Genomic DNA, 57,172 nt, shown 5'->3' with positions numbered 1-57,172 from the left:
CCTTGACCAGCTTGGAGCCGGCTGCCTCACCAGCGATCACCAGATCGGTTTTCTTGGATACGCTGCCGCTGACCTTGGCCCCCAGCGCCGTCAGCCGATCTTTGGCTTCGTCGCGGGAAAGCTGGCTGAGAGAACCGGTCAGCACTACGGTTTTACCGGCAAATGGGCTGTCGATCTCTTCGGCAACAACCACCACTGGCGCTGGCCAGCTGATACCGATTTCCGGGCTGGTCAGCTCGGCGATCACCTGCTGGTTATGCGTTTCGGCAAAGAAGTTCACCACATGGCTGGCCACCACTTCGCCCACGTCCGGTACCTGTTTTAACGCGTCCAGATCGGCCTCTCGCAGCTTCTCCAACGAGCCAAAATGCGCCGCCAGACCAGCTGCCGTGGCCTCCCCTACCTCCCGAATACCCAACGCATACAGGAAGCGTGCAAAGGTGGTCTGTTTGGCGGTGGTCAAGGCATTGACCAGATTCTGTGCCGATTTTGGCCCCATGCGATCCAGCCCGGTGAGAATACCGGCGGAAAGACGGAACAGATCGGCTGGCGTTTTGACATATTCTTTATCGACCAGCTGTTCGATGATTTTATCGCCCATGCCGTCAACGTCCATCGCCCGGCGGGAAACGAAGTGCTTCAGCGCCTCTTTACGCTGGGCACCGCAGATCAGCCCGCCGGTACAGCGCGCAATGGCTTCACCTTCCACCCGCTCCACATCGGAACCGCACACCGGGCAATGTAGTGGGAACACCACTTCACGCGCGTCCTGCGGGCGGCGATCTTCGATCACCCCGACCACTTTCGGGATCACATCCCCGGCGCGGCGCACGATCACCGTATCGCCGATACGCAGACCAAGGCGTTCGATTTCATCGGCGTTATGCAACGTGGCATTGCTAACCATCACCCCGGCCACCAGCACCGGCTCCAGGCGCGCAACTGGCGTGATGGCACCGGTACGCCCGACCTGGAATTCCACTTCACGCACTACGGTGATCTGCTCTTGTGCCGGGAATTTGAACGCCGTGGCCCAACGCGGTGCGCGAGCAACAAAGCCCAGAGATTCTTGCAGATCGATATCGTCGATCTTCACCACCACGCCATCGATATCAAAGCCAAGGTTGATGCGGTCCTGTTCAACCTGACGATAAAACGCCAGCACCTCATCGCTACCGGTGCAAAGCTTGACGCGATCGCTCACCGGCAAGCCCCAGGCTTTGAACTGCATCAGGCGTTGCCAATGGCTGCGTGGCAATTCGCCCCCTTCCAGCAGGCCAACGCCGTAGCAGAAGAAGGTCAGCGGGCGCTTGGCCGTGATACGCGGATCAAGCTGACGCAGCGAGCCCGCCGCCGCGTTACGCGGGTTGGCGAAGATTTTGCCGTCTTTGCGGCGCGCCTCTTCGTTCATCTGCTCAAAACCGGCATGTGGCATAAAGACTTCGCCACGCACTTCCACCCGGCGCGGAATATTGTCGCCGGTCAGGCGCAGCGGGATGGCACGGATAGTGCGCACATTAGAGGTGATATTTTCCCCGGTGGTGCCATCACCACGCGTGGAGGCACGTACCAGCTCACCATCTTCATACAGCAGGCTGACGGCCAACCCGTCCAGTTTCAGCTCACAGCAGAAGGTCAGCGACTCGCTGCTTTTCAGGCGATCCTGCACGCGCTTGTAAAACGCCAGATAGCTCTCTTCATCAAAGACGTTGTCCAATGACAGCATCGGCACTTCATGGCGCACCTGATCAAACGCCGCCAAGGGGGCGGCCCCGACGCGCTGAGTCGGCGAATCGGCGGTGATCAGCTCAGGATGGGCCTCTTCCAGCTCACGCAGCTCACGCATCAGGCGATCGTATTCCGCATCCGGGATCTCCGGCGCATCGAGTACGTGATACTGATATTCGTGATGGCGCAATGAGGTGCGTAGTTGATTGATTGTTTCGTTAATCGATGCCATGGCTCACCATCAAAGATAAAAAACCCCCGGCTGGCGGGGGTTCTGGATTACGGATTATGCAGTGCACAGGCAACCGGTCAGGCGTTGTTTTCCAACACTTCGCGGATGCGTGCTTTATAGGTTTCCAGCTTTTGCGGGGTCATCATGCGGCGTTCATCGTCCAGCACCACGCCACCCACATCGTCGGCAATACGTTGTGCCGATTGCAGCATCAGCTTGAAGTTCTGATTGGCGTCGCCGTAAGACGGCACCATCATAAACATCGATACGCCCGGCGTGGAGAAATCAGACATCATTTCCGGATCGAATGACCCAGGCTTGACCATATTGGCCAGGCTGAACAGCACGGGGCCACTGCCTGCCGGGCTGATATGGCGATGGAAGATCCCCATTTGGCCAAATTGGAAGCCCGCCTGCAGCACGCTCTGTAGCAATACTTCACCACCGATCACGCCGCCTTGATGGGCAGCAACGTGCAGCACCAATACGGTTTCCTGCAGTTTTGCCGGTTTCAACGGTTCCGGCGCTGGCTGCGGTTCACGCATCGGTTCTGCATGCTGGAAAGCAGGCTCTGGCGCAGGTGCCGGAGGCATATCGTCAACGCGCGGTTCACGACGCTCGGCAGGTTGCTGCGGCTCTTCGTCTTCGTCCTGGGCATAGTTATCCAGCAGGATGTCATCGTAATCCGGCCGCTGGGAGAGCGGCGCGGGCTGGGCTGGCCGAGGCGCAGGTTGAGCTGCTGGAGCAGGCTTTGGTGCACTCACCGGCTCTTCGCGTGCGACATCGATATGGCCCATTGATGGCTCATCCTCAACCTCTGCGCGAGTGGCACGAATACGTACCTCTCCCACGCTTTCGGCAGGATCATCAAGTGGAGTAGGTTCACGCTCGTTTTTTGAGCGTTTGGCTGGGCGATCGCGAAAAAGGGACGAGCGTTCCTTACGGCTGGTCCAAAGACCATGTAATAACAACGCTATTATGGCGATCGCGCCAACAACGATTAATATCAGACGCAAATCCTGCATCATTGCTATCTCTGTTGTTCCAAGACATTGCCACCGCGGCAAACATTCACTCTTTAACTCTATTTGCCCGCAGGCACAAGTGCAAGTCCGTGCTGAACTTTATGCCAATAAAGATGATTATTCGGCATTTTTTTGCTGTTTTTTCAGCCAATGTGACTCTAGCCAGTGGAAAATCATACCTATATGATAGGCAGGCCTGTTAAGCCAAAGAGAAAATCTTAAGATATGTCCCATGTACCTCCCCCTGTCGGATCCACCAACGGCTTCCATTATTTTGCCCAAGGATGGCGCCTGATTTCGCGCCCAGGGATCAAACGCTATGTCGTCTTGCCGTTGCTGGTGAACGTGCTGCTGATGGGCTCTGCCTTCTGGTGGCTGTTCAGCCAACTGGGCGACTGGATCCCGAGCATGATGAGCCATGTGCCAAGCTGGCTACAGTGGCTAAGTTATTTACTCTGGCCGATGGCGGTCATTTCCGTGCTGTTGGTGTTCAGTTACCTGTTCAGCACCATCACCAACCTGATCGCCGCCCCGTTTTGCGGGCTGCTGGCGGAACAGCTCGAAGGTAGCCTGACCGGCAAACCGTTGCCAGATACCGGTATGCTCGGTGTGGTCAAAGATCTACCGCGCATCATGTCCCGTGAATGGCGCAAACTGATGTATTACCTGCCGCGCGCGCTGGGCCTGCTGTTGCTCTATTTTATACCTGGCATCGGCCAAACGCTGGCACCGGTGCTGTGGTTCCTGTTCAGCGCCTGGATGCTGGCCATTCAATACTGCGATTATCCGTTTGATAACCACAAGGTCAGCTTCGCCGAGATGCGTCAGGCGTTGCGTCAGCACAAGGCCGATAACCTGCAGTTTGGCGCGTTGGTCAGCCTGTTCACCATGATCCCCATCCTCAATCTGGTGATCCTGCCGGTGGCGGTCTGCGGTGCCACGGCGATGTGGGTCGACCGTTATCGTGCACAATTTGTTCGTCACTAACGGCTTTATTTGAGGGCGCTTCGTGCGCCCATCCTGATTATGCGATTACCCTACAGCTTGAAAGACGACGGGTATAAAACTTATTCTCTAATAACATATCTATATACCAATTCTTTACTTCCCTGCCGAGACCGTTAGCGTATGCTTTCGATGTTCCCTACATTTCATAGCGTTATAAGGACGGGCCATGAGCAAGATTTACCAAGACAACTCATTAACAATCGGCCATACGCCACTGGTTCGTCTGAACCGTATCGGCAACGGACGCATTCTCGCCAAGGTTGAATCTCGCAACCCAAGCTTCAGCGTCAAATGCCGCATCGGTGCCAATATGATTTGGGATGCCGAAAAACGTGGCATTCTGAGCGCAGGCAAAGAGTTGGTGGAGCCAACCAGCGGCAACACCGGTGTCGCCCTGGCGTTTGTCGCTGCGGCGCGGGGTTACAAGCTCACGCTGACCATGCCGGAAACCATGAGCATCGAACGTCGTAAACTGCTCAAGGCGCTGGGGGCCAATCTGGTGCTGACCGAAGGTGCCAAAGGTATGAAAGGCGCGATCGCCAAGGCCGAAGAGATTGTGGCCACCGATCCGAACCGCTACATCCTGCTGCAACAGTTCAGCAACCCGGCCAACCCGGAAATCCACGAACAAACCACCGGCCCGGAAATCTGGGAAGATACCGATGGCGAAGTCGATGTGTTTATCGCGGGCGTCGGCACCGGCGGTACACTGACCGGCGTCAGCCGCTTTATCAAGAACACCAAGGGTAAGGCCATCACCAGCGTTGCGGTTGAACCGACCGATTCACCGGTCATTAGCCAGGCGCTGGCAGGTCAGGAAATCAAACCCGGCCCGCACAAAATTCAGGGTATTGGTGCCGGTTTCATTCCTGGCAACCTGGATCTGAGCCTGGTTGACCGCGTTGAGCAGATCACCAACGACGAAGCCATTAGCATGGCACGCCGCCTGATGGAAGAAGAAGGCATTCTGGCCGGTATTTCTTCCGGTGCCGCCGTGGCGGCCGCCGTCAAACTTGCCGAAGAAGCCGACTTTACCGACAAGACAATTGTGGTTATTCTGCCTTCTTCAGGTGAGCGCTACTTAAGCACCGCTTTGTTTGCCGATCTGTTCACTGAACAGGAACTGCAGCAATAGCGCAAACAGTGCACAAATAGCTAAAAAAGCACCTACTTAGGTGCTTTTTTTGTGGACTGGATCAAAGTTTACACCACTCAACGATTGATTTTCGCCGCTGGCTTTAGTATTTAACCGTTCAATTATTTCGGTGCGCAAAATTAATCACCTTCCTGCCCCTGTTTTAGCTGAATCGATTTACTCATTTGTCGCTCCAGCGAAAAACACGGCATAATAGGAAGCTGATTGAAACAACGCCAGATACTCGGATTTTTTGATCTGAAGTGCTTAAAGCGTCGTTTTATGTTGCATCAACGCTCGCCTCTGTACCATAGTCAGGCGCTAACCAGACAAGCTAAAATCATGCCGTTAGGCTAAACTTTAGCTCCACAACCTTAATCCGATAAGTTGGGGAAACATCAATGTTCCAGCAAGAAGTGACTATCACCGCTCCGAATGGTCTGCACACTCGCCCTGCCGCTCAGTTCGTAAAAGAAGCCAAAGGCTTCACGTCTGACATTACCGTGACTTCCAACGGCAAAAGCGCCAGCGCCAAGAGCCTGTTTAAACTGCAAACTCTGGGTCTGACCCAAGGAACAGTAGTCACCATCGAAGCCGTTGGTGAAGACGAGCAGAAAGCCGTTGAGCACTTGGTAAAACTGATGGCAGAGCTTGAGTAATCAGCCCGTCTTTTTAGTTAACACCAGTCAAGAGTAAGGTAGGGTTATGATTTCAGGCATTTTAGTATCACCGGGTATCGCTTTTGGTAAGGCTCTCTTGCTGAAGGAAGATGAAATTGTCATCAACCGGAAAAAAATCTCTGCAGACCTTGTAGAGCAGGAAATCTCACGTTTTCTGGCGGGCCGCGCCAAAGCGTCTGAACAGTTGGAAGTGATCAAGACCAAGGCAGGCGAGACCTTCGGCGAAGAGAAAGAAGCGATCTTCGAAGGCCACATCATGCTGTTGGAAGACGAAGAACTTGAGCAGGAAATCATAGCCCTCATCAAAGACGATCTGGCGTCTGCCGATGCGGCAGCCTACACCGTGATCGAAGGCCAGGCGAAAGCGCTGGAAGAATTAGACGACGAATACCTGAAAGAGCGCGCGGCGGACGTGCGTGATATCGGTAAGCGTCTGCTGCAAAACATCCTGGGCCTGGCGATTGTCGATCTGACCGCCATTCAGGATGAGGTGATCCTGGTCGCGAAGGACCTGACACCGTCAGAAACCGCACAGTTGAACCTGGACAAAGTGCTGGGCTTCATCACCGATCTGGGTGGCCGTACTTCCCACACCTCAATCATGGCTCGCTCTCTGGAACTGCCCGCTATCGTTGGCACCAGCGACGTGACCACCCAGGTGAAAAACGGCGATTACCTGATCCTGGATGCGGTTAACAACAAGATTTACGTCAACCCGACGGCCGAGGTGATTGAACAGCTGAAAGCGGTTCATACCCAATACGTCACCGAGAAAAACGATCTGGCCAAGCTGAAAGACCTGCCGGCGATCACGCTGGACGGGCATCAGGTTGAAGTCTGTGCCAACATCGGCACCGTGCGCGACGTCGCCGGTGCAGAGCGCAATGGCGCCGAAGGTGTTGGCCTGTATCGTACCGAATTCCTGTTCATGGACCGCGACTCACTGCCCACCGAAGACGAGCAGTTCTCGGCTTACAAGGCCGTTGCGGAAGCCATGGGCTCGCAGGCAGTCATCGTCCGTACCATGGACATCGGCGGCGATAAAGACCTGCCGTACATGAACCTGCCAAAAGAAGAGAACCCGTTCCTGGGCTGGCGCGCGATCCGTATCGCGATGGACCGCCGGGAAATCCTGCACGCTCAGCTGCGCGCCATCCTGCGTGCCTCTGCTTTCGGCAAACTGCGCATCATGTTCCCGATGATCATCTCGGTGGAAGAAGTGCGCGATCTGAAGGGCGAGCTGGAAACGCTGAAAGCACAGCTGCGTGAGGAAGGCAAAGCCTTTGACGAGGCCATTGAAGTAGGCGTGATGGTGGAAACACCGGCCGCGGCAGTGATTGCTCGCCACCTGGCGAAAGAAGTCGACTTCTTTAGTATTGGGACAAACGATTTAACCCAGTATACTCTGGCAGTAGATCGCGGCAACGAGCTGATTTCTCATCTCTATAACCCGATGTCCCCATCAGTGCTTGGCCTGATCAAACAGGTTATTGATGCATCTCACGCAGAAGGCAAGTGGACCGGTATGTGCGGCGAGCTGGCTGGCGATGAGCGTGCTACACTGTTGCTTTTGGGCATGGGGCTGGATGAGTTCAGCATGAGTGCGATTGCAATCCCGCGCATCAAGAAAATTATTCGTAATACCAATTTCGAAGATGTGAAGGCATTGGCAGCGCAGGCCTTGGAACAACCAACGGCACAGGATTTGATGAACTGCGTCAATAAGTTCATCGAAGAAAAAACGCTCTGCTAAAATTCCACGACACTGGAACGCCGCCCAATTTAATGCTTAGGAGAAGATCATGGGTTTGTTCGATAAACTGAAGTCTCTGGTTTCTGATGACAAGAAAGACATGGGCACTATCGAGATCGTCGCTCCCCTTTCTGGCGAAATCGTCAACATTGAAGATGTACCGGACGTCGTATTCGCCGAGAAGATCGTTGGCGATGGCATTGCTATCAAACCTGCTGGCAACAAAATGGTTGCTCCGGTTGACGGCACCATCGGTAAAATTTTCGAAACCAACCATGCGTTCTCTATCGAATCTGATAGCGGCATTGAGCTGTTCGTGCACTTTGGTATCGACACCGTTGAACTGAAAGGCGAAGGCTTCAAACGCATCGCGGAAGAAGGCCAGCGCGTCAAGAAAGGCGATGTGGTTATCGAGTTCAATCTGGCCCTGCTGGAAGAGAAAGCCAAGTCTACCCTGACTCCGGTGGTTATCTCCAACATGGACGAGATCAAAGAGCTGATCAAACTGTCCGGCAGCGTCACCGTTGGCGAGACCCCGATTATCCGCATCAAGAAGTAATCGCGGTTCGATCGTAAAAATGGCGCCTTTATCGGCGCCATTTTTTTATCCAGAACTTCTAAGCCCTACTGCGCGACCAGTGGCTCCGCTTGTAGCTCCTGTTGCTGTCTTTCACGCTCCAAGGCCAATACGCCACGATGTGACAGATAGCAGAACAAGATGCAGCACACCACCCCGCCCATCAGCAGATAAAAGCCCCCATGCCAGCCCATCTGATCGACCATCACGCCAAACAGGCTGGTGCCCAGCGTCGCCCCAAAGATATAGCTCATAAAGCCACGCAGGCCAACGGCAGAGCCGACGGCAAAGCTGGGAACGATCTCCATCGTCTGTACCGAAGCCAGGAACTGTGGCACATAGATCAGGCAACCGACGATCGCGGCAAAGATGGTGACCATCAACAGCGAGTCACTCTTCCAGTAACCAATCAGGCAGATGAAAATCATCACCATGCAGATCATCGCCAGCGGCATACGGCGTCCCTTGAACAGCTTGTCCGACAGCCACCCAGCCAACAGAGTGGAAGGGATCGCCGCCCATTCGAAGAACAGAAACGCGACGCTCATCTGCTCTTTGGTGAAATGCTTTTCGGTCAGCAGGTAGATAGGCAGCCAGCTGATCATGCCAAAGCGCACCATGTAGACAAACACGTCCACCAGCGAGACATACCAGGCATTTTTATTACACAGGACATAGGTACAGAAGATCTGGAAGGCGCTCATATTTTCCGGTGCCTGCTCCTGCGCACCGGTTTTCACCCTGATGGTTTCTTCCGGCATCATTTGTTCCAAGGCCGGCAGACCTTCACTGCGCGGGGATCCTTTACCCAGCCACAGCACAACCAACGCAAACAGCACCGCCACGCCCGCAGGGACGATATAGCTGGCGCTCTGCCAGTGTTCACTGCCCAACACCGCAAAAGCCACGCCGACAATGGGGGCCACCACCCCGCCGCCGATATTATGGGATATATTCCAAAATGCGCCAACGCGGCCTCGCTCACGGCGTGGGAACCAGTTGGCAATGGTAATGAACGAAGGGCCTACACCCATCCCCTGGAACAGGCCGTTAAACACCACCAATGCGGCAAAGACCCAGAAGGCGGTGCTGAACCCCAAACCGACGTTGACGATGGCACACAACACCAGGCCACAGGCCATAAACACCTTGGGATTGGCCTTATCGGCCAGGCTGCTCATCACCCCCTTGCTGATGCCATAGGCAATCAACATGCAACTGCTCAACATGCCGATCTGCGTCGCACTCAGATCCAGATGCTCTTTCAGGTAGGGTGTCGAAAGGGTGAAGTTGTTACGCACGATGTAATAGGCCAGATAGCCCAAAAAGACACTCAGTAACGCCTGCATGCGATAACGCTGGTAGGTTGCCTGCACCTGTTCTGGCGGAACACGCTTCGCCGCCGCGCCAGGTTTTAATAATGAAAACATGTTATTCCCCTGTAAAGGTTTATCTGTACTGACTCGATGCGTCTGCTATTTATTAATAACGCTCGCAGCGGATGGTGTAATTAATCCATTGACAAGACAAGCCCCGTAATATGTGTCAAAACTGACTCAAACCCAGATCAAATAAGCCCAGTTTTGACCCATCAAATAACATTACCGTTATTAACCAAAAGCCAGTTGGCTCATCGGCCCTTGTTAGAGCGCCACAGCACTGCTGTCCGTACGCCCAGCCAGCCCACAAGTGGTGATGTTTTTGAAGACGTTAACAGTATTGAGCGGCTATCAATGGTAATATCCTGACTTCGTCAACGTTATAACCCCGGTTAAATCCCATTGGTTCACGAAAAATATTTTTGTCCCAAATGTTTTGCGGGTTATTTTTATCGTTTTTGCGATTTTATGAATAAGATCACAAACGATGAGGTCCAGGGAGAGTTTTATTATGCGTGCAATGCTCATTTTTACAGCAATGGCCTGCTGGCTGTTATCCACTTCTGCCTGCGCCAAAAGAAATGAGCTGGTGATGGCCACCACCTTTTCACCAGAGGCAACCGCCTACCTCATCAGCCGTTGGCAAGGTCAGCCCCAGTCGGTGGTCATCCGCACGCTGAACCGCACCAGCGCCTCCCTGGAACAACTGCTCGACAGCACCGGCAGTGACAACGTCGATCTGGTGCTGACTTCTTCCCCCATGCTGCTCCAGCATCTGCAACAGCATCAGCGCCTGGCCAACTATGAGAGTGCTCCGGAACAGTCACAGCGACTGGTGCCTGAACCTATCCGCAATACCGCCGTAGCGGTGGCCATTTCGGGCTTTGGCCTGCTGATCAACCGCACCAATCTGGCAGAGAAACGGCTGCCGTTGCCAGACGATTGGGACGATCTGACCGATGCCCGCTACCAGGGTGCCCTGCTGATGAGCAGCCCTTCCCGCTCGGATACCAACCACCTGATGGTGGAGTCGCTGTTGCAACAACGGGGATGGCAATCTGGCTGGCAAACGATGCTATCGGCGGCCGGTAACCTGATCACCATCTCCTCACGCAGCTTTGGCGTGGCGGATAAAGTCAAAAGCGGCCTGGGTTCCGTCGGACCGATTATCGACAACTACGCCAATTTGCTGCTTGACGATCCGCATCTGGCCTTCCATTATTTCCCCCAGGCAGCAGCCTCTCCCACTTATATTGCCGTGACAAACAACAGCCATTATCCCGCTGAGGCCCGGCGCTTTATTCAGTTTCTGCTCAGCCCGCAGGGGCAGCGGGTTCTGGCCGATACCAGCACGGGAAAATACCCGGTGGTTCCACTGCCGGCCAACAGCCCACGCTTCGCACAGCAGCAAAAGCTGTTACAACGGCCACCGCTGAATTACTCCCTGATCCTGCAACGTCAACGCCTGGTACAAAAGCTGTTTGATACAGCCATCAGCTTCCGCCTGTCTCAGCTCAAGGACGCCTGGAAAGCGTTGCATGGCGCAGAGAGCCGCCTCAAGCGGCCCTTGCCGGAGATCCGCGCGTTGTTGACCGCCATTCCCGTCACCCAGGCCCAAAGCGAAGATCCACAGTACCTTAAACTGTTTGCGGCGCGTAGCGAGAGCGAGCAGCAGGTCATGGAATGGCAACTGTTCTTTCAGCAACAGCAGAGAAAAGCCATCAAGGCGCTGGAAGAGTTAAAATGAGCCGTTTATTGCCGCGCTTCTTCAAACGCCTGAGCATCAGCGCCTGCCTGCGGGGAGCGTTTCTTACCGGCGCGTTGCTGACGCTTACCGTCAGCGGGGTCAGCCTGTACTCCTGGCATGAGCAAAGCTCGCAGGTCCGCTATGCGCTGGATGATTACTTTCCGCGCATCCAATCTTCGTTCGTGATCGAAAGCAATCTGAACACGCTGGTCGATCAGCTGAATGAATTTCTGCAGGCCGCCAATACCAACGCCCGCCTACAGTTGAGAAATCAGATCGTCGGTCATTTGGAGCAAATCGAGCAGGCCAGCATGCAGTTGGATAACCCCGAACGTCAGCAAATTCAGGCGACGCTGGCAGAAAGCCGCCAGTTATTGAGCCGATTGGACAACGCGCTGTACAACATGTTTATCGCCGGGGAAAAGGTCAATGAGATCGCCGCGCGCATCAGTTGGCTACATGATGACTTCACCACCGAACTGAATTCGCTGGTGCAGGATTTCAGCTGGCAACAGGGGGCTTTGCTCGATCAGATGGAGACGGGATCTGGCCAGACACTCCCCCGCTTGCAGGCCAGTTTGCGCGAGGTGCAAAGCGAGCAGCAGCAAGTCTATGCCCTCGCACGCATCGAGAACCAGATCGCCGATGCCCTGCGCGATCGCCTCAACGAGCTACAATCCGGTGCTGAAGAGCCCACTTCGGTTGCCGAGCATGTACGTTACCTCGCCTATCTGCAAAAAACGGCGAACGAGAATATGCAGGGGTTGCAGGCTCATCCCAGCACCATCACGCTGCGGCAAACCATCGACGAATTGCTGGAGACCGGCATTGCCGATAACAGTATGCCCGCAGCGATGAAAAACTATCATCAGGCGCAACGGGCACTTACGTTGGCCACTCAAGCCAAGGAGGCCACGCTTGCCCGCTTTCGCACACAGCTGGAATCGCAACTGAGTAACAGCCACCAGCAGATGCAGACCTTTAACCACCGCCTGGAGCAGATCATCCGCGTCAGCGGCAGGCTAATTGTGATCGCCACCCTGCTGGCAATGTTATTGGTATATTTGCTCAATCACTACTTTATCCGTTCCCGCCTGGTCAAGCGTTTTACCCTGCTTAACCAGGTGGTGGTACGCATCGGTCTTGGGGAAACCAACGCGGCGATCCCGGTTTACGGTGGTGATGAGCTGGGCCGCATAGCACGCCTGCTGCGGCGCACCCTGGGCCAGTTGAATCAGCAAAAATCCCGGCTGGAGCAGGAAATCACCGAGCGTAAGGGCATTGAACAGCATTTGCGTGCCACACAGGATGAACTGGTGCAGGCCGCCAAACTGGCCGTGGTTGGACAGACCATGACCACCTTGGCCCATGAGATCAACCAACCGCTCAATGCCCTGTCAATGTACCTGTTTACCGCTCGCCATGCGGTGGAGAAACACCAGCCAGAGGCGGCCACGCTGGCCCTGACCAAAGCCGATGGTCTGATTGGCCGTATGGATGCCATCATCCGCATGCTGCGGCAGTTCACCCGGCGCACTGAGCAGGATAGCCCCTCTCAGCCGGTGAACTTGCGCCAGTCATTGCTTGCCGCCTGGGAGTTGCTGGCTCTACGCCACCAACCGCTGCAAGGAGAACTGCGGCTACCAGCGGGCGATCCATGCGTGCTAGGTGATGAAGTGCGCATTCAGCAGGTGCTGGTCAATCTGATGAGTAACGCGCTGGATGCCTGCCAGGAGCGGCCGCAATTGCAGATAAGCTGGCAACGCCAGGCGTCCGGTTGGCAGATCATGCTGTGGGATAACGGGCCAGGCTGGCCGCTGACGCGGGCCGAATCGTTACTCAAGCCGTTCACCACCAGCAAATCGGTGGGTTTGGGGATTGGCCTGTCCATCTCGCTCTCACTGATGCAGCAAATGGGCGGCAGCCTGCATCTGGCCTCTACGCTGACGCAGAACGCCTGCGTCGTTTTACAGTTTCAACCGGTGGATGAACCATGTTAAGCCAACAAGCGCATATTCTGTTAATCGACGACGATGCCGACGTCCTTGACGCCTATACCATGCTGCTCAACCAGGCAGGCTATCAGGTTCAGGCCTGTAATAACCCGCTTAAGGCGCAGGAAATGCTCGGCGATGAGTGGCCGGGGATCGTTATCAGCGATGTCTGTATGCCTGGCTGTTCCGGGATTGAACTGATGGCGCTACTGCTCGCTCACGATGCCTGTTTGCCGGTGTTGTTGATCACTGGCCATGGCGATGTGCCGATGGCGGTTGAAGCAGTGAAAAAAGGGGCCTGGGACTTCCTGCAAAAACCGGTCAACCCGGCCCAGCTACTCGAACAGGTCGCCACCGCGCTGGCCCAGAGACGTTCTTACATTGCCCGTCGTCGTTGGCAGCAAGAACAGCTGCAGAGCAATCTGATTGGCCGTAGTGAGTGGGTAAAGCAGCTACGGGTGCGTTTGCAGCAGGTGGCCGAAACCGATTTGGCGGTTTACCTGCAAGGGGAGTTAGGGGTTGGCAGGACTTTAGCAGCCCGTTATTTACACCGCATGAGCCATCGCAGCGAACAACCGTTGATCGTGGGTGAATTAACCCCGGGGGGTGAGGCACCGCTAGAACAATGGATTGAGCAGGTAAGCGGCGGGACGCTGATTTTACGCCACCTCGAGCACCTGTCTATCGCCCAGCAGGCGCGGCTGATCCAGCTACAGGGGCAGGATCCACTGCCCTTCCGGCTGATCGGCATTGGGGCTGCACCATTGGTGGAACTGGCCGCCGGGCATACCCTGCTGCCCGATTTTTATTACTGCTTTGCCATGACCCAAATCGCCTGCCTGCCGCTTTCTCTGCGCCCTGACGATATAGAGCCGTTATTCCGCCACTATCTGGAACAGGCCTGCCTGCGCCTTAACCATCCATTGCCTGACCTGCCAGCCGACCTGATTAAGCGCTTGGTAAAAAGGGTATGGCCGAATAACGTGCGCGAGTTGGCCAATGCCGCAGAGCTGTTTGCCGTCGGGGTGATGCCATTGGCAGAGACCGCCAACCCGCTGTTGCACGGATCCGATCCCGTGCCACTGGATCAACGTATCGAAGACTATGAGCGCCAGATCATTACCGAGGCGTTGAACCTGCATCAGGGGCGGATTAATGAGGTATCCGAGTATTTACAGATCCCGCGTAAAAAGCTCTACCTGCGGATGAAAAAGTACGATCTGGACAAGCAGCATTATCGTTAAATTGGCCAGCGCGGTACCCGCAGCGTGATCACCAAACCACCCTGTTCGCCATTGTGTGCCTCAACCTGCCCACCATGGGCCAGCACCACTTTGCGCGTGATCGCCAAACCCAGGCCATAGCCCTTGCCAGACATCGCCGATTTTACCCGGACGAAAGGATCAAAGATGCTGGACAGCTTCGACTCCTCTACACCCGGCCCCTGATCGCTGACCTGGATCTGGAACAACTGGTCGATACGCATCAGCCCCACCATCACCCGCTGGCCATGGCTGGAAAAGCGCAGGGCATTGCGTACAATGTTCTCAACCGCCCGGCGCATCAGTTCGGCATTACCCTTTACGGTGTATTCCTCGTCGGAACTGGCCTGCAACACAATCTCTACCCCGGGGATCTGCGCCTCGTAGCGCGCATCGTTAACCACCGCCTCTACCAGCCCGTAAAGATCGAAATACTCTTCATCATCCGACAGGCCGTTGTTCTCGGTACGTGACAGCGCCAGCAGTTCGCCAATCATCTTGTCCAGCCGCCCGGCTTCGTGCTCGATACGTTGCAACGAGTTCTCCACGTTCTCCGGATTTTGTCGCCCCAGGCCGATGGCTAGCTGCAAGCGGGCCAATGGCGAACGCAACTCATGGGAAACATCATGCAGCAATTGTTCACGGGCGCTGACCAGCACCTCCAGCCGCTCGGCCATGCTGTCAAAGTCACGAGCCACCTCAGAAAGCTCGTCATGCCGCCGCCGCATCGCCGGGAACAACCGCACCGCCAGATCGCCCTGCGCTACCCGTTCAAAACCGGCGCGCAGTTGGCGCATCGGCCGCGTCAGATTCCAGGCCAACATGGCGCTGAACAATAAGCCCCCCACTCCACCGACCCACAGCATCGGCTCCGGAATGTTCAGCAGGCGCCAACGCTTGGCTGGCCGATATTCGGCACGCAGTCCTTCCAGATCGTAGCTCAACAGGTAGCTCTGGTTATCCGCATCTGTTACCCATTCCACCATCATTTTCGCTGGCCGGTTGGTTGGTGGGTTTTGGCCAGGCTCATCATCCGATGGCTTTAAGGCCGCCGTTACGCTTAAGAAACGGCGTTCGGTTTCAGGCCATTTGGCAACCATTGCATTCAGCGCGGGCATCCCACTGCTGCGCAGCACCGAAGCCGCAGAGGTCAGTTGCAGATTAGCGATACGCCAGGTCATGCTGTTTTCCGGAACCTCATGACGATTACCATAAAAGGTAAACGTCACCCACAGCGCCTGGGTCATGATGATAAACGTCAGCCAGAAACCGAGCAGGATTTTCCAGAACAGTCTTCCACGCATCGGCATTACCTGATGCGGTAACCGATACTGCGCACGGTTTCAATGCTCAGTCGGTTATCGGTTAGCACGCCCAGCTTCTGGCGGATATTGCTGATATGCACGTCCACACTGCGATCGTAAGCTTCGCGTGGCCGCCCCAGCCCTTTCTCTGACAGTTCATCCTTCGAAACCACCCGTTCAGGCGAACGCAGCAGTAACTCCAGCAAATTGAACTCTGAGGCGGTGAGATCGAACGCCTTACCCTGCCACGCACTGCTGCGGGTGGATGGGTTGAGCGTCAATTCGTTAAAGCTCAGGACAGAAACTTTATCCACCGCTTCCGGCTGCTCTTCAAACCGGCGCAACACCGCGCGCAGGCGTGCCACCAGTTCGCGTGGGTAACAAGGTTTGGGTACATAGTCATCGGCACCCATTTCCAGCCCGATCACCCGGTCGATATTGTCACCCTTGGCCGTCAGCATGATGATTGGCAAGCGGCTCTTTTTGCGAACCTCGCGCAGTACGTCGATACCGCTCATGTCCGGCAGCATGATGTCGAGGATCATCGCGATATACTCGCCAGAAAGCGCCCCCTCCACCCCGGCCTTGCCGGTCAGCACCAGAGATGCGTTGAATCCTTCAGCCGTCAGGTATTCGCTCAGCATGGTGCCAAGTTCCAGATCGTCATCGACCAATAAAATTTTCATGCCCACTCCTTCGCTGATTTGCCACCATTTTCGCGTCTATTGCCCCGCTACGCAGCCGGTTTTACCTAATCCTTACACATTGACATTCTCCCGGCACAAATGAAAGACGGGGTTTATGGCTCAGGGGATACTCGATCTTGAGGGGATAATAGGGCAGAGGTTGGGGAATCGATAGAGAGCCAGACATCTCCCTACCGATTATCGCTCAGCTAGGAAAATACGCCGGTAGACAGGTAACGGTCGCCGCGATCGCAGATAATGGCAACAATGACGCTGCCAGGATTGGCCACAGCGATGCGCAACGCCCCGGCTACGGCTCCACCAGAGCTGACGCCGCAGAAAATACCTTCCCGCTGCGCCAGTTGGCGCATGGTCTGCTCGGCTTCGCTTTGTGCCATATCCAGCACCTGATCCACCAGCTCCGGGCGGAAAATACCCGGCAGATAAGCCGGGGCCCAACGGCGGATACCCGGGATGCTGCTGCCTTCAGCAGGCTGTAAGCCAATAATATTCACCTGCGGATTTTGGCTTTTCAGGTAGCCGCCAACGCCGGTAATGGTGCCAGTAGTGCCCATGCTGGAAACGAAATGAGTGATACGACCGGCGGTCTGCTGCCAGATTTCCGGGCCGGTAGTGGTGAAATGTGCGTAGGGGTTATCCAGATTGTTGAACTGATCCAACACTTTGCCCTGCCCCTGCTGCTGCATCTCCAACGCCAGGTCACGCGCCCCTTCCATCCCCTGCTCACGGCTGACCAGGATCAGTTCGGCACCATAGGCACGCATCGCCGCCTGGCGTTCCATGCTCATGTTTTCCGGCATCAGCAGCTTCAACTGGTAGCCTTTCATCGCACAGATCATCGCCAACGCGATGCCGGTATTGCCACTGGTGGCCTCGATCAGCGTATCGCCCGGCTGGATTTCACCACGCAGTTCCGCCTGCTGGATCATTCCCAGCGCGGCCCGATCCTTGACCGACCCTGCCGGATTGTTGCCCTCCAGCTTGAGCCAGATTTCACTGTCCAGCCCTTCGGCCAGTCGTTGTAGTTTTACTAACGGTGTATTACCGATGCATTGTTCCAGCGTGGTCACAATCATTGCCTGCGTATAATGTAAAAAGGCAACCCCGGGTTGCCTTAAATGGGTATGGTTAGAAATTATCAGGCGCTTTTAGCTAACGCAACCGGTTGTAACAGTTGTTCACCAGCATAGAGGCGGGCATTCAGGCTGCCAACGTAGTAACGGTCCCCGCGCGACGGTGCAACATGGCCTTCCGACATAATCACGCTGATAGGCTCCTGATGCCAGCCAATCGGCTGCACGGTCAACTGCCAGAAGTGGCCACGCGGGCTGACTTCCAGCACCTGTACCGGTAATGGGCAACGGGCGCTACAATCGGTGCCAATCTCCATTTCCCACGGGCGCAGGAACAGATCGACGCTGCCTTGGTGCATTGGCTGGAACGACAACGGCCATTGGTGAGCGCCCACAAACAGCTGTGAACCCCGGATTTCACCGTTCAGGCGGTTAACTTCCCCCATAAACTCCAGCACGAAGCGGGTAGCGGGTTCACGCATGATCTCGGTCGGTGAACCTACCTGCTCGATATTCCCCTGGCTCATCACCACGATGCGATCGGCGACTTCCATCGCTTCTTCCTGATCGTGAGTGACGAACACGCTGGTGAACTTCAGTTCTTCATGCAGTTGACGCAGCCAGCGGCGCAGTTCTTTCCGCACCTGAGCATCCAGTGCACCAAACGGCTCGTCCAGCAGCAGGATCTGCGGTTCCACCGCCAGCGCGCGCGCCAAGGCGACACGCTGCTTCTGGCCGCCGGAAAGCTGTGATGGGTAGCGGTTAGCCAGATGACCCAACTGCACCATCTCCAACAACTGCTCCACTTTTTGTTTGATCGCCGCCGCATTCGGACGTTCACGACGTGGCAGCACGCTCAGGCCAAAGGCGATATTGTCGAAAACCGTCATATGGCGGAACAGCGCGTAGTGTTGGAACACGAAGCCGACGCGACGATCGCGCGCATGCACGCGGCTGACGTCGGTGCCGTGAAAGCCCAGCTTACCGCTGCTCTGGCTTTCCAGCCCGGCGATAATCCGCAACAAGGTGGTCTTGCCTGAACCTGATGGGCCTAACAGCGCCACCATCTCACCGGAAGGAATATCGAGCGAGATATCGTTCAATACCTTGGTACGGCCAAAAGACTTGTTGATACCGTTAATCTCAATGCTCATGATTTTCCTCCCGCTCGAGACGCGCATCCTGACGCGCCAGGCGCCATTGCAGTCCGCTTTTCAGAAATAGGGTGACTATCGCCATCAGGGTCAACAGTGCCGCTGCGGTAAAGGCCCCGGCGGTGTTGTAGTCCTGATGCAGTAATTCCACTTGCAGTGGCAAGGTATAGGTTTCGCCACGGATAGAGCCGGACACCACCGATACCGCACCAAACTCGCCAATCGCGCGGGCATTGGTCAGCACCACGCCATACAGCAATGCCCAACGGATGTTCGGTAAGGTGACGCGGCGGAACATCTGCCAACCGGAAGCGCCCAACAACACGGCGGCTTCATCTTCCTGGCTGCCCTGGCTCATCATCAGCGGCACCAGTTCACGGACCACAAACGGGCAGGTCACGAATATCGTCACCAGCACCATACCCGGCCAGGCGAACATCAGTTGGATGTCATGGGCATCCAGCCAGCCGCCGATCGGGCCGTTGGTGCCGTAAAACAGCAGATACAGCAGCCCCGCCACCACCGGCGACACCGCAAACGGCATGTCGAACAGCGTCAGCAGCAGTTGGCGGCCAGGGAAGGTAAAGCGCGTCACCAGCCAGGCCAGCAAAGTACCGAACACCAGATTGACCGGCACGGTGATCAGCGCCACCAGCACCGTCAACCAAATGGCGTGCAGCATGTCCGGGTCCGACAGGTTATGCCACACGGCACCCACGCCGGAGGAAAATGCCTCGATAAAAATCATCACCATCGGCACGACCAACAGCAGGATGGAGAACAGCGCGCCAATGGCAATCAGCGTCCATTTTCCCCAATTTACGCGTGGGCGCTCTGCGCCGTTCAGGGCGGTAACATCAGCCATCAGTGCCCTCCAATTCGGCGGCCAAAGCGGCTCTGTAGGGTGTTAATGGCGAACAGCAGCAGCAGTGATGCCGCCAGGATCACCGAGGCAATCGCACTAGCGGCCGGGTAATCGAACTCCTGTAAGCGCACAAAAATCATCAATGAGGTCACTTCGGTTTTCCAGGCGATATTGCCAGCGATAAATATCACCGCACCAAATTCCCCCAGGCTGCGGGTAAACGACAACGCCGTCCCGGCGAGCAGCGCTGGAGCAACCTCTGGCAACACCACGCGGCGGAAACTCTGCCAGCGGGTAGCCCCGAGCGTTTCGGCGGCCTCTTCATATTCTGGCCCCAACTCTTCCAGTACCGGTTGCACCGTACGCACCACGAAAGGAATGCTGGTAAAGGCCATCGCCACCGCAATCCCCAACCAGGTGAAGGAAACCTTGATATCAAAATGGGCCAGCCATTGACCATACCAACCGGTAGTAGAAAACAGCCCCGCCAGGGTCAGACCGGCCACTGCCGTAGGCAACGCAAACGGCAAATCCATCAGGCCATCCAGCAAGGAACGGCCAGGGAACTGGTAACGGGTGAGGATCCAGGCCATCAGCATGCCAAACACCGCGTTGAAAACGCTGGCGACGCCAGCCGCCAGCAGCGTCACCTTATAAGCGGCCACAACCTGCGGGTTGGTGATCACTTCCCAATACTGTGCCAGGCTCATCTGCGCCAGCTGCATCACCAGCGCGCTGAGTGGCAACAGCAAAATCAGGCAGGTAAAAAGCAGGCTGCTTCCCAGACTGAGAGTAAACCCAGGCAGAACCCGCTTGCTGGCCATCAAAAACATTACTTATGCCCTGCCGCTAACAGTTGATCCAATTCCCCATCGGTTGCAAAGTGGGCACTCATCACCTGCGGCCAGCCGCCGAACTGATCTTCCACGCTGAACAGCTTGGTCTCAGGGAACTGGTCCTTGGCCGCCGCCATCACCTGCGGGTCATTGACGCGATAATAGAAGCTGGTGATCAGTTGCTGGGCCGCCGGGCTATAGAGATAGTTCAGGTACTCTTTGGCTACCTGCCCGGTGCCGTTTTTCTCGACGTTTTTGTCCACCCAGGCCACCGGGAACTCCGCCAGAATATCGACCGGCGGCACAATCACTTCATACTTGTCTGCACCGTACTGCTTGCGGATATTGTTCACTTCGGATTCAAAGCTGATCAGCACGTCGCCCAGGCCACGTTCGACAAAGGTCGTCGTTGCACCACGGCCACCGGTATCAAACACCACCACGTTTTTCAGCAAACGGGTCATGAACTCACGGGTCTTGGCCTGATCGTTGCCGTCAGCCTGGCTGGCTGCGCCCCAGGCGGCCAGGTAGGTGTAACGGCCATTACCGGAGGTTTTCGGGTTCGGGAATACCAGCTTCACATCATCACGCACCAAATCGCTCCAGGTGTGGATGCCTTTCGGGTTGTCCTTGCGCACCAAGAAAGCCATGGTGGAATAGAATGGCGAGCTATTGTTCGGCAGGCGTTGCTGCCAATCTGCCGGGATCAGTTGGCCGCGATCGTGCAGGATTTGCACATCACTGACCTGGTTATAGGTGACCACATCGGCACGCAGACCCTGCAAGATCGCCAACGCCTGTTTGGAAGAGCCGGCGTGTGACTGTTTGATGGTCAGTTTGTCGTTCGGATGCTGCTGATCCCACTGCTTTTCAAAGCCAGGATTCAGCGCGGCAAACAGTTCGCGGGAGACGTCATAAGAGCTGTTGAGCAATTCTGCCGCCGAAGCCGTACCGCTGGCAACCAATGCCGCCACCAGCCAACCTTTCAACAGCGTATTTTTAACCCGGGAATGTTTCATTGCGCACCTTATCACTGAGTCTTACCGCCGGGCTGATGCCCTGATATTGACCAGTGTATTTATAACTTGATGCAGACCTGTAACGCTTTTATATACCGTTTAGTGATTTTCAAGTATCAAACGCTATAAGGCAGGAGGGGAGCGGTTCACCGCTGAGGGAGGGAAAGCCTGGAGCCAGAAGAACTGGCTCCAGGAGACGCATCAAAGTGACAGCAGGCGCGTCAGCGAAGGGGCGAAGTAGTAGCTGCCGGTCACCGCACGGCTGAAACGCAGCATCGCGTCGTGCTTGCCATCCAGTTCGCCGAACATGCTTAACAGCTGCTGTTCGATATTGTGCAGGCGCGCGCAATAGGCGATGAAATACAGGCCATGTTTGCCGCTGGCGGTGCCATAAGGCAGGCTCTGGCGCAAAATTTTCAGCCCTTTGCCGTCTCCTTTCAGATCGACACGGCTGACGTGCGAGGTATCTGGCCGTTGCTCCGGCGGCAGTTCTTCGCTGTCGTGTTTGGTACGGCCAATGATCTGTTCCTGCTGTTCGGTGGTGAAACGCTGCCACTGACGCAGGTTGTGCTCATAACGCTGCACCAGCACGTAGCTGCCACCTTCGTCTTCTTCGCCAGCGCCAATCACCGCGACTTCCGGACGCTGTTCGCCCTGCGGATTTTCGGTACCGTCGATAAAGCCGCTCAGATCGCGCTCTTCTACCCAGCGGAAACCGTGCGTTTCTTCTTCAATACGAATGGTGTTGCCGAACGCGGCCAGGGCGGCCTGCGCCAGGGTGAAGTTAACGTCATGACGCAGCGATTGAATATGGATCAGCATATCGCGTTGGGTGGCCGGTGCCAGCCCCTTGCCCAGCGGTGCGAAAGGTTTCAGCTCTTTGGCACCCTGACCATTGGAAAGATCGTGCCAAACGTCGGAGCCAAAAGCGATAACCGCCCCTAAATGGGCATCTGGAAACTGTTGCTGCAACTCGCCGAGCACCTGACAAAACTGTTTGCAACCCTGGCGCAGATCGACGAATTCGCCCTGCACCATCGCTTCCATAAAAATGCCAAAACGGCAGTGTTCCAGCAGGATGCCGCTCTGAACCTGTGTCATGTTGTTGTCCTCAAGACCTGAATCGGGTAACAGGTTGCCCTGTTATAAACGCGTAATATCATAACGTATCGCAGGCTGATTGCCTTGCCCGAACGCAAAGAAAATAGGGATTTAACGTCAGAATGAGCAGGCACACCGCAAGGTGCACCCGCAACCAGAATTATTGAGCTTTTGCATGCCAGATGATTTTGCTCACCGTCCAGCTCTGCAGGGTATCGTCCGGTGGGATCAGGTCTTGCGGACCGGCCCATTTACCACTGAAGATATAGCTGACATTGCGGCTTTGCTGTGCCACGCACTCAACCTTGCCTGCATCATCGCCTTCGGCCGGTTTACAGGCTCCATAGGCCTTGCTGAACAGTTCGCTGAACGGCGTACCCAGTTTGCTGCCCCATTCGGTGGCGATCTTGGCGTCCATCACGTCAACGCGCTGCACATGGCCTTTAGGTTCCCCGGTGATCACCAGCTTCACCTCATCGCCGTCCAATGCCTGGAAGTAGGAAACGATCTGCCCATGGTTGGTCGCCATCCCGCCACGCATGCGGTAGTTGTTATTCAGACCCTTGCCAATCGCCGCCTCCGTCATGGGGGTACCGGCCCCCACATCACCGACGCCTTTAGCGCTAACCTCTACGCTGCCGCCAAACCAGTTGAACGGCGACAGGCTGGACCAGGAGAAGTTTGACATGGTCGAACAGCCGGTCAACAACAACGGTAGCCCTAACAGCAGTGGGCGAATATTCATTCATAGCTCCTTAACATCAAAGACATCGGCGATATGCAGCCTCTCATAACCGCTGGCGCTGCGCCATCAATTGCCAGCTTGGAGTGTATAAATTGGGAAAAGTGCCGCAGTTTTCTGCAATTAATCCATCTCGTCCTGCGGGGTAAAACAGGCTTTCAAACGCTGATTCATTAACAGATACCCCATCGCCAGCACATCCAACAACGCCAGTAGGAGATCCAGCGGGGGTTCATTGCTGTCTTGCTGCCACAGGCTGTAAAGCGAGCCGAGCAGCGCTGCCGCCAGCGACACTACCAGTACCCAACGCCAACTGCGCCACAGACGAGGCCAATGCTGGCGGCGGCCAGCAATCAAAAAGGCCAGCGCCGCAGGCAGCCCAAGCGCAATACCGTACCAAAAGCGCTGAGTATCTGGATAGAACAGTTGTAACAAGCCAGCACCCTGATCGCGTGAGGTGCCCGCCATCACAAACAGTAGCCAGGTACGAGCCTGTAAGATCAGTACGCCCCAAAACCACAGCGGCAACCGTAACATACCGTGCTGATCGTAATCGTCCGGTGAAAACCGGTGTGTTGACGCCTTCAAATACTTTTCCTTGCCGATGTTTTGATTACCCTTGCAAATGGCGACGGTGGCCACCATTTTCAATCTCCAGCTTAAGAAGCTCTTAAGATCCTTATGGTTTAATCAGGTTATGTCCCGCTAACGGGAAATCATTCAGACCACTGATAAGGAAGATCCAGATGAAAAAGATCGCTTTACTCGCACTCATCGCATTATGCAGCGCACCGGTTCTGGCTCAACAGGGCGGGTTCCTCGACCCCAACGCGACACCGGCTCAAACGCAAACCAGCCCGCAAGGTGGCTTCTCCGGCCCTGGCGCCGCACTGACCACGGTAGATAAGGTCACATCGATGAGCGATGATACCTGGGTGATGTTGCAGGGCAATATCGAACAGCGCGTGGGTGATGATACCTACACCTTCCGTGACGCCACCGGCACGCTGACGGTAGAGATCGATAAAAAGCGCTGGAACGGCCAGACCATCACCCCAAAAGACAAGATACAGTTGGAAGGGAAAGTGGATAAGGACTGGAGCAACGTGGAAGTCGATGTGAAAAACATCAAGAAACTGCCTTAAACCAGGGCTTGGGGCGGTGGCAACCACCGCCCTGACGATCAATACTCTTGATCTTCGATCAGCCGTTTCCCCAGGCTGGTGATCGCCTGAATTTCGTAGCCGAGCTTTTCATACATTTCGATCACGGTGTCGTTGTCTTCACGCACCGTCAGCTGAATTTTCGGGCAGCCACGCGCAATCAGCTTTTTCTCCAGCCGATTAATCAACGCATTGGCAATGCCACGTCCGCGATAGTCTGGGTGAACGCCCAGGTAATACGCCGAGCCACGGTGGCCATCGTAACCGCCCATCACCGAGCCAACCACCTCACCGCCCACTTCCGCCACCAAAAACAGCTCCGGATCGTGGTTCAGTTTGCGTTCAATATCCATCTCGGGATCGTTCCATGGCCGCAACAGGTCGCAACGCTCCCACAGGGTGATGACCTCTTCAAAGTCGTCTTGCCGAAATACGCGAATTTCCATCGTTGCTCGCTACTGTTAATTAACTTATTTAATACCCTATGGATTTCAAGCTGCAGCGTGAAAGACGACGGGTATATCTGATTATTACGTAATTATTGACTGATACCTGCCGTCTTTCAAGCCACAGCGTTTTGCCAGGTAATAAATGGCAATAGTTATCAAGTCGATTAATGGGGATCAATACGCTATAACGTCGCGAAATAGATTGATCGAGTTGGAGCCGCGCGTGATGAAGAAACAGAGCAAAACCTACCTCAATTTTAGCCCCCTCACCGCTTCATCGACCCGTCGCCAACTGCTGCTCTCCGGCCTGGCTCTAGCCCTGCTCGGTGGCAAAACCTCAGCCACCCAGGCCAATATGCTGCAACCAAAGCCGCACAGCAAACCGCAACCCAAGGCCACGGGGAGCAAAAGAGTGGTGATGATCGATCCCGGCCACGGCGGTATCGATTCCGGTGCCGTGGGCCATGAAGGCTCGCAGGAAAAACATGTGGTGCTGGAAATTGCCAACCATGTGCGGCGTTTTTTGCATGAGCACGAACACGTTGAAGCCCGCCTGACCCGAGAGGAGGACGAATTCATCCCGCTGTTCCAGCGCGTGGAGATCGCCCACCAGCATCAGGCCGATCTGTTTATCTCGATCCATGCCGATGGATTTACCAGCCCGGATGCCGCCGGTGCCTCGGTGTTTGCCCTTTCCAACCGCGGAGCCAGCAGCGCGATGGCGCGCTATCTCTCCGATAAGGAAAACGCCGCCGATGACGTAGCGGGGGGCAAATATAAAGATCAGGACAACTATCTACAGCAGGTGCTGTTCGATCTGGTACAAACCGACACCATCAACAACAGCCTGACCCTAGGCCGCCACGTGCTGGGTCAGATCCGCCCGGTTCACCGCCTGCACAGCGAAAGCACCGAACAGGCGGCGTTTGCCGTATTAAAATCCCCTTCGATTCCTTCGGTGCTGGTAGAAACCTCGTTTATCACCAACCCCGGTGAGGAGCGTTTGTTAGGCACCACCGCCTTTCGCGAAAAAATTGCCCGCGCCATCGCCGACGGCGTGATCAATTTCTTCCAATATTACGACGTTCACCAACGCAAGCCGCGCTAGACCTGCAAAATACGGGGCGAGAAGGTATACTTGCCGCCCTGTCCAGTTACCCATTGCGAAAAACCCGTATGAGTTTACCCACCATTGCCGCAGTAAAATCCTTCCTGCTGGCGTTGCAAGACAAGATTTGTGAGCAGTTGGCCCAGGCCGATGGCGGCGCCGGTTTTAAGGAAGATCGCTGGACGCGTGAAGAAGGCGGCGGTGGCCGCAGCCGGGTGCTGACCAACGGTGCGGTATTCGAACAGGCCGGAGTAAACTTTTCCCACGTTTCCGGTGCCACACTGCCCGCCTCTGCCACCGCACATCGTCCCGAGCTGGCCGGGCGCAGCTTCCAGGCAATGGGCGTATCGCTGGTGATCCATCCGCTCAGCCCCTATATACCCACCAGCCATGCCAACGTGCGCTTCTTTATTGCGGAAAAACCGGGTGAAGAGCCGGTTTGGTGGTTTGGCGGCGGCTTTGACCTAACGCCCTTCTATGGCTTTGCCGAGGACGCCGTTCACTGGCACCGTACCGCGCAACAGCTCTGCGCCCCGTTCGGCGACGATGTGTATCCGAAATACAAGAAGTGGTGCGATGACTATTTCTTTATCAAACATCGTAACGAAGCCCGAGGCATCGGCGGCCTGTTCTTTGACGATCTTAATACCCCGGATTTCGCAAGCTGTTTCGCGTTTACCCAGGCGGTAGGTGAAGGCTTCCTGGAGGCCTATCTGCCGATCGTGGAAAGACGTAAAACACTGCCTTGGGGCGACCAGCAACGCCAGTTTCAGCTGTATCGCCGTGGCCGCTATGTCGAGTTTAATCTGGTGTGGGATCGCGGTACGCTATTCGGCCTGCAAACCGGGGGCCGCACCGAATCGATCCTGATGTCGATGCCGCCTTTGGTACGTTGGGAATATAACTTCCAGCCCGCAGCCGATAGCCCGGAAGCCGCGCTATACCGTGACTTTCTGCCGGTACGTGACTGGCTACAGGAGAAACAATAATGCAGATTTGGGTCGATGCCGACGCCTGTCCAAACGTGATCAAAGAAGTGCTGTTCCGTGCCGCAGATCGCGCGGCGATGCCTGTCACCCTGGTGGCTAATCAGCCTTTGCGCACGCCCCCTTCGAAATTTATCCGCACCTTGCAGGTTGCTGCAGGATTTGACGTGGCGGATAACGAAATCGTGCGCCGCTGTGAAAAAGGCGATCTGGTGATCACCGCGGATATCCCGCTGGCCGCCGAAGTGATAGAAAAAGGCGCTATCGCCCTGAATCCTCGCGGTGAGCGTTATACGCCAGACACCATTCGCGAACGCCTGAATATGCGTGATTTTATGGATACCCTGCGCTCCAGCGGGATCCAGACCGGGGGGCCGAATACCCTCAACCAGCGCGATCGTCAGCAGTTTGCCAATGAACTGGACAAGTGGTTGCAGCAAGCGAAACGGGTCAAATAGCGCCGAAGAGAAACCAAACCGACCTGCGTGAAGTTAATTTCCGCTAGTTATTTGATATCCATAAATAATCCGCCATTTTTCGATCGATGGTTCTCCCCGGTTCTGCCAGCATCAATACCGTAAATTTGGCACCGGGCTGCAGATCCTGGATATGCAACGGTACACCGACCGTTCTGGAGGCGTGATAACCGCCCACCATCAGCAGTGCCGGAGTGGGTGCAGCCAGTAAGCTTTCGGCCATACGGCGATCGCGTTGCTGCTGAATAGCGAGCATGGCGTGCAGCTGCACCGCATCTATTTTGCCGTTATGGGAATCACGGATGGTGGCGGCGAGCGCCTGCTGGACTTCTGGCCGTACCGAAAGCTGGCCTTTGGGGAATTCGGGCCGCTGATAAAACGCCATGATTTCGCTGCGATCGAGGTTAGCGGATAACAGAGGATAAGGCGCGCGCATCGCCGCCATTACCACGTCGCCATACAGTGACCACTGCCAACTGGCCTGCCAGACGATCAGTTCAGCTACGCGGCTATCACGTACCCTCGGTTCGGTTTGCAGCCACTGCTTTACTTCATCCACTTTGCCTTGTTGGCTGGGTGTGATCATCTCCATCAGCACGCTGCCCTGCGGTCTTGGCTTAGGTAATTGCTCTACCAGCCACAGTTCGATCTGGTGGTGATAAGGATTGTCGTGCTTTTCACCCACGATCACCCGTGGCTGATCTGCCAGGCGCGTCAGTAACTGTTGCGGCGTCAATATCTCGCCACTGCGTAAATCAACAATCCTGCCTAGCGTGGTAATGTCGCTTTTCGGGGGAGAGGCCGGCCCTTGGCTACAGGCCGTAAGCACCAGCGTTGCTAATAATATCAGAAACTTCATGTCGATTTTCCTTACACAAAACTGGCAACATTATAGATAATAATTATCATTTGCATATATAAGTTGGCAACGTCTGATGGCTAGCACCTGTTTTTCGTTGCCGTGTTTTGAGTTACGTTGCTTTCGCGTAATGGAACGGGTATAACTGATAGCCATTTAGACGTCTATATGGATAGAGTGTTATGCAACCTGCCGCTGAAGGGCAATTCAAACGCACCATGAAAGCCCGGCATTTGGTGATGCTGTCGCTGGGCGGCGTGATCGGTACCGGTCTGTTTTTCAACACTGGCTATATCATCTCCACGACCGGTGCGCTGGGCACCCTGCTGGCCTATTTGATTGGCGCTGTCGTGGTCTATCTGGTCATGCTGTGCCTGGGGGAACTTGCCGTCGCCATGCCGGAAACCGGCGCATTTCACGTCTATGCGGCACGTTATCTTGGCCCGGCTACCGGCTATACCGTTGCCTGGCTATACTGGCTGACCTGGACCGTCGCGTTGGGCTCCAGCCTGACTGCCGCCGGTTTCTGTATGCAATACTGGTTTCCACAATCACCGGTCTGGTTGTGGTGCCTGATTTTCTGTCTGGCCATTTTTCTGCTCAATGTCATTACCACCCGTTTCTTTGCCGAAAGTGAATTCTGGTTCTCGCTGATCAAGGTAATCACCATTCTGGCGTTTATCGTGCTGGGTGGCGCAGCCATGTTTGGCCTGATCCCGATGAAAGACGGTACGCCAGCGCCCTTCCTGAGTAACCTGACCTCATCGGGTTGGCTACCCAATGGGACGTTACCGATCCTGATGACCATGGTCGCAGTCAATTTCGCGTTCTCTGGGACCGAGCTGATCGGCATCGCGGCGGGCGAAACCGAAAATCCGGAAAAAGTGGTGCCCTGGGCCATCCGCACCACGGTGATCCGCCTGATGGTGTTCTTTATCGGTACGGTATTTGTTCTGGCAGCGATGATCCCCATGGAGCAGGCCGGGATCGTGAAAAGTCCGTTTGTCCTGGTCTTTGAGCGCATTGGTGTGCCTTATGCCGCCGATATTTTTAACTTCGTGATCCTGACCGCCATTCTCTCGGCCGCCAACTCCGGGCTGTATGCTTCGGGGCGCATGCTGTGGTCGCTGGCTAATCAGCGTACCTTGCCTGCCTATTTTTCACGGGTGAATGCACGCGGGATCCCGATGAATGCATTGATGTTCAGCATGCTCGGCGGCGTGCTGGCACTATTGACCAGCGTGATCGCGCCCGATACGGTGTTCGTGGCGTTGTCTGCCATTTCCGGCTTTGCGGTCGTTGCCGTCTGGCTGAGCATCTGTGCCGCCCACTACGTTTTTCGCCGCCGTTACCTGCGCAGCGGCCAACCGATTGAAGGGCTGAAATACCGTGCACCAGGCTATCCGCTGACGCCTATTGTCGGTTTTGCGCTGTGTTTATTGGCCTGTATCGGTCTGGCATTCGACCCAGAGCAACGCGTGGCGCTGTATTGCGGCCTGCCGTTTGTGGCGATCTGTTATCTGGCCTATTACCTGACCCGGCGTTCCGGGCAGAAAAACCTACTGAACACCGGAGAAGAACATGTCGGTTAACAACCCTCTGGCCGCCTTGCTGGCCGATAACCGCACGTTGATTTTGGACGGGGCAATGGCCACCGAACTGGAGGCCCGAGGTTGCGATCTCACCGATCCGCTGTGGTCGGCAAAAGTGCTGATTGAAAACCCGCAACTGATTTATCAGGTGCATCTGGATTACTTCAATGCAGGAGCACAGTGCGCCATTACCGCCAGCTATCAGGCCACACCCCAAGGTTTTTCACGCCGGGGCCTGGATGAGCCGCAATCGTTGGCACTGATCGCCCAAAGCGTCCACCTGGCACAGCAGGCGCGCGCCGATTATCTGGCCCAACGCCCGCAGCGTTTGCCTTTGCTGGTCGCCGGTTCGGTCGGCCCTTATGGTGCCTACCTGGCAGACGGCTCTGAATACCGTGGCGACTACCATCTGCCGCAAGCAGAGATGATCGCGTTCCATCGTCCGCGTATCACGGCTCTGGCCAACGCCGGCGTGGATCTGCTGGCCTGTGAAACGCTGCCTTCGTTCGCCGAATTGCAGGCCCTGCTGGCGCTGCTGGCGGAATTCCCGGCGCTGGGGGCGTGGTTCTCTTTCACTCTGCGCGATAGCCAGCATCTAAGCGATGGCACGCCACTGGCTGTCGTGATGGCGGAGCTTAATGATAACCCGCAGGTGCTGGCCGTAGGCGTCAATTGTATCGCGTTGGAAAACGTCACCCCGGCGTTGCAGCAGCTTGCCGCGCTGAGTGATAAACCGTTACTGGTTTACCCTAACTCCGGCGAACACTACGACGCGGTGAGCAAAACCTGGCATAGCTGTGGTGATCACCAGCATCATCTGATCAATCAGTTGGCCGATTGGCAGCATGCCGGGGCCCGCTTGATTGGCGGTTGTTGTCGAACCACGCCTGCCGACATTCAGGCGATTGCCGAACGCTGTCACGCATAAAAAAACCCCCTGTGGCCGAAGCCGCAGGGGGTCACTTTCACGCTATCACAGCGGTTGGGTCTGTGCTTCCACTACTGCCAATGCCACCATGTTGACGATACGGCGCACCGAGGCGATCGGCGTCAGGATATGTACCGGCTTGGACACGCCCATCAATACCGGCCCTACCGTCACCCCTTCGGAAGAGGAAACACGCAGCAGGTTGTAGCTGATCCGTGCAGCTTCCATACTTGGCATGATCAGGATGTTGGCTGAGCCTTTCAACGGGCTGTCCGGCATCAAATCGTGGCGGATACTTTCCACCAGCGCGGCGTCACCGTGCATCTCACCGTCGATCTCCAATCCTGGTGCCATCTGATTGACCAGCTCCAGCGTTTTACGCATTTTGCTCGCCGACGGGCAGTTGGCAGAACCAAAACTGGAGTGGGACAACAGCGCCACCTTCGGTTCAATCCCGAAGCGCCGTACCGTGTCTGCCGCCATCAGGGTGATTTCCGCCAGCTGTTCCGGCGTCGGGTCATCGTTGACGTAGGTATCGGCGATAAAGGTGTTGCCGCTCGGCAGTAGTAAGGCGTTCATCGCCCCAGCCACGTGTACCCCTTCACGGAATCCGAACACTTTTTCCACCACGTCATAATGCTCGTGGTAGCTGCCGATGGTGCCACAGATCATGGCGTCGGCCTCTCCACGGTGCAGCATGATGGCAGCAATCAGCGTTGGGTTGCCGATCACCGCACGGCGAGCCTGCTCCTGGGAGACACCACGGCGCTTCATGATCTGGTAATACTCACCCCAGTATTCATTGAAACGCGGATCGGACTCGTTATTGACCACTTCAAAGTCTTTGCCCGGCGTCAGCTGCAAGCCAAGTTTCTTCAGGCGCATTTCAATCACGCTTGGGCGGCCTACCAGGATCGGGTAAGCCAGCCCCTGCGATACCAGCTCTTGGGTGGCATGCAATACGCGCTCTTCTTCACCTTCGGCCATGACCACGCGTTTCACTTCTTTCTTCGCCTGGGAGAAGATCGGCTTCATAAACAGGTTGGTTTTGTAGACGAACTCGGTCAGTTTCTCCACGTAGGCATCAAAGTCTTCGATCGGGCGCATCGCCACGCCGGAATCCATGGCTGCCTTGGCTACCGCCGGGGCGATTTTAACAATCAGGCGCGGGTCGAACGGTTTGGGAATGATGTATTCCGGGCCAAAGGAGAGATCCTGATCGCCATACGCCGAAGCCACCACGTCGCTCTGCTCTGCCAGCGCCAGATCGGCAATGGCGTGCACGCAGGCCAGCTTCATCTCTTCGTTGATGGTGGTGGCCCCCACATCCAGCGCGCCACGGAAGATGAACGGGAAGCACAGTACGTTGTTCACCTGGTTGGGATAATCGGAGCGGCCGGTACAGATGATCGCATCTGGGCGCACCGCTTTCGCCAACGGCGGCAGAATTTCCGGTTCCGGGTTAGCCAGCGCCATGATCAGCGGATCTCTGGCCATGGTTTTCACCATGTCCTGCGTCAGCACGCCAGGGCCGGAGCAACCCAGGAAAATATCGGCATTGGGAATGGCATCCCCCAGCGTACGCTGGCCGTTATCCGCAATGGCATACGCCGCCTTGGTTTCTTCCATCCTGGCGTCGCGGCCCTGATAGATCACGCCTTTGGAGTCACAAACGGTGATGTTCTGCTTGCTCAGGCCCAACGCAACCAGCAGGTTCAAACAGGCAATGGAGGCCGCACCTGCTCCCGATACCACCAGGCGTACGTCGGAGATATTTTTCTTCACCACCCGCAGACCGTTGAGTACCGCAGCGGTGGTAATAATCGCCGTGCCGTGCTGATCGTCATGGAACACCGGGATCTTCATGCGCTCGCGCAGTTTCTTCTCAATATAGAAGCACTCGGGCGCTTTGATATCTTCCAGGTTAATGCCGCCGAAGGTCGGCTCCAGCGCGGCGATCACGTCAATCAGCTTGTCAGGATCGAGTTCATCGACTTCGATATCGAACACGTCAATACCGGAAAACTTCTTAAACAGAACCCCTTTACCCTCCATGACCGGCTTACCGGCCAGCGCACCGATATTCCCCAGCCCCAGCACCGCGGTGCCGTTGGAGATCACCGCCACCAGGTTGCCCTTGGCGGTATATTTATAAGCGGCCAGCGGATCGGCGGCAATTTCCAGGCAGGGGGCAGCCACGCCTGGCGAGTAGGCCAAAGCCAGATCGCGCTGTGTAGCTAGCGGTTTAGTCGGCGATACCTGGATCTTCCCTGGGACCGGAAACTGATGGAAATCAAGGGCACTCTGTTTGAGCTGTTCGTCCATTATGGGTTCCTTTGCTTTCTTCTTTTATGTTGAGGTAAGGCTTTATCGCTGAACTAGTATAGTGAGAGAATCGTCACAAACTTTGAAGCGTGCCATAACCTTGGGCGAAACTTGTAAATAAAAGTTAAAAGGAAGTTAAGCGAACAGAAAAGCAGCAGTTTTGATCAGCTAAGAAATCGCCGCTGCCCGCTCAAGCCGGATAATCCTTGAACGGTAATTGGAAATGTGGCCCGTCTTTCAGCGTTTTCCATGCCCCGCCCCACTCGACATCAACACCGCACTCCAGCCCGGCACGCCGCACCGCCGATGCGATCTGAGCATAGTAATCCCATTCCCAGGACACCGCCCCGAAGGGCATGGCCACCACATCAACCGCATGCCCGGTAAGGTGGCGGCTTCTCAGCGTTTGGCTTTTCCCCTCACGCAGTAAATCCCGCTGGCGAGCCATAGAGCGTAATCCTTCGGTGATGGAAAACGGGACCAGCGAATAACGCAGCGCCAAACGCATCACCCGCACCAACTCGGGATGCACTCCGAGCAGGTTTTTCTCGCTACGTGCGTTGAATGTGATTTCCAAGTTTTCACTTATCATTTTTAAATCCTGTTTTTTTGCCAATAAATCGTTTAATTAAATCGCCAAGGTAATCTGCACCGAGAAAACCAATTAATACGCTGATGGTATTGGCCCATGCCAACTCCAGCCCCATCAGCGATAACAGATCGCGAATGGTTAATGCCAACAAGGCACAAATGCCGGCATTTAATAACCGGCGGCGTGATGGCATATTCAGATAAGCTCCTTTCAATAACGCCATGGTGCCCGCTAAAAGGGCATTAAAGACCGGTTGCAGATATTCACAGACTCGCTGAATGATTGCGCCAACAGCGTCTGGCTCAAAGCTGGACATGGCTCCTCCTGGTTATTATTAGCCGCGCGAGCTTTTCAAATGCTCAATAAAATTAGGCGATATGAACTATCCAACCGAATGACTGGAATAACATAAAATGATATCGTTCTTTAATAATTGGACAATTCAGAAGGATAATTATACCGACAGCCTCAGCGCTGTCGTTTGCTTTGCGTTGTTAGAGCGCTCACCGGACAAGGGCCGGAGGTGAGTTTTACCTGGAGGGGAAATCGCAAAGGGTTCAACCTGACGCAGTTAAACCCTTTTTAACCACAACGATTACTGTGACATATTAAGAATGGTGCGGATGTTGAGGGCACTGGTCGCGATAATATCGATCGCCCCGGTACGCAGCGCGCCCAGAATAGCCAACGCTTTGGTATTCTCAGAGGCAATGGCGATCACACAAGGGATTTTCCGCAGTTCATCAATACTCAGGCCAATGACGCGATCGTTCATCACCGTATCCACATGCATCCCCTGCGCATTGAAAAAGTCATAACCGGCGATATCACCGATCACTCCCTGATTCAGACTGGCATCAATGATCTCGTGGGGAGTAAACCAGCCAAGCTTTACCATGTAGCTGTTTTCATTCATATCACCAATGCCCACCAGAGCCACATCGGCCTTGCGCGCCCGATCCAGGGTTTCCTTGATGGTGCCGTTTTGCATAAACGCCTCTTTCAGCGCCCGGTTTTCAACATACGCCGGGGCATATAGCGTCTCGCTGCTACCACCAAACTTCTTCGCCAGACGGCGGCTGATGTGGTCAGCATTGATGGCGTCACCAGGGCGATGTGTTCCCCCAATGCCGCAGATAAATTTACAGCTTTTTGGTGCCACGCTGCCCACATGATCGGCGATCGCGGCCACGTTACGCCCTTGGCCAACCGCCAGCACCATATCATCCTTCAGGGACATGGCCAGATACCCGGAAACCAATGCTGCCACCTGACGCCGCTGTTCTTCCTCATCCTGATGATCCAGCGCGATTAATGCACGGCTGAGGGAGAAGCGCTCCAGCATTTGCTGCTCCAGCCGGGTACTGAATACCGGATGATAGCGGACGGTGATCTCAACAATGCCTTCTTCTTTGGCCCGCTTGAGTAAACGCCCGACCTTAATCCGCGAAATACCGAACTTTTTTGCAATCTCCTCCTGAGTGATTTCGTCCTGATAATAAGCCACGGCAATTTCAGTCAGCAGTTCGTTATCCTGGGATCCTGTTTTTTTTTCCATCCGTTACACGTTTCCCCACGGCAGATTGGTCTTTTTCAATAGAAGATGGGTTCAGCATGTCGAACCCATCTTATCGCATTGCCCGCTAGTATAACCTGTTCAGGCGGCAACGGTATTCAAGCGTTGTTCTACCGCATCAGCCAGTTGGCATAAAAGTAGACAACAGGATACCGCACCGGCATCCAGCACGCCGCGCGAACGTTCCCCCAACCGGCTCGCACGGCCAATCTTGGCAACCAGATCGCGGGTTGAATCACGCCCGGCAACGGCAGCCCGTTTTAACTGCTCCAGCGACTCACTGAAGCTATCGCCACGCCGAACCGCCTGCTCAAACCCTTCGATCGCAGGGATCAGCGTATCCATCAGGCACTTGTCGCCTACGCCAGCGCTGCTGATGTCCTGCAACTCAGTTAACCCATTGCGCAACATGGCCAGAAAAACCTGTTTATCCAGCGCCGTTTTATCGCGCACGCTGTCGGCCATACCCATGAACAGGCTGCCATACAGCGGCCCCATCGAGCCACCAATCCCTTCCATCAGCGCGTCCGCTACCGCGTCGAAAGCCTGTGCCAACGTCAGATTTTGGCCCTTGATGGCCTCACCACACAAGGTGAAGCCTTTTGACATATTAATGCCGTGATCGCCGTCGCCAATCGCACCATCTATTTCACTGAGATACTCGCGATTGCTGACAATCACGCCAATCAGCGCCGCGACGATCTCATTGCCATACTGCGTCGAAATTTGTGTGGTCATGATTCACTCCACCTGAGTTAGGCCCAATGAATGAGCGGGCATATCGAGCAACGTTTTCAATTGGTCGTCGAGCTTCATCAAGGTTAGCGTCACCCCCATCATTTCCAGTGAGGTAAAATAGTTACCCACATAGCGACGGTGAACCTTGATGCCACGCTCCGTCAGCCGCTTTTCAATCTCGGCATAATAGATATAAAGCTCCATCACCGGCGTGGCCCCCAGGCCGGAAATCAACAGGGCGACTTCCTGCCCCCTGTTCAACGGCATATCATTGAGCACGAAATCGAGCATGGTGCCAGCCATCGCGGACGCCGATTGGATCGGTGATACCTCAATCCCAGGCTCACCATGATGACCAATCCCGATCTCCATTTGGCCATCGGCAATATGGAAATTGGGCTTACCTACCGCCGGGATGGTGCAAGAACTGAGCCCGACGCCGATCGAGCGGCAATTGCCAATGGCCTTTTGCGCAGCAGCGATCACCCCGTCGAGATCGTAACCCAGCGCTGCGGCAGCGGCGCCGATTTTCCACATCAGAATTTCACCGGCGACGCCACGGCGTTTTTCAATTTCACTGGCGGGCGCAGAGGCAACATCGTCATTTGCCACCACGGTTTTTACCGTGATACCGGCAGCGCTGGCCTTCTTCATCGCCATTTTGACGTTCATATTATCGCCAGCATAGTTGCCATACAGGCAGGCGACCCCCGCCCCGCTGTCCGCGGCCTTGAACGCATCCAGAAATGCCCCCGCCGTTGGTGAAGAGAAAATCTCACCGATAGCCACGGCATCAAGCATGTTCTTGCCAACATAGCCCAGAAACGCTGGCTCATGCCCCGAGCCCCCACCGGTAACAATCCCCACCTTGCCGTTGATCGGTGCAGCAGGGTATTTGAGGACTCGTGCATTATCGGTCGCGGTGAAATATTCCGGATGAGCCTTCAGATAGCCCTGAATGGCATCTTCCACGACGTGATCGGGATCGTTAATGATTCTGTTCATCATGGCCTCTCTTTTGCCTGAGTATCGAGTTATTGAATGGTGTAACCGCCGTCAACCACCAGATTGCTGCCGGTGATCATGCTGGCCGCATCGCTCGCCAGGAACAGCGCGCTGGCGGCAATATCCTCGGGTTCGGCAAAGCGCCTCAGGGGAATTTTCTGCTTCATTTGTTCCGCAACCTCGCCTGACCATGCTTTGCGCCCCAACTCGGTCAGCACCACCGTGGGCGAAATGGCGTTGACCCGCACGTTGTGCGGCCCCCATTCCAGTGCCAGAACCTGGGTCAAACCAATCACGCCCGCCTTGCTGGCGCAGTAAGCCAGATGATTGGGCAAGGCGACTACGCCGGCCTGCGAGGCCAGGTTGATAATGCTGCCACTGCCCTGACGAATAAAATAGTGGCCTACGGCCTGACTGGTAAGGAACACCCCTTTCAGGTTCACCGCCATGGTGTTATCCCAAGCGTCTTCGGGCAGTTCTTCCGCCGGATACAGCGCGACGATCCCGGCGCTATTGACCAGCACATCCAGCCGCCCGAAATGGGCATTGGCCTGTGCAACCGCCTGTTCTACCGAGGCTTTATCCGTGACATCCATCACGATGCCCAACGCCTGCTGCTGATCCAGCTGCAGGGCAATCTGCACCACCTGCGTAGCGCGATCCAACAGCACCACCTGAGCACCGTTTTGCAGATAGCATTTGGCAATAGCCAGACCTATTCCTGCCGCGCCGCCGGTTATCAACGCCACTTTCCCTTGCAAGACTCCCTTGCTTTGATCAGTAATCATAAAAACTCCCTCAAACGGTTAGTTACGCCAAGCTGTGATGATTTTTTTCCACGGCGGCAGGCACGGCTTTAGGCAAGGTGACATATTTCATCAATACGCCGCTGAACAAATACAGGCCGGTGAAAATCCAAATCACCCCACTGCTCCCCAAACTGCCGATAAACAACCCTACCACTGCCGGACCAACGAAAGTGCTCAAACCCGCGCCGAGATTCAGGATCGACATGGCGGCCCCTTTATTGTCCGGGGCCAACGTTGGCATAATGGCCGAAAGAGGCACGAAAGCAGCCAGGCAAGCACCGAATAGCCCGGCAGCCACGACGGTCAGCAGATAATTGGGACCGAGGAAGTAAGGCACGTAATAGAACATCAGCGTGGTGATGGCGCAGCCGACGCAGCCGAACCACATGACAACGTTACGCCAGCCCAAGCCGTCGCTGATCACCCCAAAGATCAAGTTGAAGATAATGTTCACCGTCCACAGTGCCGCGTACATCTGTAGCCAGTCAGTGCGGCTAAACCCCAGGTCCATCATGTACATCGGCATAAACACCACGAAGCCGTACGCCGCTGAGGTATTGATGGTGCGGACAATGCCACCCAGGCCGATTTTCGGGTTCTCAAACGCAATGGTGATCCCCTTTAGCACATAGCTGAGAGAGGCTTTTTGCTTGTCCCCCACGTCGCTATGGCCAGGAGTGCGGTTAAGCATCAGTGCAATCATCGCCCCGAGTACCACAAAGATTAATGCGCTCCATAAGGTGTGAATTTCCCCCAGGTACGGCAGCATGATGCTGGAGTAGAGCACGCCCAGCACGCTCAACCCACCGCTATAGACAAACCAGAATATCCCCACGGCAGAACCCAGCCTTTCCGGCGGAGCCTCATAGGCGACCCACACCAGAAAACCATAGGCAAACAGGGGATAGCCCAGCCCACGCAGCGCATAGGTCGGTATCATTACCGACAGATTATTACTGGGTAATCCCCAGACCAGAAAACACACCGAGCCCAGCAGGAACAGCAACAATCCAGCCAGCATGACGCGGCGAGCGGTAAAGATTTCCGCCAAGACGCCGGAAAACCAGGCGGCGATTGCCGCAGCAAAACCGTAAACGCTAAACAGTAGCGCGGACTCCTGAATGGTTAAGCCTTTGCCGATCAAATAGGGTGAAAGCCAGCCTTGCTCCAGCCCTTCCCCCATCATAAAGACCAACACACCGGCATAACCGAGCATTAATTTTGGTGACAGACCAATGCGATGAATCAGTCCATTCAGCATAAAACACCCCAGCACATTGAATTGTGGCGGCGCAGGCTAACCCGCACCCGAAGAAAGATGCAGGCATTACAGATTTGGGTTGAGCACCACTTTGATTGAGCCGATGCCCCGTTTCATCATGGCGAAGCCTTCAGCAAACTGCTCGAGTGGCAACGTTTGAGTGACGACGCCTTTGGTGGGCAGATCGCCATTGCGTATCCCTTCAATCACCAACGGATAACAATAAGGGCCCAGGTGCGATCCCAGTACGTCCAGTTCCTTACGATCGCTGATAATGCTCCAATCGACGGTCACCGGATCTTTAAACACCGAGAACTCGACAAAGGTGCCCAATTTGCGGATCAGCATCAGCCCTTGTTCGACAGATTGCTGCGCGCCGGTGGCTTCAATGTAGATATCGCAGCCGTAGCCTTCGGTCATGTCCTTAACGATCGCCATCACATCATCGCGCAGTGGGTTCAGCACGATGTCAGCACCAAATTCTTTCGCCAACGCCAGGCGCTCGTCAGACAGATCGAGCACCACCAGCTTCGATGGGCCAGATTTTTTAATCGCCCCGATCATCCCCAACCCCAGCGTTCCGGCCCCGGCCAGCACCACCACGTCACCCAGTTTGATGTTGGCGCGCTGTACCGCATGGAAAGAACAGGCATAGGGTTCGATCAGAATGGCGTCTTCGATCGGCATATCCGCAGGGACGTGATAGTTGATGGCCTCTTTGGTGAACTTCATGTATTCCGCCATTCCGCCATTAACGTTCTTCTGGAAGCCGTACAGATCGTGTTTCTCACACATCCAATACTGGCCGCGGTTACAAAAACGGCATTGCCAGCAGGGGACTATCTGTTCAGAGATCACTCGATCGCCCAGATTAAATCCCTCAACGCCTTCACCATAGCCCACCACGTGGCCGATAAATTCGTGGCCAGGGATCATCGGCGCTTTGATATAAGCCGGCTGTTTTTCATCCCCCCAAAAGCTGGCCGCCCCTTCAAACGCTTTAACGTCACCGGCGCAGATGCCGCAGGCTTCAACTTTCACCAGGATCTCTTGCGGGCCAATTTTCGGTACCGCCACGATCTCCAGGCGGTAATCCTTCGGGGCATAGGCCACCACCGCTTTCATGGTTTCAGGAATGCCTTCGGCCATGTTTACCGCTGTTACGCAGTTCTGACACATAGTTCTATCCTCGGGTAGGGTTTATTTTTATGATCATAAGTACACGTAAAGAACAAATAAACACTACATACTCTCAACATGTTTGCCCACCACCAACCTTTGAAATTGTGATCCTGCTCAAGAAGCCCCATAAAGTGACTAAAATAGCCTTTAAGCCGATTTATTCGTGATATTAATCACCTTTAGTGGCCATACGCCCTTAACAGAAACAAAAACAAATGAACATCAATTGAACATTTGATAAATCATGGTTATGGTAATAGCCATGACGCGCCACCGGGGATCGTCAGCCTTACCCTTGATCAGCAGGAGATGTTTATGCAGCCTATTGCGATTGGCGCCGATGATGCCGCCATTGAACTGAAGAATGTGATCGTTGCTTTTCTGCAACAGCGCGATATTCCGGTCACCGACTACTCACCGGGAAGCGATACGGCACCCATCGGTTATCCCGATATCGCCTTTCAGGTGGCACAGGGCATTAAGGATGGGAAACACCAACGCGGCATTTTGCTGTGTGGCACCGGTATTGGCATGAGCATTGTGGCCAACAAGGTCCCGGGGATCCGCGCGGCACAGTGCCATGATACCTATTCGGCACAGCGCGCACGTAAAAGCAACGATGCACAAATCATCACGCTTGGCGCACGCGTCATAGGCCCGGAACTGGCGAAATCGATTGTCGAAGCCTGGTTGAGCTCTGAATTTGAAGGAGGGGGATCGGCACCCAAGGTGGCCAGGATCGGTTATTATGAACAGGTCGTTGGCCAACGCTGAACCCAATGCCGATAAAGCATCAATGCGTGGGGACCCGCAGCCAGTCTGCATTCACGCCCCCCCATTGTTTCTATCCATTGCAGCAATCAGAAAAAGCGTATTTCATTCACTGACTAAATGGTGCAGTGTGTTTCATAATTAATGAAAATCGTTCTTATTTATCTTTACCCTATGGATTTCAAGTTGCAGCTTGAAAGACGACGGGTAAGCAAGGAGCTTATAAATGAATCAGTTAGACGCACTTAAACAGTTGACCGTAGTCGTTGCCGACAGCGGTGATATCGAGTCCATCCGTCAGTTCGAACCGCAGGATGCCACCACCAACCCTTCGTTGATCCTCAAGGCCGCGGCGCTGCCGCAGTATAAGTCGCTGATCACCGAAGCGCTGGAGTACGCCCGCCAGCAAGGCGGCAACAAAGAAACCCAGTTGATTAACGCCAGTGACAGACTGGCGGTGAATATCGGGGTAGAAATTCTAAAAAGCGTGCCGGGCCGTATCTCCACCGAAGTGGATGCTCGCCTATCCTTCGATCGCGGTATGTGCGTGGCCAAAGCCCGCAAGCTGATCGGCATGTATCAAAACCAGGGGATCGATAAATCCCGCATTCTGATCAAGCTGGCGGCCACCTGGGAAGGGATCAAGGCGGCCGAAGAGTTGGAAAAAGAAGGCATCAACACTAATCTGACGCTGCTGTTCTCCTTTGCTCAGGCTCGCGCCTGCGCCGAAGCCGGTGTCTATCTGATTTCACCGTTCGTTGGCCGTATCTACGATTGGTATCAGGCCAGACAGCCGATGTCCGATTACGATGCAGAACAGGATCCGGGCGTGAAGTCCGTTCGTACCATTTATGAATACTACAAACAGCACCGCTATCAGACCGTGATCATGGGGGCCAGCTTCCGTAAGGTTGAGCAGATCCTGGCGTTGGCGGGGTGTGACCGTTTGACCATTGCGCCAAACCTGCTGGAAGAGTTGAAGCAAAGCAATCAGCCTATCGAACGTAAACTGACGCCATCGGTTGAAGGGTTCCATCAACCTGCACCTTTGGCCGAAGCCGAATTCCGCTGGCTGCATAATCAGGATGCCATGGCGGTTGAGAAGTTGGCCGAAGGCATTCGCCTGTTCGCCGTAGACCAGCAGAAACTGGAAGACATGCTGATATCACAGCTGTAATGCAATGATAAATAAGTGAGATCGGCAAGCAATTGCCCCTCACCCTAACCCTCTCCCACAGGGAGAGGGGACCGATCGAGTTCGTTGATTACTCTGTGTAATACCCTATCTTTCTTCTTCCTAATCCCTTACGTGGCTCGAAAATTCGGCGATACGCATTGGATTGGGGGTCGCTCGAGTTTGCTGAGATTATCTATTTACCTGAAAAAGAGCTGGGGCAAACAGCTCCCTCTCCCTGTGGGAGAGGGTTGGGGTGAGGGAAACTACTCCATCACCCGATGGATCTGCAAATACTGCAACAGCATGATAGTCTTGCCATCCTTGAGGCGACCGTCGGCGATCATCGCGATTGCCTCACTAAACGGCAATTCCACCACTTCAATATCTTCATCCTCGATGCCACCACCGCTGGTTTGCCGTTCATCATCCTGGTACTCGGCAATAAAGAAGTGCAGTATTTCCGTCACGCCACCCGGTGACATGTAAGCCTCAAAGATCTTTTGCACCTGCGAAACCTGAAAACCGGTTTCTTCTACCGCTTCACGGCGGGCGCACTGTTCAGGCTGATCGTCATCCAGCAGCCCGGCGCAGGCTTCCAACAGCATGCCCGTGGTATTGCCGTTAACGTAGGTCGGCATACGGAACTGGTTGGTCAGCACCACGGTGCCCTTGGCGCGGTTATACAGCAAAATGGTCGCCCCGTTACCCCGGTCATAGACCTCGCGCACCTGTTCGATGGTTCCGCCATTTTTACGTTTTAACTCAAACGTATATTTATTCAATACGTACCAGTTGTCCGACAACAGCTGCTTTCTGATATTTTCAATTTTTGACGACATATACCCTTCTGCTTTAGCCAACGCACTGCAACCTTTGGTTACTAGCAAAGCGCAGCCACGGCGGATTTGCAACAAAAAACCCCGCAGGCCTTACAGCACTGCGGGGTTGATATCCACCAGAGTTAGAAGCCGTTAGGGACTCCGTGCATATCTGGCAGTTTATGTGCGATCCCTTTATGGCAGTCGATACAGGTTTTGCCTTCGGTTATCGCTTTGTCATGCATCTTGGCCGCCACGGTTTTCTGCGCGGTGAAATCCATATACTCGAAGTTGTGGCAGTTACGGCACTCCTGCGAGTTATTGGCCTTCATACGCGCCCATTCGTTGCTGGCCATGGCCAGACGATGCTCTTCAAACTTCTGCGGCGTGCCGATAATGCCAAACACCTTGGCGTACAGCTCTTTACTGGCCTTCAGCTTACGCAGCATCTTCGGTGCCCACTCATGCGGAACGTGGCAATCCGGGCAGGTGGCGCGTACCCCACTGCGGTTGTTGTAGTGCACCGTCTCCATATACTCTTCGTAGACGTTTTCACGCATCTCGTGGCAGCTGATACAGAATTTTTCGGTGTTGGCCGCTTCCATACCGGTGTTGAAACCGCCCCAGAAAACGATCCCGGCGACAAAGCCCAACAGCAGCAAAGTCCCCAGGGCCAGCCTGCTCGGCCTGCGCCACCAGCGCCATAGACGGCGGATCGGTCCGGCCTTTTTCTCGGATGTTGTGGTATTACGTTCGGCCATAGCTCCCCCGCTTAGTGCCCAAAGCCCTGCATAGGCTTGAAATCATTGCCGATGATTGGTGCCGCATCGGTTTGTGGTACGTGACATTGCAGACAGAAGTAACGGCGTGGAGCAACTTCCCCCAGCACCTTGCCATCGCTGTCCATAAAGTGTGTCGGGCTGATACGCGGTGCGCCGGTGGTACGATAGTGCTCCACGCCGTGGCACTGCAAGCAGCGGTTAGTATTTTTGGAAATTTGGTAGCCGTCGACGCTGTGTGGGATCATCGGCGGCTGGTTGACATAGTTTAGCGCCATCTTTTCCTGCTGCTTGGGCATTTTTATCTGCCCTTCAGCCGTGCCGGAAACCTCTGGCGATTGCTTGAAATCGACATCACTGGCGGCAAACGCGGCACTGGCAACTACCAGTGTTAACAGCGCGCCCCACAGGGAAAGCTGCTTTTTCAGGACATTGCTGGTCATTTTTTGGCTCCCGAATAATGAAATTTGCTCTTAATTTCGAATACGTTTTCTGCACAAACGTCGATACAACGTCCGCAGGCAATACAGGCATCACTGGCAACCCGTGGTGTACCTTTTTTTACTAATAACGGCTCACGCAGGATCTGCGGTTCTGGGCAAACATGAAAACAATCCATGCAGCGAGTACAGTTGTCACGCTGCTCCGCGCTGATCTGCACCACACCCTGGCTACCAATGACGCCATACAGCGCTCCCATTGGGCAAAGATGGCCACACCAGCCGTGTTCGACCACCAGCAGATCGAACAGGAACAGCGCCACAATCAGCCAGATGCCAGCACCAAATGCGGCACCCAACCCTTTCAGCCAACCTAAAGCGCCTTCCTCACTGCCGTGGATCAGCCCGCGCCCCATCAGGGCAACCGGATTAACCCATTCCCAGAGCAGCGTGCCACTCACGGCACTGCCAACCAGCACGACAAGCAAAATGCCGTAGCGCAGGGAACGAGGCAGGCTGGCCGATTGACGCAAACCCAACTTGCGACGCAGCCAGGCCGCCAGATCGGTCACCGGGTTGACCGGGCAGACCCAGCCGCAAAACACTCGATTACCGATCAGGCCGTAGATCAGCACCACTACCGCGCCTACCCACACCAACCAGGCAGGCCAATGCCCGGCCAACAGGCTTTCCAGCATCATCAACGGATCGGTTAACGGTACCGTTTCCATCAATAGGCTGGCGCTGTAGTTGCCACGCAGGATCCAGATACCCCACAGCGGCCCGGAGAGAAACATCAACAAGATCAACAGTTGGCTACAGCGACGCAGGATCAGGAAGCGGTTGCTGCGCAACCAGCCATGGCGCAGACGGGCATCACGCCCGGCTTGAGCGACTGGATTCGCCATCATTCACCTCCCTTTACGCCGCGTGCCGGCAATGTGAGACCTTCCGGCACCAGTGAATGCCCTGCACGCTGCTTTTCCTGCCAGCCCCAGCGATAGTGTTCACCCAATTGGCCACGCGCCAGTTCCATCGGTAACACCTTGATCGCCGCCTGCTCCAACACGCAAGCCTGCTCACACTTGCCACAGCCGGTGCAATCCTGGCTGTGGACCGTCGGCAGAAACATAGCGTGCTTGCCGGTACGCTCGTTATGTTGCAGCTCCAAGGTGATGGCCTTGTCGATCTGCGGGCAAACGCGGTAACACACATCGCAACGCAGCCCCTGCCAGTTCAGACAGTTTTCATGATCCAGCAACACCGCCAGCCCCATCCGTGCCTGATCGATATCCGTCAGGTTCGGATCCAGCGCACCGCTCGGGCAGGCCACCACACACGGGATGTCTTCACACATCTCGCAAGGGATATCCCGCGCCACGAAGTACGGCGTCCCCGCCGCTTTCGGTGACAACAGCGTCGCCAGTTTCAGCGTCTGGTACGGGCAGGCTTGCACACACTGACCACAGCGAATGCAGGCGCTATCAAACGCCCCCTCGGCCAGTGCTCCCGGCGGCCGCAGGGCCAGGCCATCACGTGCCTGAGACTGCTTTTGTTGCAGCCCCAGCAGTACGCCTATCCCTGCCAATCCCGCCACACTGCGAGCCGCATCCCGCAGGAAGCGACGCCGGGCCGGTGTTTTATCTCGTTGCTGGCTCATTCCGTTGGCCTTATACCTTCTCCAGTTTTACCGCACACTTCTTGTAGTCGGTCTCTTTCGACAGCGGATCGGTGGCGTCCAGCGTCAGATTATTGACCAGTTGCGCGGCATCGAAGAACGGCATATACACCAGACCTTGCGGCACGCGGTTACGGCCACGGGTTTCAACGATGCTCACTACTTCACCACGGCGTGACACTACCTTCACCTTGTCGCCACGGCGCAGATTGCGGCTCTTGGCGTCCAGCGGATGGATAAACAGCACCGCCTCCGGGAAGGCTCTGTGCAATTCTGGCACTCGGCGAGTCATCGAACCGGTGTGCCAATGTTCCAGCACGCGGCCAGTGGACAACCACAGATCGAACTCCTGATCCGGGCTTTCCGCCGCTGGCTCGAACGGCAGTGCGAAAATCACCGCTTTGCCGTCTGGCTTGCCATAGAAGCGCACGCTTTCACCGGCCTTCACGTAAGGATCGGTTCCTTCACGGTAACGCCACAAGGTTTCCTTGCCATCCACCACCGGCCAGCGTAACCCGCGCGCCTTATGGTACATATCAAAGGCGGCCAGATCGTGACCATGGCCGCGGCCAAACCCGGCATACTCTTCAAACAGCCCTTTCTGGATGTAGAAACCGAACTCGCGCGACTCGTCGTTCAACTGGTCGGCCGGGATCTCTTCCAGCTTGTACTTGTTCACTTCACCATTGACGAACAGCACGTCGTACAGGGTTTTGCCACGGTATTCCGGCTTCTGGTTAATCAGCTCTGCTGGCCAGACTTCTTCCACCTTGAAGCGTTTGGCAAATTCCACCAACTGCCACAGGTCGGACTTGGCCTCACCCGGTGCTTTCACCTGCTGATGCCAGAACTGAGTACGACGCTCGGCGTTACCGTAAGCTCCTTCTTTCTCTACCCACATCGCCGTAGGCAGGATCAGGTCGGCGGCCAATGCGCTCACCGTTGGGTACGGATCGGAAACCACGATAAAGTTGCGCGGATCGCGCCAGCCCGGCATGCGTTCTTCATTAATATTTGGCCCGGCCTGCATGTTGTTGTTACACATCACCCAGTAAGCATTCAGCTTGCCGTCTTTCAGCGCACGGTCTTGCGCAACCGCGTGCAACCCGACTTTTTCTGGGATGGTGCCCGCTGGCAGTTGCCACTTCTGTTCGGCAATCTGGCGGTGCTTCTCATTGGTCACGACCATGTCCGCTGGCAGGCGGTGGGAGAACGTCCCCACTTCACGCGCGGTACCACAGGCAGAAGGCTGGCCAGTCAGCGAGAATGGCCCGCAGCCTGGCTTAGAGATCTTACCGGTCAGCAAGTGTAGGTTGTAGCAAAGGTTATTAGCCCAGACGCCACGGGTATGCTGGTTGAAGCCCATCGTCCAATAAGACACGACCTTCACATTCGGGTCGGCATACAGTTTTGCCAGCGCTTCCAGTTGGTCTTTTGGCACGCCGCTCATTTCGGCGGTCTTTTCCAACGTGTATTCCGCCACAAAGGCTTTGTAATCTTCGAAGCTCATCGGCTCCGAAGCATCGCTGCCTGGGTTCTTCGCCGCTTTCTCCAACGGGTGGGTTGGGCGCAGGCCGTAACCGATATCGGTCACCCCTTTGCGGATATTGACGTGCTGCTTGAGGAAATCCTGGTCAACCGCGTTGTTCTGAATAATGTAGTTGGCGATGTAGTTCATGATCGCCAGATCGGTCTGCGGGGTGAACACCATGCCGTTATCCGCCAGCTCGAAGCTGCGGTGTTCAAAGGTGGAAAGGACCGAGACGTTGACCTTATCGTTGCCCAGGCGGCGGTTGGTAATGCGCGACCACAGGATCGGGTGCATTTCCGCCATATTGGAGCCCCACAGCACGAAGGCGTCGGCCTGCTCGATATCATCGTAGCAGCCCATCGGTTCATCCATGCCAAAGGTGCGCATAAAGCCGACCACGGCAGAAGCCATACAGTGGCGAGCGTTTGGATCGAGGTTGTTGGAACGCAGACCCGCTTTGAACAGTTTGGAGGCCGCATAGCCTTCCCATACCGTCCACTGGCCGGAGCCGAACATGCCTACCGCCTCTGGCCCTTTTTCTTTCAGGGCCCCTTTGAATTTTTCTTCCATAACGTCGAAGGCTTTTTCCCAAGTGATGGGAGTAAATTCACCTTCTTTGTCATACTGCCCGTTCTTCATGCGCAGCATTGGCTGTGTCAGTCGATCCTTGCCGTACATGATCTTGGGCAGGAAGTAGCCTTTGATACAGTTCAGGCCCCGGTTAACCGGAGCATCCGGATCGCCCTGCGAAGCCACAATGCGGCCATTTTGGGTACCGACCAGAACGCCACACCCGGTGCCGCAGAAACGGCAAGGTGCTTTGTCCCATTTGATTTCGTCACCGCTGCCAACCACGGCTTGGGCGACCGTTGGGATCGTCAGCCCGGCAGCTGCGGCAGCTGCCGCGGCTGCGTTCGCTTTCATGAAGTCTCGACGACTGAGTTTCATGGCATTACCTCACCTTGCTCATCCTGCTGGTGATAAACCAGCGACACTGCCAACACGCCTTCCAGATTGCGCGCCGACTCAATTTTTTCCAGCAACGCCTGGGAGCGTGCTGCTTGCATAACGACGACCAGCTTGCCCTGCTGCTGATCCTGTGCCGGAATCTCCGTATCAGGGATTGCCAGCAACGCCGAGATCAGCGCCGGGAACTTGTCAGGCCGAGCCTGCACCATCAACCCGCTTACGTGCCATTCACTGCTCATTATTTTCACTCCGGGTTATTGCAATCGCCGAGGTCGGGCAACCGGCAACGCAGGCACCACAACCATTGCACGCCGCCGCTTCGAGCGCCGGTTGGGCTATACCGCCTAACCGTGGCCGAAAACGGATTGCCTGCGTTTCACAACTGTCCTGACAACTGCGACATTCTACCCCCTGCATCGCCAGGCAAACGGCCGAAAAAGATGCCAATTGTTGCCAAGGCTGGTGCTGTGGTGGATAAAACAGTGGGGCTTCGCAGGCGTCTGCGCATTGTCGGCAAAAGGTACATTCCGCGCGTTGGAAATCGATTTCGGGATAACCGCCACTGCCGCTGATCAATACACCGGTTTCACAGGCGTTAACGCAGGCCTGGCATCGGGTACAACCCGCAAGGAAGAGAGGGGCTTCACGCGACCACGGGGGACGGATCGCATCAGTTTGATGACGCCATTGTCCGCTGAGCAATCTGCGTCGCGACAATTCGGCCATTCGGGTTATCCTTCAAAGTTGGCAACACGCGCGCGTGTAAAAAATTATTATAGTGTGACTTTATTATTTTTGGTCTCGCACCTCGGGTAAGAGGCAAGGATAAAATAGGCTTATCGGAGGGAGTACATAATCACCCTTAAGGGGTAAAAGTGGGTATTACTTGCGCCAGATCAATCACTGATAGCCGATATAGGGCATTTTGCCAACGGTAGGCCGCCAAAACGCTATTAACTTAATTATATAGCGAAGATTTTTTGGCGGCGGATGATACGTTTGTTCAAAATCGCCATGCTTTTTGCCAGCAAAAGTTATAATTTGACGGCGCATAACCCCCCGGCCATTAACCATAAGGATGCTTAATTGCTCGTAAAACGCTCTGTGACCGGCAGCCTGGCAAAGGCGCTGATTGGCATCGTGATACTTTCTGTGCTGTCCACCGGACTGGCTCTGACCACCGTGGCCGGCAGTCTGCAAGATGCCGAAGCGGTCAATATCGCAGGCTCGTTGCGCATGCAGAGTTACCGGTTGGCGTATGAGCTCACTAACGGCTCCGCTGAAGTGCAGCAGCACCTGGTGCAGTATCAGCAGTCGCTGATGGCTCCGGCCCTGCTTAAACTCGATCGATTTTATGTGCCTGACGATGTGCGGCAAAAATACCTGACGCTGCGCCAGGCCTGGCTGGTGCTGGAAAAACAGATCCTGGCCGGGAACCCGGAAAACTATCAGGCCAACGTGGCCAGCTATGTTAATCAGATCGACCATTTTGTCCTGGCTTTGCAACGCTACTCCGAACAAAAACTGACCATCGTGGCGACGATCAGCGTGATGGGCTACATCGCCATCATTGCCCTGGTGCTGTTCTGCATCCGCTTTATGCGCCGCCAGGTGGTCACCCCGCTCAAACGCCTGGTGGATGCCAGCCTGCGGATGCAACAACGTGATTTTAATCATCCGCCGCTCGACGTTTCATTGCCAAACGAGCTGGGCGTACTGTCGCAAACCTTCACCACCATGTCTGGCGAATTGGCGAAGCTCTACCAGTCGCTGGAGCAGAAGGTGCAGGAAAAAACCAAGCGGCTACAGCAGGCCAACCGCACGCTGGAGGTGCTCTACAGCTGCTCCCAGGCGCTGAGCGTTGGGCAGTTGGATCAGCGGGCGTTTGAGAAGGTCCTGCATATCATCAAGTTAAGCGAACAGTTGCATTGCATCCAACTCAATGTGGAAGACAGCCTCAGCCAATGGCAGGTCAGCAGTGGTGAACCCGTGGCGGAACTGGCCTGGCATTCGCAGGTGATTATGCAAGACAACAAACCCCTGGGCAGCCTGAGCTGGCAGCATGAGCAACAGCCGCCCCATCCGCACCTGATGCAAAGCGTCACCAATATGCTCAGCCGCGGGGTTTACTTTAACCGAGCACAAAAGCAGCATATGCAGTTCCTGCTGATGGAGGAACGCGCCACCATTGCCCGTGAACTACACGATTCGTTAGCCCAGGCCCTCACTTTCCTGCGCATCCAGCTTACCTTGCTCAAACGTACCCTGACAGGCCACTCATCGCAGGCGGATGAGATCATTGATGATTTTGATCGGGCATTGGCGGATGCCTATCGCCAATTGCGTGAACTGCTGGCCACCTTCCGGTTGAGCATTCAGGATGCCGATCTGAACGCCGCGTTGCAGCAGGTATTGGAACCATTAAAACTGCTGACCAGCGCACGGATTCAGTTACACTGTCGGTTAGCCTCACAGGCGTTGAATGCCCAACAGCAGGTTCATGCGCTACAGATCGTACGTGAAGCCGTGCTTAATGCCATCAAACACGCCGATGCACAGGAAATTGTGATCCATTGCGAAGTCTCCCCCAGCGGAGACAACGAGATCACCATTTGTGACGACGGCTGCGGCATCGACAGCCTGGATGAGCCGGAAGGCCATTACGGATTAACCATTATGAGCGAACGCGCAACGCGCCTGAACGGTACGTTACATATCAGGCGTGGCAATGCCGGGGGCACGGAGGTCTGTCTTAGTTTCCCGCCATAAGGGCTAACTGCATTGCACGGCGGCCATTCGAGCCGAACGACAATGCTAATTACTACTATATTTTAAGAGTCAGCTTTACTGCCGGCAGTACGCAGTGGCTTTACTCGCTACAGGGAGCACGTTTTATTGTGATAAAAAATTACCGAGTAATGATCGTGGACGATCACCCGTTGATGCGCCGTGGTATCAAGCAGTTGCTGGGGCTAGATCCTGCTTTCACCGTGGTGGCAGAAGCCAGCAGCGGTGCAGAGGCAATCGCCCTGGCTACGCAGTTCACGCCAGACGTGATCCTGCTCGATCTGAACATGAAGGGGCTTTCCGGGCTGGATACGCTGAAAGCATTGCGCGATGAAGGGGTGGATGCACGCATCATCGTGCTGACCGTTTCCGACTCCCGCAGCGATGTCTATGCGCTGATCGATGCCGGTGCCGATGGCTACCTGCTGAAAGACAGCGAGCCAGAACAGCTGCTGGAACATATTCGTCAGGCCGCCGAGGGCCAGAACGTGATTAGCGATGCGGTGGCGGACTATCTTTCGTCACGTAGCGAGCAGCACGATCCCTTTGCCGCTCTCACAGAGCGTGAACTGGATGTCTTGCAGGAAGTGGCGCGCGGCATGTCAAACAAGCAGGTCGCGGCACAGTTGCATATTTCTGAAGAGACGGTGAAAGTGCACATCCGCAATATGCTGCGTAAGCTCAATGTGCGCTCACGCGTGGCAGCAACCGTGATGTATCTGGAAGCGAAAAGCCAGTAATGCTTCCCCGGCACGCCGGGGAACATTCAACCAATGGCTGCCAGCAGCATCTCATGATGCTGATTAATCCAACTTTGGCTCAGCGGGCCCCAGTTTGCCAACTGGTAATAGCCATCGTTATTACGCTTCCCCTGCTGAACAAAGTGCAACTCCAGGCCCAGGCCTGGCAGCGCTTTTAGTACGTCCTGCAACGTACGCCGTGGCCAACCGGTCAATTCCATCAAGCGCGGAACGTTAGGACGTTCATTGCTGCTGATCAGCCAACACAGATAAAGACGACGAGCAAATACCGGGTTAATTTCCATGCTTAACTCCTGCTGAGGAAAACGTCCTGATTATTTCACCGTAACGCAATAAAATCGTCATGATGGCGCGTTTCATTACGGCGTAATGTGTAACTGTAGATTTCTAGTACGGTTATTTACATTATCTCCTTTTTTTCTCCACGCTTTATCTGCGCTTGACGAGTAAAGTGCTGTAGCACCTTTGGGTACAATCAAATTCTTCGACAGCCCGGCCACCAGTCAGTGCCAGGCATAAGCATAACTGATGCTGTCAAAAATAGAACAAGTCACAACGAGGTTCATGCCGCATGGCCAACTTTTTTATTGATCGCCCGATTTTTGCCTGGGTTCTGGCAATTATTCTTTGCCTGACGGGGACGTTGGCGATTTTTTCTCTGCCTGTCGAACAATATCCGAACCTCGCTCCGCCAAACGTGCGTATCAGCGCCACCTATCCTGGGGCATCGGCACAGACGCTGGAAAATACCGTTACCCAGATTATCGAACAGAACATGACCGGCCTCGACAACATGATGTATATGTCGTCTCAAAGCACCAACACCGGTCAGGCCTCGGTGACGCTGACCTTTGATGCCGGCACCGATCCTAACGAAGCCATGCAACAAGTACAAAACAAGCTGCAAGCCGCCATCAAGCGGTTGCCACAAGCGGTACAGCAACAAGGCGTTACGGTGTCAAAATCGGGCGACACCACGCTGATGATGGTGGCCTTTGTCTCCAACGATGGCAGCATGGATAAACAGGACATCGCGGACTACATCGTCTCCAACCTGCAAGACCCCCTCAGCCGCATTAACGGCGTGGGCAGCATGGACGTTTACGGTTCACAATACGCCATGCGTATCTGGCTGGATCCGAACAAGCTCACCAGCTACCAGCTCACCACCCAGGATGTGGTCAACGCCATCAGTTCGCAGAACACCCAGGTGGCGGTGGGCCAGCTAGGCGGCTCCCCTTCCGTGGATCAGCAGGCGCTGAACGCCACCATCAACGCTCAATCCCAATTGCAAACGCCGGAGCAGTTCCGCCAGATCACGCTGCGCGTCAATCAGGACGGTTCGCTGGTGACTCTGGGTGACGTTGCCACGGTGGAATTAGGCGGGGAAAACTATAACTACCTCAGCCGTTACAACGGCCTGCAGGCCGCCGGGATGAACATCAAGCTGGCTTCCGGTGCCAACGAATTGCAAACCGACCAGTTGGTGAAAGCCAAGATTGCCGAGCTTTCACAATATTTCCCGCACGGGCTGGAAGCCAAGATCGCCTATGAGACGACGCCGTTCGTGCAGGCGTCGATCCATGACGTGGTAAAAACCCTGCTGGAAGCCATTTTGCTGGTGTTTTTAGTCATGTACCTGTTCTTGCAGAACTTCCGCGCCACGTTAATTCCCACTATCGCCGTTCCGGTGGTGCTGTTGGGCACCTTTGCCATCCTTTCGGCCTTTGGCTACAGCATTAACACCCTGACGATGTTTGCCATGGTGCTGGCGATCGGCCTATTGGTGGACGACGCCATCGTGGTAGTGGAAAACGTGGAACGCGTGATGAGCGAGGAAGGGCTCTCCCCCAGGGACGCCACCCGTAAATCCATGGGGCAGATCCAGGGGGCACTGGTGGGGATTGCCATGGTGCTTTCGGCGGTATTTATTCCCATGGCCTTCTTCGGCGGGACCACCGGGGCCATTTATCGCCAGTTCTCGATCACCATCGTATCCGCGATGGTGCTTTCGGTGCTGGTCGCCATGATCCTCACCCCGGCCCTGTGCGCCACTATTCTCCAGCCGATCGCCAAAGGCCATCACCACGGCAAGCGCGGTTTCTTCGGCTGGTTTAACCGCATGTTCAACCGCAACACCGAACGCTATGAACGCGGGGTAGCGCGCGTGCTGCATCACAGCGCCCGCTACATGGTGATCTACCTGTTGCTGCTGGCCGGTATGGCACTGTTGTTTATCAAACTGCCGACCTCGTTCCTGCCGCAGGAAGACCGTGGCGTATTCACCGTACAGGTACAGTTGCCAGCAGGCTCCACTCTGCAGCAAACCACCAAGGTGGTGGAAAAGGTCGAGCACTACTTCCTGACCGAAGAGAAAGCCGACGTGCTGTCGGTATTCTCCACCATCGGTGCCGGGCCAGGCGGCAACGGCCAGAACGTCGCACGCCTGTTCTTGCGCCTGAAGGACTGGGATCTACGCAGTTCGGGTGCCAATAGTTCGTTCGATATCATCGAGCGTGCCACCAAGGCCTTTAGCAACATCAACGAAGCGCGCGTGATCGCCAGCAGCCCGCCAGCAATCACCGGGCTGGGGAACTCTTCAGGATTCGATATGCAGTTGGAAGACCACGCCGGGCTGGGGCATGGCAAGCTGATGGAGGCTCGCGATCAATTGCTGCAACTGGCTGGGCAAAACCCACAGCTATCGCGCGTGCGCCATAATGGCCTTGATGACAGCCCACAATTGCAGATCGATATCGATCAGCGTAAGGCACAGGCGCTGGGCGTGTCGATCGACGATATCAACAACACCTTGTCAACCGCCTGGGGCTCCACCTACGTCAATGACTTTTTAGACCGCGGGCGAGTGAAGAAAGTGTATGTTCAGGCCGGAGCGCCCTTCCGCATGCTGCCAGAGGACATCAACAAGTGGTACGTGCGTAACAACAGCGGTGGGATGGTGCCCTTCTCCGCCTTTGCGACTTCCCATTGGGAATATGGTTCACCGCGTCTGGAACGCTACAACGGTAACTCCACGGTAGAAATCGTGGGCGAGGCCGCCTCGGGCGTCAGTACCGGTACCGCGATGGATGAAATGGAAAAACTCGTCAGCCAGCTACCGACCGGTTTCGGTCTGGAATGGACCGCAATGTCCTACCAGGAACGCCTGTCCGGTTCCCAGGCACCGGCGCTGTATGCCATCTCGCTGTTGGTGGTATTCCTGTGTCTGGCAGCACTGTATGAAAGTTGGTCGATCCCATTTTCGGTCATGTTGGTGGTACCGCTGGGGGTGATCGGCGCCGTCACGGCCACCTGGCTGCGCGGGCTGGAAAACGATGTGTACTTCCAGGTGGGGCTATTGACGATTATCGGGCTGTCGGCCAAGAACGCCATCCTGATCGTAGAATTTGCCAACGAGCTGAACACTAAGGGCAAGGATTTGATGGCGGCAACGCTGGAAGCCTCGCGCCTGCGCTTGCGCCCTATCCTGATGACCTCATTGGCCTTTATCTTCGGCGTTCTGCCAATGGCCATCAGTTCCGGTGCGGGCTCTGGCAGCCAGCATGCGGTAGGTACCGGGGTGATGGGGGGGATGATTTCAGCCACCGTTCTGGCGATTTTCTTTGTGCCGCTGTTCTTCGTTTTGGTACGCCGCCGCTTCCCTAATAAGGCGCAGCCTCACCATCACGATAGCCAATAGCAGATGTAAAAAAGCAGCTTCGGAAAAACCGAGGCTGCTTTGCTACAAACTTGATGCTGTACCCATGGTGCTTTAAATAAAAACCAACCAATCGGCCTTGCGTTAAACCCTATCGCGGTGTTAGTTACCTAACATCTCATCGATGAAGTCTTTCCAATTTGTTAACTCGCGATCAACCATAATACTTCACTATCTCCGTTTATTGGACGCAAGGATTCTACGCCTGTTTTTTGACCAAGTGAAGCCTTTTGGAAACGATGCCAACCAAGAAAGCCTGGGGGTGTAACATATTTTTAGAGTAATCAAAAACCTACCCTGAATTTACATTGCTTTGACGATTTGGAACCTATGTAAAACAACGGATACATAGGTTAATTTTAATTTATCCTAAGCACAGCGCTCTCCGTTCCAACAACATTAAACACGCCAATCTTCATAGCACAATAACAGGATTATCCTTACATAAGGAGAGTATAATCCCATTATTGGCGCATTCCTTTTGTATGACTTGAAATTGCACCTTAGATTGCTATTCTGGTATTTCATTAATATAAAATAAGGATGGGCGCTATGAAAAAAATAACTCATGAAAAAGCCACCAATGTTATCGGCGGTAGTAATTTGGTTTGTGGCAACATAAGATATATATGGGTAAGGAATGACGATGGCAGTGGCAACTATATATGCAGGCAGAGAAAGGAATGTAATTATCCTGGCGATGAAAAATTCGGTAATCCACAAGTCCACTTTGAAAGAGTTGCCGATTCATTCTGTGGGCGCTAATTAACACCCGTTAATTTATCCGGTGTCTTTTTATAGACACCGGATGATGAACTCTCGACCTTACCCAAAAATTGCATGAGTAATTGTTGTGTTAGAATAATTATGGCATGTCGCTTTCCCTCTTTTCCGTTTGCCTGTGCTTGAGAATACGCTGAGGCACGGGGTGCACAATATATCGCGTAATCCATCACCAGCCCTGCGTCCAGGCCATCGAAAGTGCCCGTCTGCATACCTGTGCGGCAATCCACAGCTCCGGCATGGTCAAAATGCGTAAGGTTAGCCAGTTGCCGGTTATCCAGCCGGTATCTGGAAGCGGCGAACAGCCTAGGCGATCGCTACGTTAACACCAGAGGAAAACCACACGATAGCGCTCGGTGGATCGGGGTCGTCAAATTTTAATGAGATCAATCCGGCTACGTAATAGCTTATCCCCCAGAGCAGCAAGGTGAAAGGTTGTCGAACATACGATGCAACGCAGGTTGTCCTTTTACTCACTGCCATGCTCACAGGCATTGTAAGTATCCCAGCTTTAGTTCCACACACTTTTTGAGATTTCCGGTTTCTCAGCCATCAGCCGATATTCTTCCGGCGTCAGATTATTCAGGGAT

The 57,172-nt window shown here is 55.1% G+C and carries 54 protein-coding genes and 3 pseudogenes (1 of these 57 cut by a window edge); 20 read left to right on the top strand and 37 right to left on the bottom strand.

Annotated features, from left to right (window positions below):
• Together ligA and zipA are read right to left on the bottom strand one after the other, a co-directional pair.
• Positions 1-1,960: the 5' portion of an NAD-dependent DNA ligase LigA gene (gene ligA / locus ABIE29_RS22465; protein ID WP_429621435.1), read on the bottom strand. Its footprint begins 62 nt before the window's first position; only the first 1,960 of its 2,022 coding nucleotides appear in the window; it begins with the start codon at positions 1,958-1,960; its stop codon lies beyond the left edge, outside the window.
• Between the two features lie 77 nt (positions 1,961-2,037).
• Positions 2,038-2,988: a cell division protein ZipA gene (gene zipA, locus ABIE29_RS22460; RefSeq protein WP_429621434.1), complete on the bottom strand. Its 951-nt coding sequence runs from the start codon at positions 2,986-2,988 to the stop codon at positions 2,038-2,040.
• A 222-nt stretch (positions 2,989-3,210) separates the two neighbouring features.
• Between zipA and cysZ the strand changes: the two genes are divergently transcribed.
• The 5 genes from cysZ (at position 3,211) to crr (ending at position 8,120) form a co-directional block, all read left to right on the top strand.
• On the top strand, positions 3,211-3,972 hold the full coding sequence (gene cysZ / locus ABIE29_RS22455) for a sulfate transporter CysZ (protein ID WP_429621432.1): 762 nt from the start codon (positions 3,211-3,213) through the stop codon (positions 3,970-3,972).
• A 187-nt stretch (positions 3,973-4,159) separates the two neighbouring features.
• Positions 4,160-5,128 (top strand): cysteine synthase A, encoded by a 969-nt coding sequence (cysK, locus tag ABIE29_RS22450; protein WP_429621430.1) that lies wholly within the window; start codon positions 4,160-4,162, stop codon positions 5,126-5,128.
• Positions 5,129-5,529: 401 nt separating this feature from the next.
• On the top strand, positions 5,530-5,787 hold the full coding sequence (gene ptsH / locus ABIE29_RS22445; RefSeq protein ID WP_024484477.1) for a phosphocarrier protein Hpr: 258 nt from the start codon (positions 5,530-5,532) through the stop codon (positions 5,785-5,787).
• A 46-nt stretch (positions 5,788-5,833) separates the two neighbouring features.
• Positions 5,834-7,561, top strand: a complete 1,728-nt coding sequence (ptsI, locus tag ABIE29_RS22440) for a phosphoenolpyruvate-protein phosphotransferase PtsI (RefSeq protein WP_429621428.1) — start codon at positions 5,834-5,836, stop codon at positions 7,559-7,561.
• A 49-nt stretch (positions 7,562-7,610) separates the two neighbouring features.
• Positions 7,611-8,120, top strand: coding sequence for a PTS glucose transporter subunit IIA (gene crr, locus ABIE29_RS22435; RefSeq protein ID WP_021178690.1), 510 nt, complete (start codon positions 7,611-7,613; stop codon positions 8,118-8,120).
• Between the two features lie 65 nt (positions 8,121-8,185).
• Here the strand turns inward: crr and pgtP are convergent, their stop codons facing one another.
• Both pgtP and ABIE29_RS22425 read right to left on the bottom strand, forming a co-directional pair.
• The gene (pgtP, locus tag ABIE29_RS22430) at positions 8,186-9,568 is read right to left on the bottom strand and encodes a phosphoglycerate transporter PgtP (RefSeq protein WP_429621426.1); all 1,383 of its coding nucleotides are present in this window, start codon (positions 9,566-9,568) and stop codon (positions 8,186-8,188) included.
• Positions 9,569-9,868: 300 nt separating this feature from the next.
• Positions 9,869-10,117, bottom strand: coding sequence for a hypothetical protein (locus ABIE29_RS22425; RefSeq protein ID WP_429621459.1), 249 nt, complete (start codon positions 10,115-10,117; stop codon positions 9,869-9,871).
• Here ABIE29_RS22425 and ABIE29_RS22420 point away from each other — a divergent pair.
• The 3 genes from ABIE29_RS22420 to pgtA are packed head-to-tail and all read left to right on the top strand — an operon-like array spanning position 10,029 to position 14,502.
• Entirely contained in the window at positions 10,029-11,264 is a 1,236-nt protein-coding gene (locus ABIE29_RS22420; RefSeq protein WP_429621424.1) for an ABC transporter substrate-binding protein, read from the top strand. The genes ABIE29_RS22425 and ABIE29_RS22420 overlap by 89 nt on opposite strands.
• A complete protein-coding gene (pgtB, locus tag ABIE29_RS22415; RefSeq protein WP_429621422.1) occupies positions 11,261-13,264 on the top strand; it encodes a two-component system sensor histidine kinase PgtB in 2,004 nt (667 codons plus the stop codon). Before ABIE29_RS22420 ends, pgtB begins: the two co-directional genes overlap by 4 nt.
• Complete coding sequence (gene pgtA / locus ABIE29_RS22410; protein ID WP_429621420.1) at positions 13,258-14,502, top strand: two-component system response regulator PgtA; 1,245 nt, start codon at positions 13,258-13,260, stop codon at positions 14,500-14,502. The genes pgtB and pgtA overlap by 7 nt, the downstream gene beginning before the upstream one ends.
• Here the strand turns inward: pgtA and ABIE29_RS22405 are convergent.
• The 11 genes and pseudogenes from ABIE29_RS22405 to ABIE29_RS22355 all read right to left on the bottom strand — a co-directional run.
• Positions 14,499-15,503: pseudogene (locus tag ABIE29_RS22405) on the bottom strand (ATP-binding protein); the annotation flags it as partial. The gene pgtA and the pseudogene ABIE29_RS22405 overlap by 4 nt on opposite strands.
• Before the next feature lie 92 nt (positions 15,504-15,595).
• Positions 15,596-15,824: pseudogene (locus ABIE29_RS22400) on the bottom strand (sensor histidine kinase); the annotation flags it as partial.
• 5 nt (positions 15,825-15,829) lie between these two features.
• Entirely contained in the window at positions 15,830-16,510 is a 681-nt protein-coding gene (locus ABIE29_RS22395) for a response regulator transcription factor (RefSeq protein ID WP_429621418.1), read from the bottom strand.
• Positions 16,511-16,719: 209 nt separating this feature from the next.
• Positions 16,720-17,601, bottom strand: coding sequence for a cysteine synthase CysM (cysM, locus tag ABIE29_RS22390; RefSeq protein WP_429621416.1), 882 nt, complete (start codon positions 17,599-17,601; stop codon positions 16,720-16,722).
• Positions 17,602-17,669: 68 nt separating this feature from the next.
• Positions 17,670-18,758: a sulfate/thiosulfate ABC transporter ATP-binding protein CysA gene (gene cysA, locus ABIE29_RS22385; RefSeq protein WP_429621415.1), complete on the bottom strand. Its 1,089-nt coding sequence runs from the start codon at positions 18,756-18,758 to the stop codon at positions 17,670-17,672.
• Positions 18,748-19,623, bottom strand: a complete 876-nt coding sequence (cysW, locus tag ABIE29_RS22380; RefSeq protein WP_021807067.1) for a sulfate/thiosulfate ABC transporter permease CysW — start codon at positions 19,621-19,623, stop codon at positions 18,748-18,750. Before cysW ends, cysA begins: the two co-directional genes overlap by 11 nt.
• Positions 19,623-20,456, bottom strand: a complete 834-nt coding sequence (cysT, locus tag ABIE29_RS22375) for a sulfate/thiosulfate ABC transporter permease CysT (protein ID WP_429621413.1) — start codon at positions 20,454-20,456, stop codon at positions 19,623-19,625. Before cysT ends, cysW begins: the two co-directional genes overlap by 1 nt.
• Positions 20,456-21,478: a sulfate ABC transporter substrate-binding protein gene (locus tag ABIE29_RS22370; RefSeq protein WP_429621411.1), complete on the bottom strand. Its 1,023-nt coding sequence runs from the start codon at positions 21,476-21,478 to the stop codon at positions 20,456-20,458. Before ABIE29_RS22370 ends, cysT begins: the two co-directional genes overlap by 1 nt.
• Positions 21,479-21,679: 201 nt before the next feature.
• Positions 21,680-22,579 (bottom strand): Dyp-type peroxidase, encoded by a 900-nt coding sequence (locus ABIE29_RS22365; protein WP_429621409.1) that lies wholly within the window; start codon positions 22,577-22,579, stop codon positions 21,680-21,682.
• Between the two features lie 160 nt (positions 22,580-22,739).
• A complete protein-coding gene (locus ABIE29_RS22360) occupies positions 22,740-23,324 on the bottom strand; it encodes an RpoE-regulated lipoprotein (protein WP_429621407.1) in 585 nt (194 codons plus the stop codon).
• A 120-nt stretch (positions 23,325-23,444) separates the two neighbouring features.
• On the bottom strand, positions 23,445-23,909 hold the full coding sequence (locus tag ABIE29_RS22355) for a DUF2919 domain-containing protein (RefSeq protein ID WP_429621455.1): 465 nt from the start codon (positions 23,907-23,909) through the stop codon (positions 23,445-23,447).
• A gap of 158 nt (positions 23,910-24,067) precedes the next feature.
• Between ABIE29_RS22355 and ABIE29_RS22350 the strand changes: the two genes are divergently transcribed.
• Positions 24,068-24,466 carry a YgiW/YdeI family stress tolerance OB fold protein gene (locus ABIE29_RS22350; protein ID WP_429621405.1) on the top strand — a complete coding sequence of 133 codons (399 nt, stop codon included), beginning with the start codon at positions 24,068-24,070 and terminating at the stop codon, positions 24,464-24,466.
• Positions 24,467-24,504: 38 nt separating this feature from the next.
• Here the strand turns inward: ABIE29_RS22350 and ABIE29_RS22345 are convergent, their stop codons facing one another.
• Complete coding sequence (locus tag ABIE29_RS22345) at positions 24,505-24,930, bottom strand: GNAT family acetyltransferase (RefSeq protein WP_429621403.1); 426 nt, start codon at positions 24,928-24,930, stop codon at positions 24,505-24,507.
• Between the two features lie 229 nt (positions 24,931-25,159).
• Between ABIE29_RS22345 and amiA the strand changes: the two genes are divergently transcribed.
• The 3 genes from amiA (at position 25,160) to ABIE29_RS22330 (ending at position 27,485) form a co-directional block, all read left to right on the top strand.
• Positions 25,160-26,041: an N-acetylmuramoyl-L-alanine amidase AmiA gene (amiA, locus tag ABIE29_RS22340; protein ID WP_429621453.1), complete on the top strand. Its 882-nt coding sequence runs from the start codon at positions 25,160-25,162 to the stop codon at positions 26,039-26,041.
• A gap of 68 nt (positions 26,042-26,109) precedes the next feature.
• Positions 26,110-27,030: an oxygen-dependent coproporphyrinogen oxidase gene (gene hemF, locus ABIE29_RS22335; RefSeq protein WP_429621401.1), complete on the top strand. Its 921-nt coding sequence runs from the start codon at positions 26,110-26,112 to the stop codon at positions 27,028-27,030.
• A complete protein-coding gene (locus tag ABIE29_RS22330; RefSeq protein WP_429621399.1) occupies positions 27,030-27,485 on the top strand; it encodes a YaiI/YqxD family protein in 456 nt (151 codons plus the stop codon). Before hemF ends, ABIE29_RS22330 begins: the two co-directional genes overlap by 1 nt.
• Positions 27,486-27,528: 43 nt before the next feature.
• On the opposite strand, the gene ABIE29_RS22325 is transcribed toward ABIE29_RS22330, so the two are convergent.
• Complete coding sequence (locus ABIE29_RS22325; protein WP_429621398.1) at positions 27,529-28,362, bottom strand: ChaN family lipoprotein; 834 nt, start codon at positions 28,360-28,362, stop codon at positions 27,529-27,531.
• A 182-nt stretch (positions 28,363-28,544) separates the two neighbouring features.
• On the opposite strand from ABIE29_RS22325, the gene mmuP reads away from it, so the two are divergent.
• The gene (mmuP, locus tag ABIE29_RS22320; protein ID WP_429621396.1) at positions 28,545-29,954 is read left to right on the top strand and encodes an S-methylmethionine permease; all 1,410 of its coding nucleotides are present in this window, start codon (positions 28,545-28,547) and stop codon (positions 29,952-29,954) included.
• Positions 29,944-30,882 (top strand): homocysteine S-methyltransferase, encoded by a 939-nt coding sequence (gene mmuM, locus ABIE29_RS22315; protein ID WP_429621394.1) that lies wholly within the window; start codon positions 29,944-29,946, stop codon positions 30,880-30,882. Before mmuP ends, mmuM begins: the two co-directional genes overlap by 11 nt.
• A 45-nt stretch (positions 30,883-30,927) precedes the next feature.
• Here the strand turns inward: mmuM and maeB are convergent, their stop codons facing one another.
• The 9 genes from maeB to ABIE29_RS22270 all read right to left on the bottom strand — a co-directional run bounded on the left by maeB (position 30,928) and on the right by ABIE29_RS22270 (position 40,367).
• Complete coding sequence (gene maeB, locus ABIE29_RS22310; protein WP_429621392.1) at positions 30,928-33,207, bottom strand: NADP-dependent oxaloacetate-decarboxylating malate dehydrogenase; 2,280 nt, start codon at positions 33,205-33,207, stop codon at positions 30,928-30,930.
• Positions 33,208-33,397: 190 nt separating this feature from the next.
• Positions 33,398-33,799, bottom strand: coding sequence for a M15 family metallopeptidase (locus ABIE29_RS22305; RefSeq protein WP_429621390.1), 402 nt, complete (start codon positions 33,797-33,799; stop codon positions 33,398-33,400).
• On the bottom strand, positions 33,789-34,115 hold the full coding sequence (locus tag ABIE29_RS22300) for a phage holin, lambda family (RefSeq protein ID WP_248946268.1): 327 nt from the start codon (positions 34,113-34,115) through the stop codon (positions 33,789-33,791). The genes ABIE29_RS22305 and ABIE29_RS22300 overlap by 11 nt, the downstream gene beginning before the upstream one ends.
• A 279-nt stretch (positions 34,116-34,394) precedes the next feature.
• The gene (locus ABIE29_RS22295) at positions 34,395-35,357 is read right to left on the bottom strand and encodes a sugar-binding transcriptional regulator (protein WP_411754701.1); all 963 of its coding nucleotides are present in this window, start codon (positions 35,355-35,357) and stop codon (positions 34,395-34,397) included.
• A 99-nt stretch (positions 35,358-35,456) separates the two neighbouring features.
• Positions 35,457-36,113, bottom strand: coding sequence for a dihydroxyacetone kinase subunit DhaL (dhaL, locus tag ABIE29_RS22290; RefSeq protein WP_429621388.1), 657 nt, complete (start codon positions 36,111-36,113; stop codon positions 35,457-35,459).
• Positions 36,114-36,116: 3 nt separating this feature from the next.
• Complete coding sequence (locus ABIE29_RS22285) at positions 36,117-37,118, bottom strand: dihydroxyacetone kinase subunit DhaK (RefSeq protein ID WP_429621451.1); 1,002 nt, start codon at positions 37,116-37,118, stop codon at positions 36,117-36,119.
• Positions 37,119-37,147: 29 nt separating this feature from the next.
• Positions 37,148-37,906, bottom strand: a complete 759-nt coding sequence (locus ABIE29_RS22280) for an SDR family oxidoreductase (protein ID WP_429621386.1) — start codon at positions 37,904-37,906, stop codon at positions 37,148-37,150.
• 22 nt (positions 37,907-37,928) lie between these two features.
• Positions 37,929-39,188 (bottom strand): MFS transporter, encoded by a 1,260-nt coding sequence (locus ABIE29_RS22275; RefSeq protein WP_429621384.1) that lies wholly within the window; start codon positions 39,186-39,188, stop codon positions 37,929-37,931.
• A 66-nt stretch (positions 39,189-39,254) separates the two neighbouring features.
• Positions 39,255-40,367 (bottom strand): MDR/zinc-dependent alcohol dehydrogenase-like family protein, encoded by a 1,113-nt coding sequence (locus tag ABIE29_RS22270; protein ID WP_429621382.1) that lies wholly within the window; start codon positions 40,365-40,367, stop codon positions 39,255-39,257.
• Between the two features lie 318 nt (positions 40,368-40,685).
• Here ABIE29_RS22270 and rpiB point away from each other — a divergent pair, with 318 nt between their 5' ends.
• Both rpiB and tal read left to right on the top strand, forming a co-directional pair.
• Positions 40,686-41,144, top strand: coding sequence for a ribose 5-phosphate isomerase B (gene rpiB / locus ABIE29_RS22265; protein WP_024484504.1), 459 nt, complete (start codon positions 40,686-40,688; stop codon positions 41,142-41,144).
• A 223-nt stretch (positions 41,145-41,367) separates the two neighbouring features.
• The gene (gene tal, locus ABIE29_RS22260; RefSeq protein WP_429621380.1) at positions 41,368-42,318 is read left to right on the top strand and encodes a transaldolase; all 951 of its coding nucleotides are present in this window, start codon (positions 41,368-41,370) and stop codon (positions 42,316-42,318) included.
• Between the two features lie 263 nt (positions 42,319-42,581).
• Here the strand turns inward: tal and nudK are convergent, their stop codons facing one another.
• From nudK to napF, 8 genes are all read right to left on the bottom strand, one after another.
• Positions 42,582-43,157, bottom strand: a complete 576-nt coding sequence (gene nudK / locus ABIE29_RS22255; protein ID WP_429621378.1) for a GDP-mannose pyrophosphatase NudK — start codon at positions 43,155-43,157, stop codon at positions 42,582-42,584.
• Between the two features lie 122 nt (positions 43,158-43,279).
• Positions 43,280-43,897 carry a cytochrome c-type protein NapC gene (gene napC / locus ABIE29_RS22250; protein ID WP_429621376.1) on the bottom strand — a complete coding sequence of 206 codons (618 nt, stop codon included), beginning with the start codon at positions 43,895-43,897 and terminating at the stop codon, positions 43,280-43,282.
• Positions 43,898-43,908: 11 nt separating this feature from the next.
• On the bottom strand, positions 43,909-44,358 hold the full coding sequence (gene napB / locus ABIE29_RS22245) for a nitrate reductase cytochrome c-type subunit (protein ID WP_429621374.1): 450 nt from the start codon (positions 44,356-44,358) through the stop codon (positions 43,909-43,911).
• Complete coding sequence (gene napH, locus ABIE29_RS22240; RefSeq protein ID WP_429621449.1) at positions 44,355-45,263, bottom strand: quinol dehydrogenase ferredoxin subunit NapH; 909 nt, start codon at positions 45,261-45,263, stop codon at positions 44,355-44,357. The genes napB and napH overlap by 4 nt, the downstream gene beginning before the upstream one ends.
• Positions 45,263-46,015 carry a ferredoxin-type protein NapG gene (gene napG / locus ABIE29_RS22235; RefSeq protein ID WP_429621372.1) on the bottom strand — a complete coding sequence of 251 codons (753 nt, stop codon included), beginning with the start codon at positions 46,013-46,015 and terminating at the stop codon, positions 45,263-45,265. Before napG ends, napH begins: the two co-directional genes overlap by 1 nt.
• A gap of 10 nt (positions 46,016-46,025) precedes the next feature.
• The gene (napA, locus tag ABIE29_RS22230) at positions 46,026-48,512 is read right to left on the bottom strand and encodes a nitrate reductase catalytic subunit NapA (protein WP_429621370.1); all 2,487 of its coding nucleotides are present in this window, start codon (positions 48,510-48,512) and stop codon (positions 46,026-46,028) included.
• Complete coding sequence (napD, locus tag ABIE29_RS22225) at positions 48,509-48,775, bottom strand: chaperone NapD (RefSeq protein ID WP_166735081.1); 267 nt, start codon at positions 48,773-48,775, stop codon at positions 48,509-48,511. Before napD ends, napA begins: the two co-directional genes overlap by 4 nt.
• Positions 48,762-49,259 (bottom strand): ferredoxin-type protein NapF, encoded by a 498-nt coding sequence (gene napF / locus ABIE29_RS22220; RefSeq protein ID WP_429621368.1) that lies wholly within the window; start codon positions 49,257-49,259, stop codon positions 48,762-48,764. The genes napD and napF overlap by 14 nt, the downstream gene beginning before the upstream one ends.
• 360 nt (positions 49,260-49,619) lie before the next feature.
• Between napF and narQ the strand changes: the two genes are divergently transcribed.
• Together narQ and narP are read left to right on the top strand one after the other, a co-directional pair.
• Complete coding sequence (gene narQ / locus ABIE29_RS22215) at positions 49,620-51,302, top strand: nitrate/nitrite two-component system sensor histidine kinase NarQ (RefSeq protein ID WP_429621366.1); 1,683 nt, start codon at positions 49,620-49,622, stop codon at positions 51,300-51,302.
• Between the two features lie 125 nt (positions 51,303-51,427).
• Positions 51,428-52,060, top strand: a complete 633-nt coding sequence (narP, locus tag ABIE29_RS22210) for a nitrate/nitrite response regulator protein NarP (protein ID WP_429621447.1) — start codon at positions 51,428-51,430, stop codon at positions 52,058-52,060.
• A 26-nt stretch (positions 52,061-52,086) separates the two neighbouring features.
• Here narP and ABIE29_RS22205 read toward each other — a convergent pair whose 3' ends face one another.
• Positions 52,087-52,365, bottom strand: coding sequence for a winged helix-turn-helix domain-containing protein (locus tag ABIE29_RS22205; RefSeq protein ID WP_065686518.1), 279 nt, complete (start codon positions 52,363-52,365; stop codon positions 52,087-52,089).
• Positions 52,366-52,652: 287 nt separating this feature from the next.
• Here ABIE29_RS22205 and acrD point away from each other — a divergent pair, with 287 nt between their 5' ends.
• On the top strand, positions 52,653-55,781 hold the full coding sequence (gene acrD, locus ABIE29_RS22200) for a multidrug efflux RND transporter permease AcrD (protein ID WP_429621363.1): 3,129 nt from the start codon (positions 52,653-52,655) through the stop codon (positions 55,779-55,781).
• Positions 55,782-55,901: 120 nt separating this feature from the next.
• On the opposite strand, the gene ypfM is transcribed toward acrD, so the two are convergent.
• Complete coding sequence (ypfM, locus tag ABIE29_RS22195; RefSeq protein WP_138106377.1) at positions 55,902-55,961, bottom strand: protein YpfM; 60 nt, start codon at positions 55,959-55,961, stop codon at positions 55,902-55,904.
• Between the two features lie 390 nt (positions 55,962-56,351).
• Here ypfM and ABIE29_RS22190 point away from each other — a divergent pair, with 390 nt between their 5' ends.
• Positions 56,352-56,564 (top strand): hypothetical protein, encoded by a 213-nt coding sequence (locus ABIE29_RS22190; RefSeq protein ID WP_429621361.1) that lies wholly within the window; start codon positions 56,352-56,354, stop codon positions 56,562-56,564.
• A gap of 529 nt (positions 56,565-57,093) precedes the next feature.
• On the opposite strand, the pseudogene ABIE29_RS22185 reads toward ABIE29_RS22190, so the two are convergent.
• Positions 57,094-57,172: pseudogene (locus ABIE29_RS22185) on the bottom strand (integrase); the annotation flags it as partial.

The sequence above is a fragment of the Serratia sp. 2723 genome, from assembly GCF_050434425.1.
Classification (GTDB): Bacteria; Pseudomonadota; Gammaproteobacteria; order Enterobacterales; family Enterobacteriaceae; genus Chania.
This window is presented reverse-complemented; position numbering and strand designations above follow the sequence as displayed.

Coding starts and splice junctions, on each gene's coding strand:
- zipA (WP_429621434.1), bottom strand. CDS start 2,988: ATGATGCAGGATTTGCGTCTGATATTAATCGTTGTTGGCGCGATCGCC.
- cysZ (WP_429621432.1), top strand. CDS start 3,211: ATGTCCCATGTACCTCCCCCTGTCGGATCCACCAACGGCTTCCATTAT.
- cysK (WP_429621430.1), top strand. CDS start 4,160: ATGAGCAAGATTTACCAAGACAACTCATTAACAATCGGCCATACGCCA.
- ptsH (WP_024484477.1), top strand. CDS start 5,530: ATGTTCCAGCAAGAAGTGACTATCACCGCTCCGAATGGTCTGCACACT.
- ptsI (WP_429621428.1), top strand. CDS start 5,834: ATGATTTCAGGCATTTTAGTATCACCGGGTATCGCTTTTGGTAAGGCT.
- crr (WP_021178690.1), top strand. CDS start 7,611: ATGGGTTTGTTCGATAAACTGAAGTCTCTGGTTTCTGATGACAAGAAA.
- pgtP (WP_429621426.1), bottom strand. CDS start 9,568: ATGTTTTCATTATTAAAACCTGGCGCGGCGGCGAAGCGTGTTCCGCCA.
- ABIE29_RS22420 (WP_429621424.1), top strand. CDS start 10,029: ATGCGTGCAATGCTCATTTTTACAGCAATGGCCTGCTGGCTGTTATCC.
- pgtB (WP_429621422.1), top strand. CDS start 11,261: ATGAGCCGTTTATTGCCGCGCTTCTTCAAACGCCTGAGCATCAGCGCC.
- pgtA (WP_429621420.1), top strand. CDS start 13,258: ATGTTAAGCCAACAAGCGCATATTCTGTTAATCGACGACGATGCCGAC.
- ABIE29_RS22395 (WP_429621418.1), bottom strand. CDS start 16,510: ATGAAAATTTTATTGGTCGATGACGATCTGGAACTTGGCACCATGCTG.
- cysA (WP_429621415.1), bottom strand. CDS start 18,758: ATGAGCATTGAGATTAACGGTATCAACAAGTCTTTTGGCCGTACCAAG.
- cysW (WP_021807067.1), bottom strand. CDS start 19,623: ATGGCTGATGTTACCGCCCTGAACGGCGCAGAGCGCCCACGCGTAAAT.
- cysT (WP_429621413.1), bottom strand. CDS start 20,456: ATGTTTTTGATGGCCAGCAAGCGGGTTCTGCCTGGGTTTACTCTCAGT.
- ABIE29_RS22370 (WP_429621411.1), bottom strand. CDS start 21,478: ATGAAACATTCCCGGGTTAAAAATACGCTGTTGAAAGGTTGGCTGGTG.
- ABIE29_RS22365 (WP_429621409.1), bottom strand. CDS start 22,579: ATGACACAGGTTCAGAGCGGCATCCTGCTGGAACACTGCCGTTTTGGC.
- ABIE29_RS22360 (WP_429621407.1), bottom strand. CDS start 23,324: ATGAATATTCGCCCACTGCTGTTAGGGCTACCGTTGTTGTTGACCGGC.
- ABIE29_RS22350 (WP_429621405.1), top strand. CDS start 24,068: ATGAAAAAGATCGCTTTACTCGCACTCATCGCATTATGCAGCGCACCG.
- ABIE29_RS22345 (WP_429621403.1), bottom strand. CDS start 24,930: ATGGAAATTCGCGTATTTCGGCAAGACGACTTTGAAGAGGTCATCACC.
- amiA (WP_429621453.1), top strand. CDS start 25,160: ATGAAGAAACAGAGCAAAACCTACCTCAATTTTAGCCCCCTCACCGCT.
- hemF (WP_429621401.1), top strand. CDS start 26,110: ATGAGTTTACCCACCATTGCCGCAGTAAAATCCTTCCTGCTGGCGTTG.
- ABIE29_RS22330 (WP_429621399.1), top strand. CDS start 27,030: ATGCAGATTTGGGTCGATGCCGACGCCTGTCCAAACGTGATCAAAGAA.
- ABIE29_RS22325 (WP_429621398.1), bottom strand. CDS start 28,362: ATGAAGTTTCTGATATTATTAGCAACGCTGGTGCTTACGGCCTGTAGC.
- mmuP (WP_429621396.1), top strand. CDS start 28,545: ATGCAACCTGCCGCTGAAGGGCAATTCAAACGCACCATGAAAGCCCGG.
- mmuM (WP_429621394.1), top strand. CDS start 29,944: ATGTCGGTTAACAACCCTCTGGCCGCCTTGCTGGCCGATAACCGCACG.
- maeB (WP_429621392.1), bottom strand. CDS start 33,207: ATGGACGAACAGCTCAAACAGAGTGCCCTTGATTTCCATCAGTTTCCG.
- ABIE29_RS22305 (WP_429621390.1), bottom strand. CDS start 33,799: ATGATAAGTGAAAACTTGGAAATCACATTCAACGCACGTAGCGAGAAA.
- ABIE29_RS22300 (WP_248946268.1), bottom strand. CDS start 34,115: ATGTCCAGCTTTGAGCCAGACGCTGTTGGCGCAATCATTCAGCGAGTC.
- ABIE29_RS22295 (WP_411754701.1), bottom strand. CDS start 35,357: ATGGAAAAAAAAACAGGATCCCAGGATAACGAACTGCTGACTGAAATT.
- dhaL (WP_429621388.1), bottom strand. CDS start 36,113: ATGACCACACAAATTTCGACGCAGTATGGCAATGAGATCGTCGCGGCG.
- ABIE29_RS22285 (WP_429621451.1), bottom strand. CDS start 37,118: ATGAACAGAATCATTAACGATCCCGATCACGTCGTGGAAGATGCCATT.
- ABIE29_RS22280 (WP_429621386.1), bottom strand. CDS start 37,906: ATGATTACTGATCAAAGCAAGGGAGTCTTGCAAGGGAAAGTGGCGTTG.
- ABIE29_RS22275 (WP_429621384.1), bottom strand. CDS start 39,188: ATGCTGAATGGACTGATTCATCGCATTGGTCTGTCACCAAAATTAATG.
- ABIE29_RS22270 (WP_429621382.1), bottom strand. CDS start 40,367: ATGTGTCAGAACTGCGTAACAGCGGTAAACATGGCCGAAGGCATTCCT.
- rpiB (WP_024484504.1), top strand. CDS start 40,686: ATGCAGCCTATTGCGATTGGCGCCGATGATGCCGCCATTGAACTGAAG.
- tal (WP_429621380.1), top strand. CDS start 41,368: ATGAATCAGTTAGACGCACTTAAACAGTTGACCGTAGTCGTTGCCGAC.
- nudK (WP_429621378.1), bottom strand. CDS start 43,157: ATGTCGTCAAAAATTGAAAATATCAGAAAGCAGCTGTTGTCGGACAAC.
- napC (WP_429621376.1), bottom strand. CDS start 43,897: ATGGCCGAACGTAATACCACAACATCCGAGAAAAAGGCCGGACCGATC.
- napB (WP_429621374.1), bottom strand. CDS start 44,358: ATGACCAGCAATGTCCTGAAAAAGCAGCTTTCCCTGTGGGGCGCGCTG.
- napH (WP_429621449.1), bottom strand. CDS start 45,263: ATGGCGAATCCAGTCGCTCAAGCCGGGCGTGATGCCCGTCTGCGCCAT.
- napG (WP_429621372.1), bottom strand. CDS start 46,015: ATGAGCCAGCAACGAGATAAAACACCGGCCCGGCGTCGCTTCCTGCGG.
- napA (WP_429621370.1), bottom strand. CDS start 48,512: ATGAAACTCAGTCGTCGAGACTTCATGAAAGCGAACGCAGCCGCGGCA.
- napF (WP_429621368.1), bottom strand. CDS start 49,259: ATGGCCGAATTGTCGCGACGCAGATTGCTCAGCGGACAATGGCGTCAT.
- ABIE29_RS22205 (WP_065686518.1), bottom strand. CDS start 52,365: ATGGAAATTAACCCGGTATTTGCTCGTCGTCTTTATCTGTGTTGGCTG.
- acrD (WP_429621363.1), top strand. CDS start 52,653: ATGGCCAACTTTTTTATTGATCGCCCGATTTTTGCCTGGGTTCTGGCA.
- ABIE29_RS22190 (WP_429621361.1), top strand. CDS start 56,352: ATGAAAAAAATAACTCATGAAAAAGCCACCAATGTTATCGGCGGTAGT.